The sequence below is a fragment of the Saccharothrix lopnurensis genome (genome assembly GCF_042658445.1).
Classification (GTDB): Bacteria; Actinomycetota; Actinomycetes; order Mycobacteriales; family Pseudonocardiaceae; genus Actinosynnema; species Actinosynnema lopnurensis.
The window spans coordinates 115,343-170,456 of the sequence record NZ_JBHSQO010000004.1; the positions used below are offsets into that span (position 1 = coordinate 115,343).

The following is a 55,114-nucleotide window of genomic DNA, read 5'->3' on the forward strand; positions in this document are numbered from 1 at the left end:
TCCTGCTGGCCGAGAGCGCGCTGCGCTGGCGCATGGGGTCCGCGGACCTGATGTGCGAGCAGATCGACCACCTGGTGCAGCTCCTGCGAAGACCAAACGTGCAGCTGGGCGTGGTGCCCTGGTCGGTGGACGCGAACATGGTCGCCCCGCACGGGTTCCAGGTCTACGACGAGCGCGTGGTGACGCTCACCGTGCTGACCGGCAACGCCACCATCACCGACCCGCACGACGTGCGCGAGTACCTGGCGCTGTTCGGCAGGCTGGAGCGGCTGGCGGTGCGCGGCGACGAGCTGGACGACCTGCTGGACCAGATCTCCAGGGACCACCGCAAGCTCGGCTGAGCTGGGCCGTTAGGCTGCCGGGGACCACATCGTCCCCGCCGGTAGGTGCCTGGCCACCCCATGCTGAACATCTTCGCTCGCGCGTCGGTTTCGCGCGTCACCGATCCGATCGGGGCGTGGCTGCTGCGCCGCGGCCTCACCCCGAACGCCGTCACGGTGCTGGGCACCGTCGGCTCCGTCGCCGCGTCCCTGTGGTTCATCCCCCGGGGACAGCTGGTCGCGGGGGCGCTGCTCGTCGCCGCGTTCGTGCTGTTCGACCTGCTCGACGGCGCCATGGCCCGCGCGGGCGGGGGCGGCACGAGGTTCGGCGCCGTCCTCGACGCCACCTGCGACCGCATCGCCGACGGCGCGCTGTTCGCCGCCATCGCCTGGTGGGCGTTCGACGCGGGGGAACGCGGCCTCGCCGTCGCCGCCCTCGTGTCGCTGGTCGGCGCGCAGGTCATCTCGTACGTCAAGGCGCGCGCGGAGGCGACCGGGTTCGTCGCCGCGGACGGCGGCCTGGCCGAACGCGCCGAGCGGTTCATCATCAGCCTGCTCGGCATCGGCCTGCACGGCCTCGGTGTGCCCTACATCCTCCCGGTGGCCCTCTACCTGCTCGCGGCGCTGGTCATCGCCACCGTCGCGCAACGCGTGCTGGGCGTGAGCCGCGAGGCTAAGGAGCTGACGTGAAGCAGCGGCTGGTGGACCTCGGTTACGCGACGGGCTGGCGGCTCGCCCGCGTGCTGCCGGAGCGGGTGGCGCGCGGGGTGTCCGACGCGGTCGCCGACCGGGGCGCGAGACGCGGCGGCGACGGGGTCCGGCAGTTGCGCCGGAACCTGCGCCGGGTGGTGCCGCGGGCGGGCGAGGCCGAGCTGGACGAGCTGGTCCGGCAGTCGCTGCGCTCCTACGCGCGGTACTGGCGCGAGGCGTTCCGGCTGCCGTCGATGGACCGGGCGGCGCTGTTCGCCGAGCTCGACCGCGCCTTCAGCGGCGTGGAGAACCTGGACGCGGCGCTGGCCGAGGGCCGGGGCGTGGTCGCGGCCCTGCCGCACAGCGGCAACTGGGACCTGGCCGGCATCTGGATGGTCGAGCACTGCGGCACGTTCACCACGGTCGCCGAACGGCTCCAGCCGGAGTCGCTCTACCGGCGGTTCATCGCCTTCCGGGAGAGCCTGGGCTTCGAGGTGGTGCCGCTGACCGGCGGCGAGCGCAACCCGGCGGTGGTGCTGGCCGAGCGGCTGCGCGAGAACAAGGTGGTCTGCCTGCTCGCCGACCGCGACCTGACCGCGGGCGGGATGCCGGTGACGTTCTTCGGCGAGCGCACGCTGATGCCCGCGGGCCCGGCCCACCTGGCGGCCACCACGGGCGCGGCGCTGCTGCCGGTGGGCCTGTGGTTCACCGAGGACGGCTGGCACCTGCGGTTCCACCCGCCGGTCCGGGTCGCGGGCGTGGCCGGTGTGGGCGCGGCGACCCAGCAGGTGGCCGACGTGTTCGCCGCCGACATCGCCGCGCACCCCGCCGACTGGCACATGATGCAGCCGCTGTGGATCGACGACCTGCCCGAGAGCAGGCAGCGGACCCTGCGCCGGGTGCTGGCCCGCCGAGGGGAGTCGGTGTGAAGGTCGGCATCGTGTGCCCGTACTCCCTGGAGGTCCCCGGGGGGGTGCAGGCCCACGTGGTCGACCTCGCGCGGGCCCTGCGCGCGCTCGGGCACGAGGTGGAGGTTCTCGCGCCCGCCGACGACGACACGCCCCTGCCCGAGTTCGTCACCTCCGCCGGCCGCGCGGTCGCCATCCCCTACAACGGGTCGGTGGCGCGGCTGTCGTTCGGGCCGGTGTCGTTCGCCCGGGTCCGGCGGTGGATCGCCGAGCACGAGTTCGACGTGCTGCACCTGCACGAGCCCACCTCGCCCTCGCTGTCGTTCCTGGCGCTGATGATCGCGGACGGGCCGATCGTGGCCACCTTCCACACCTCGACGCCCCGGTCGAAGATGCTGCTGGCACTCCAGCCGTTCCTCCAGCCGTTCGTGGAGAAGATCACCGCCCGGATCGCGGTGTCCGCGCTGGCCAGGCGCGTGCAGGTGGAGCACCTGGGCGGGGACGCGCTGGAGATCCCCAACGGCGTGGACGTGGGCTTCTTCGCCGACGCCGCGCCCCTGGACGGCTACCCGCGCCCCGGCGGCACGATCGGTTTCGTCGGCCGGTTCACCGAGCCGCGCAAGGGGATGCCGGTGCTGCTGGACGCGTTCCGGGCGCTGGACCTGCCCGACGCGCGGCTGCTGGTGGTGGGCCGCGGCGACGAGGACGAGCTGCGCGAGCAGGCCGGGCCGGAGCTGGCGTCGCGGATGGTGTTCCTCGGCATGGTCGACGACGAGGAGAAGGCGCGCGCGCTGCGCAGCGTGGACGTCTACTGCGCGCCCAACACCGGCGGCGAGAGCTTCGGGATCATCCTGACCGAGGCGATGTCGGCGGGCGCGGCGGTGGTGGCCAGCGACCTGGACGCGTTCCGGCGGGTGCTGGACGACGGCAAGGCCGGGGTGCTGACCCCGGTGGGCGATCCGGCCGCGCTGGCGGAGGCGCTGCGCGACCTGCTGACCGACGCCGAGCGGCGGGCGGGGTACGTGGACGTGGCGCGGCAGCGGGTGATGACGTTCGACTGGTCCGTGGTGGCGCACCAGGTGCTCAGGGTCTACGAGAGCGCCACGGCCGCCGACCCGCGGCGGGTGGTGGAGGCGTGACCAGCTCGGGGACCGCGACCGCGTTCCTGGTGCTGCTGGGTGTGGCGCTGCTGGTGGGTCCGTGGATCCTGGGCACGGCCAACCGGCTGGACCGGCTGCACGTGCGCACGGACTCGGCGTGGGCGGCCCTGGACGCGGCCCTGGCACGGCGCGCGGTGGTGACGCGGGCGGTCGCGGCGGTGTGCGGGAGACCCGAGCTGGGCGTGGCCGCCGACGAGGCGGAGGGCGCGCGGCGACCCGACCGCGAGGCGGCGGAGAACCGGTTGAGCGCGCTGCTGGCGGGGCTGGACCGGTCGGTGCTGGCGCCCGCGCTGGCGGCCGAGCTGTCCGACGCGGAGCAGCGGGTGGTGCTGGCGCGCCGGGTGCACAACGACGCCGTGCGCGACACGCTGGCGCTGCGCCGCCGCCGCTCGGTGCGCTGGCTGCGGCTGGCCGGCACCGCGCCGACGCCCGCGTACTTCGAGATCGCCGAACCGGGTGGTGACGCGGAGGCGTCGGGGCTGGTGCAGCGCGTGTCGGCGCGGGTGGTGCTGCTGGACGGGGCCGACCGGGTGCTGCTGTTCGAGGGCTTCGACCCGTCCCGGCCGGACGAGCTGTTCTGGTTCACCACCGGTGGCGGGGTCGAGCCGGGGGAGGAGCTGCGGGACGCGGCGGTGCGGGAGCTGTTCGAGGAGACCGGGGTGGCGCTGCCGGCGGACGAGCTGGTCGGTCCGGTGTGGAAGCGGCACGCCGTGTTCGCCTTCGACGGGCTGAACTACGCGTCGGTGGAGTGGTTCTTCGTCGGCCGGGCGCCGGTCGGGTCCGAGGTGGACACCTCGCGGTTCAACGAGGTCGAGCAGCGGACCATCCGCCGCCACCGGTGGTGGTCGGCGGGGGAGCTGGCCGGTGAGGACGCGGTGGTCTACCCGGCGCAGCTGGCCGAGGAGCTGCCGGGTGTGGTGTCCGGGTGGGACGGGACGACGCGGTCGATCCGGTAGCGGCGCGTCCGCCGGCCACCTCGACCGGTGCCGCGATCGGTGCGGGGTTGCTGCGGTGTCCGCGTGGTTCACCCGTGCCGTGGCCGCTTGCGCCGGCGTCGTTCGAGTTCTTTCTGCTCGCGGTGCCGGTCCGCGCCGGCCTTGATCAGCTCGCCGTGCGCGGGGAGCAGTCCCGTCACCGGGACCCGGACCTCCACGTGGTCTTCGTCGCGGTGGTGCGGGATGTCCTCGACGGTGCCGAATTCGACGCTCACGTCGGGGACCGTCTGGATGACGATCGCCTGCCCGCGCACCTTGATCTCGACCCACCAGTGGTCCGGGAAGGCGGCGCCTTCCGCGACGCGGTAGTTGCAGCAGACCCACGCCCGGGGCTCCGGCGGGTTGACCGTGAACCCGAACACCTCGGCCATGGCGGAGGCGACGCGGGCGACCAGGGGGCGCACCAGCTGCTGCTGCCGCTCTTCGACGGCGAGCAGGTACTCCGGCCTCTTGGCCCGGTGGAACTCGTCCTCGAACCGTCCGAGCTCGTCGTCCTGGCGGTTCTCCGCCAGTTCGAACGCCTGACGGGCCCGGTCGACCTCCCCCCGCTGGGGTTCGGTCACCAGCGGCGGTTCGGTGAGGCTGGTCGAGCGCAGCTCCCGCGCCCGCTCGCGGAGGCGGGGCGAGAGCCCGCGCAGCCACTGCGGCTCGGGGGCCTGCCCGCCGTCGTACCCCACCAGCCAGTTCCACACGTGCACCGGTGGTGGTCCCACGTCCTGGTTCGCCAACAGCGCCCACTGGAAGCACGTCGACCTCTGGTCGGCCTTGGGGAACGCGAAACCCCGCTCCCCGCTGTCGTGGTGCTGCGCCATGTAGCGCGTCATCCTGCCGGTCAACTGCCCGTCGGGGAACCAGGGGGCGGGTGGCAGGGGGGTCGCGAAGTCCGGGCCGGGCTCCTCCTCTTCTTCCTCAAGGGTGGTCGGGAGCACCGGGGCTGGTGAAGCTGCCGGGGCTGCGGCCGGCGTTGCCGGAATCGGGGCTGCGGGGGTTGGAACCGCTGGGGTTGGAACCGCTGGGGTTGGGGCCTGTGCCGGGGCCGCCGGGATCGGGGCCGCCGGGATCGGGGCCGCCGGGATCGGGGCCGCCGGGATCGGGGCCGCCGGGATCGGGACCTGGGTCGCCGGTGCCGGTGGACGCGGCAGGTCGGTGACCCGCCCCGGGCTGCTCGGACCGCTCGCCGGTCCCCCGGAGTCCAGCGGGATTCCCGTCATCTCCCACTCCACCGCCCGGAGGTGGTCCCGCCACACCTCCTCGAACGCCTGGACGTGCACCGAGTCGTGCGGGTTGAAGCGGAAGCCGGACCCGGAGGGGCCGTCACGCGGTGGGGTGTACCCGCCGCCGCGCCGCATCCGTTGGACGACCGCCGCGTTGCCCGCCGTGCCCTGAAGGGCCAGCACGGCTGCCACGTGCGGAGGGCCGGGCGGGTGTCGGTGCCCATCGGAGCGGGTCGGCTCCGGCGGTGTGACCCGGTCGCGGTCGAGGCGCACCGGTCCATTCGATCGGCTCCACGACCCGCCCGACAACAGTGGTGGGGCCACATCCGCCCGTCACGGTGACCCGCACCACCCGATTGCCGCAGGGCGGGCCCGGCCTCCAGGTTCGGGCCCGGTCGGATCGGCGGCCTGGCCGTCCGCGATCACGGGCACCGGCCCGCACCACCGGCCCCGGGCGCGGTCAGTCGGCGCGGGAGCGCAGCATCGGCGGGTGCAGCACGGTCGCGGGGCCGCGCCGGAACAGGGCGGCGGGCCGGCCGCCCTGCCGGGTGGTGCGCTCGCCGGTGGGGATCAGGAACCCCTCGATGCCGGTGACCTTGCGGTGGAAGTTGCGCGCGTCCAACCGCCTGCCCCACACCGCCTCGTAGACCTGGCGCAGGTCGGCCACGGTGAACTCCGGGCCGCAGAACGAGGCCCCGAGCGTCGTGTACTCCAACTTGGACCGCGCCCGCTCCACCGCGTCGGCGACGATGGCGGAGTGGTCGAACGCCAGCGGCGACCGGCCGTCGCGGACGTCGGCGACGGGGGCCCACCGGGCGGCGGCCGCGTCACCGCCCGGGGTGGGGAGCGGCAGGTCGGGCATCAGGGCGAGGTAGCAGACGGTGATGACCCGGCCGCGCGGGTCGCGGTCGGGCGCGCCGTAGGTGCGCAGCTGCTCCAGGTGGAGCCCGTCCGCGACGAGGCCGGTCTCCTCTGCCAGCTCGCGCGCCGCCGCGGTGTCGATGTCCTCGCGCTCGTCGGCGAGGAAACCGCCGGGCAGGGCGAGGGCGCCGCGGAACGGGTCCTCGCCGCGCTCGACGAGCAGGATCTCCAGGACGTCGTGCCGGACGGTGAGCACCGCCAGGTCGACCGTCACGTCCACGGTCGGGCTCGTCCACTGTTCGTCCACGATCGCCATCCTAGTTCACGTCATTTTGACGACAACGGGTGACCGCATCGTGACGACCTGCGGTAACCGCAATAATCGTCATCTTGACGAAAAACGGTTCGGGTGTTTGGCTGCGCGGGCACAGGAGGGACAGCCGATGATCGTGATCTTGACCGCGCTCGACCTGGAGCACGCGGCCGTGCGGGAGCACCTGGCCGACGTGCGTCCGCACCACCAGGCGGCGGGCACCGTGTTCGACGTGGGCCGGCTCGCCCGGCGGCCGGGGTGCCGCGTCGCCCTGGCGTCGATCGGCATGGGCAACTCGGCCGCCGCGACCATCACCGAGCGCGCCATCACCGAGTTCCGCCCGGCCGCGGTCCTCTTCGTCGGCATCGCCGGCGGGCTGCGCGACTGGATCGCGCTGGGGGACGTGGTCGTCGCCACCAGGGTCTACGCCCCGCACGGCGGACGCCAGGACGGCGACGAGTTCCTGGCCAGGCCCCGGGCCTGGGACACCTCCCACCGGCTGGAGCAGCTGGCCAGGCTGGTGGACCGCCGGGGTGGCTGGGGCGCGGACGTGGCGGTGCACTTCGACCCCGTCGCGGCCGGCGAGGTCGTGCTGAACTCGACGACCTCGCCGCTGAACGAGCAGTTGCGCCTGCACTACAACGACGCGGTCGCGGTGGAGATGGAGAGCGCCGGGGTCGCGCAGGCCGGCCACCTCAACGACGCCACGCCGACCATCACCGTGCGCGGCATCTGCGACCGGGCCGACGGGCACAAGGCCGACGCGGACGCCGCCGGGCTCCAGCCGTTGGCGGCCCGGCACGCCGCCGCGTTCGTCGCCGCCCTGGTCGCCGAGCACGATGACGCGGCCGAGGAGCGGGCACCGGGGCGCGTGCCCGACGACCGCGGGCCCACCTACCACAACTCCGCCACCGACCAGGCCAACGTGGGCGCGCAGGTCGGCGTCGTCAACGGCAACGTCACCTTCGGCGCGGCGCCGGGCACCCGGGAGGGCCGATGACCAACGTCGCGGGCGGCAACGCCACCGTCGAGGCGCAGATCGGGGTGGTGCAGGGCAACGCCGTGTTCCACCGGCACGAGACCGTGTACCGCGCCGACCCGGGGGACACTCCGGAGCGGCGCTTGCAGGTCGCACTGGCCACCCTCGACGCCGGCTCGGCGCGGGCCGCCCAGCGGCTGCTGCACGACCTGCTGGTGGGCGAGCGGCCTTCGACCCGGATCGCGTACTACTCGGCCATGGCCGTGCTGCACGGCCGGTCGGCGCGCGACCTGGGCAGCATCGAGTTCGGTGAGCTGGACATCGCCCGCCGGGTCGCTTCGCGATTACCCCGGGACGACTGGTTGGGCGCGCTGGAGGCCGTGCTGGACCTGGTCGGCCACACCGATGACCGGCGGACGGAGGTCCTCGCCCGGCTGGAGGGGTTGCCGCGCGAGCGGTACACCGAGATCGTCCGCCACCTGGACCTGGTGCTCGACGGGGTCCACGAGGGCCGGGCCCACCAGGTGCGGAAGCGGGTGGTGGAGGAGCAGCGCCACGAGGGCGACAGGCGCCGGCAGGCGTGGAAGTTCTTCGAGCCGAACCCGGCTCCTCCCAGGCAGGCGCCCCGGATGCCGGTGGGGGCGCGGTTCTCGGGCGCTGTCGGCGTGCTCGCGCTGCTGCTCGCCGCGGCGGCGGTGGTTCACCCCTTGTTGACGGGCTCGGGCTCCTACTTCGAGGCGCTCCTCTACTTCAACGACATGGTCCTCTTCCTGCCGATCGTCACGCTGACCGGCGCGGTGCTGATCGGCGCGTCCTGGCAGTCGTGGGCGTTCTCGTCCTGGGAGGAGGGGCGGGCCCCGGGGTCGGACATGCCGATCCGGGGCACCGAGGCCGAGCGGGAGTTCGCGGCCGAGGTCATCCGCCTGGTCGACGTCCAGCTCAGGAAGCGGTCCTGGACGGGCGACACCGCGCAGGCCCTCCGGGCTGCCGGGTGGTCCCTGGCGCGCGAGGTCGTCGAGACGTACGGGAGGGAGGGGGTCGCCGCGTCCGAGATCAACTGGCTGATCCGGACGCGCATCGACGAGCTGAACGAGGGGCGGGTGAGATCGCTCGACAAGAAGTCGTCGATGAGGTCGTGGATCGCCTGCGCGGTGGGTATCGCGCTGGTGGCCACTGTGGTGGCGCTGATCTTCATGGAGTACGAGGACGGGTACCGAGGGATCGCCCTGTCGCTGTCGGCGGTGGCTCTCGCCCTCGCCGGGCACGGTGTGGGTGATCTGGTGGCGGCGGTGCGGCGGCGCTCCGAGCTGAAGCGGGAGCGGGTCCGGTGCTTCAGGCAGGACCAGGGGGTGCACACGGCCCTGGTCGAGGCCCTCAGGACCAAGCCCTCCGATGCCCGGATCGCGCGGTGGCTGGACCACGACAAGTCCGCGATCAGGATGTCCGCCCTGCACCGGTGCGGGTTGAGCACCCGCGACGTTCTGGCCCAGGTCACCTTGATCGAGGGCGCCCGCGACGCCGCCCGCGCCCGCGTGCTGCTCGGTCCGCCGCGCTACTCCGCCTACGTGGTGCGGGTCTTCTTCCTCACCGCGAGGGGCGTCCGGCAGATCGAGGTGGACCTCGACCTGCTCGACGGGTCGGTGCACAACGAGCGGCGGGCGTCGTTCCGGTACGACGCGCTGGCCTCGGCCCGGGTGTCCGAGGTCGGCGTCCGGTTCGCCAAGGGGCTGCGGCAGCTCGTCGTGCCGGACCAGGCACCGGTGGACGACGACGACGCGCTGGTGCTCAGCCAGGCGTTCAGCCTGTCGCTGGTCAACGGGGAGTCGATCACCGTCGTGGTGGAGAACTTCGAGGGGCTGCGGGACGCGGAGGTCGAGAGCCTGGACCAGTTGCGGCACCTCGCGCTGGACACCGCCGGCGTGGTCGACGCGCTGCGCGTGCTGGAGGCGGTGGCGAGCGAGGGACAGGAGTGGACGGCCCGCGAGCTGGACCAGCGCCACTGGCGGCGATCCGACCCGGTCGCGGCTCCGGGTTCGTAGGTCCCGGCGGGGGTTCGCGGTGGGTTCGCGGTGGTTCGCGAACGGCCGTAGCGCGGGCCGGGCCGTACCCGTTAGCTTGCTGGGCAAGCGCTTCCCCGACGCCCCGGAGGACGGCCATGCGGTTCAGACGAGTGTTCGCCGCCCTGCTGGCCGTGGTCGGGGGGATCGCCCTCGCCACCCCGGCGGTCGCCGTCGACGACCCGCCCGCGCCGCGCCTCACCTGCCGCTACGAGTACACCGTGGTGAACGCCTGGCAGGGCGGGTACCAGGTGAAGCTGAAGGTGACGAACCTGGGCCCGGAGCGGGCGGCGCCCTGGTACGTCAACTTCGAGCTGGACGGCCCCGGCATCATCGCCTACCTGTGGGGTGGCAGCTTCACCCAGCTGTCCGTGCACGTACGGGTCAACGCCCCGTCCTGGAACCGGGACCTGTACACCGGTCAGTACGCCGAGATCGAGTTCGCCGTGAACCACAACGGTTCCCCGCTGCCCCTCACCGGGGTCAGCCTCAACGCGGTCAGGTGCGCCGCCTGACGGGTGACCGTCGGTTTTACAACCAGGTGGTGGCCAGCCAGCCTGCCCCGGCCGCGGCGACCAGGAGTCCGAGGTTGAGGGCGATGCGGCGGTCACCGCGACGCAGGTGGACGGCGGTCGCCCCGACCTGGAGGACGACGAGCCCGCCGGCCGCGACCGGGGCTAGCCAGGGCGCGGTGCCGGTCAGCGGCGGCAGGACCAGGCCGATCGCGCCGAGCACCTCGAACGCGCCGAGGGTTCGGACGACCGGCATCGGCATGTCGTCCACCCAGGCCATCATCGGCCGGAGCCGCTCGCGGCTCCGGATCACCTTGATCCCGCCCGAGTAGAGGTAGAAGAGGCTCAGCAGGCCGGCGACGACCCAGTACGCGATGTCCACGCCCCGAATCCCACCGCCGGACGTCGGAGCTGTCCAAGACCTGTGTCAGCCGACCGATACCGCACGGGTATCGTCGCACCGTGGAGCTGCGCACACTGCGTTACTTCCTGGCGGTCGCCGAGGAACTCCACTTCGGCCGCGCCGCCGCCCGGCTGCACATGAGCCAACCGCCGCTGAGCCGGGCGATCAAGCACCTGGAGGGCGAACTCGGCGTCGTGCTGTTCCACCGGTCCCCGGCCGGTGTCCACCTGACGCCCGCCGGGGCGGTGCTGCTCGACGAGGCCCGCGCCCTGCTGGAGCACGCCGACCGGGCCCGCGTGCGCGTGGCCGCCGCGGTCGGCCCCGCGACCATCACCGTCGGCATCCTCGGCGACAGCACCGATCCGGACGTGGTCGAACTGGCCGAAGCCCACCGGCGGCGGCACCCGCACGTCGAGGTCCACATCCGCGAGACCGACCTGACCGATCCCACCTGCGGGCTGCGCGCCGGGCTCGTGGACATCGCCCTGACCCGGGCGCCGTTCGACCGGACCGGCCTGACCGTGTGCGAACTGCGCGCGGACCCGGTGGGCGCGCTGCTGCGCGCGGACGACCCGCTGGCCCGCCACCGGAGCCTGGAGCTGGCCGACCTGGCGGACCGCCGCTGGTTCCTGTTCCCGGAGGGCACCGACCCCCTCTGGCAGTCGTACTGGAACGGCGGGGAACCCCGTGAGGGACCCGTGGTGCGCGCGGTCCAGGAGTGCCGGCAATCGGTTCTCTGGAACGGCACGATCGGCATGACGGTCCTGGCTCACGAGCCGGCCCCGGGACTCACCGTCGTGCCGGTGGTCGACATGAGCCCCAGTCGCGTGGTGCTGGCCTGGAAGAGGAACGACACGAATCACCTGATCCGGTCGTTCGTCCAGCTCGCGAAGGCCGCCTACCGCACCTGACCCCGGCGCGTCAGAGCACGTGGGTGGACTGCCGGACCACGGACCCCGGACGGTGGCCGGTGGTCAGGTAGTCGACGACGGCGGCTTCCACATCGGCAACGGGGACTTCGGAGTCGGGCGGGAACTCCGTGTCCGCGGTGACGTAGTAGTAGATCACCGGTTCGGTGATGACGACGGGGTTGTCCGCGTGTCCGTCGTCGTAGTAAACGTTCAGCCCTTGCGCCACGGTGGTGCAGCCCCTCCTCAGTACAACTTCATCTCGACGTCGGACGCACGGGTCAGCTTCCTGCGAAAACCGAGATCAGCCGGCGCCGTTTCGGATTCGCGGTACATCTCGTCTTCGCCGCTGACAACGAGTCGGACCTGCCCATCGGGGCCGATCCACCGCCCGTGTGTCCTGGGTCGCGGCGTGCCTGGCGGGCGTTGATCGGGCGGAGGCACATCGGGAGGGAGTTCGCGCCGCAGTCGCTCGATCCGTTCGGGCGGGTGGGCGGTGTCGGACTGGCGGGCCGGGACTGTTGCGGCGGCTGTGCGGGCCCCCGAGCAGTCGGGGCGGGGAACGTGGTGGGCGTGCACCCGTGCTCCGACCCCGGCGCGTCAGAGCACGTAGGTGCCGATGATCTGCGCCAGCAGCTTCACGTCGGCGTGGCCCCTGAACTCCAGGCGCACCTGGCCGAGCCCGCTGAACCACAGGTCCAGTTCGGCGTCCATGTCGAAGGTGCCGGCGGTCTCGATGGAGAACGCCTGCACGCGGCTGTAGGGCAGGGACGTGAAATCCTTCTTCCGCCCTGTCATGCCCTGGACGTTCACCGCGATGACCCGCTTGTCGGTGAACACCACGAAATCGCGCACGGTCTTGAAGCACGACACGACCCGCTCGCCCTGGATCATGATCGGCGTCACCTGGGACGCGATCTCCTCGGGGCGGCACGGCGCCAGCTTGAAGACGGACTGCTTCTCGAAGTCGATCACGCGTTCGACGGTACCCCCAGATCCGGCCACCCCGCCGCGTTCGAGCAGGATTCCCGGGAGATCCCCGACCCCGTCTCCGGGAAGTCCCCGAAACGGTCGGCGTGCGCGTGGGCGAACAGGTAGCAGAACGCCTCCGCCTCGGCGTCCTCGATCGCCATGCGCGGGTCGCGGGCGACGGCCTCGTAGAACTCCCGCCCCATCGCGAGGACGAAGCCGCGCGCGTAGAGGAAACCGTCGTCGGAGCCGTCGGTCACCTCGTGGACGTCCGCGCGGTCGATCTCGTGCAGCTTGCGCTCGGCCACGCGGTCCAGCGCGGTCAGCTCCTCGGCCGACAGGTCGGCGGCGACCGCGCGCAGCGCCTCCAGCACCCGGTCCAGGTGTTCTTCGAGCTGGGCGGCCTCGTCGAAGGCGTCCTCGCCGGGCGCGCGCTCCACCAGGGCGCGGCGCAGCGCGGCCACCTCGGGGCCGCGACCGGCCCAGGCGTTCTCCAGCAGCGCCCAGAAGCGGGCTTCCTCGGCAGCGGTGGGAAGGATCATGGGAGGAACGGTAGCGAGAGGGTCCGACAATCCTTGTTCGCCGGCCTCGGGGGCGGCAGCGGCACGCCGACCAGCAGCACGAGGTGGGACGCCCCGATCACCGGGCTCAGGACCACGCCCACGACCGGCACGTCGGAATCGGCGGCGAAGCGCGGGTCGACGGTGCCCGTGCGGTCCAGCAGCAGTTCCGCCCGGTCCCCCACCCCGGCCTGAGGCTCCCCCTCGCGCCGGGAGAACACGACGCGTCCTCCCGGGCAGTCCAGCCCGTAGGTGATCAGGTGGTGGCGCCCCGGCCTCTCGTCCAGGGAGACCAGGACGCACCACGCGGGTTCGCCGGTGATCGCCACCCACGCCGGGTGGACGCCCATCACCGCGAAGCCCGTCACCGCGAGACCGGTCAGCGCGCCGCCGTACGCGAAGACCTCACCCGGCGGCCACACCGCACGACATCGCCGCCACGGCGACGCACAGCCACAACTTCCTCATCCCCGCCCCCTCACGATGGTCACCACAGGACGCGGCAGCGGCGGGAGGGGTTGCCCGACCGGGGGACCTCCCTGTCCCATTGCCCGAAAATGCCATTGCGCTGTTCGCCGGAGTTGTCGGCATACGAGCGGACGCCTGTTTTTTCGTCCGGGGGAAGTTATTCTGGACGAACACCGCCACAGTGCCGTTGTCGCCACCTGATGGAGGTCTTCCATGCTTTTTCGGTTCTTGGCACGTGCGGTCGGTGTGCTGGTGTTGCTCACCGGGATGGTCGCGGCGTCGGCCGGTACGGCCCTCGCCTGCACCTGTCCCTCCCAGGACACCGAGCCGAAGCGCTACGCGCGGTACGGCCACGTGTTCACCGGCGTCGTGCTCGCGGAGGTCCTCGACATGGGACAGCCGAACAACTCCGCCGACGACAGCTACCTCTACATGGTCAGGGTCGGCACCGAGTACAAGGGCGACGTGCCCGTCGCGCTGGTCACCGTCGAGACGACGGTCCACGGCTCGATGTGCGGCACGAGGCTGGCCGTCGGGCAGGACTACCTGGTGTTCGCGTACGGCTCCCAGGGCATCTTCAGGACCAACTCCTGCGCCGGGAACCGCGCCGCGTCCGGCGGGCCCCCGGTCACGGGCCCGACCACGACCCCGACCCCGACCACGACCCCGACGGCGACGGCCGCCGGCGCGGGGGCCGCGTCGCCCTGCGCGGCGCACGCGGTCTGAAGCTTTCTCCTCGGCATTGTTGCGCCCGCGCAACAATGCCGAGGAGTGGCCCGCGGGTACACCTCTGACCTTTTAGGATGAAAAGGTCCGGTACCACTGGGGCGGCCGGCTGAAAAGGTTGTAGCTTCCCCGCATGGATTCCCGTGAGTCGAATGCCCTCAGCCGTGAACTGGGCGATGCCCTCCGTCGAGCCCGTCGCGGGTCCGAGGTCAGGTTCGGGAACCTGGCCGAGGAATTGGGGTGGTCGCCCGGCAAGATATCGAAGCTGGAACGCGGGACGCGCGGCACGAGTCTGCCCGACATCGCCCGCTACGTCGGCCGCCTCCACGCCGACCAGCCCACCTACGACCACATCATGACCTTGGCCCAGGAGTTGAACACGGGGCACCTGGTCCGGCCGCACGAGCCTGCCGTACCCGACGACTTGCGGGCGCTCCTCCTGCACGAGCAGACCGCTCGGGTCATCTGGTCGTACGAGCTCGTCTTCATCCCGGGATTGCTCCAGACCATGGACTACGCACGAGCAGTGATGTGTGCGACCGTCGGTGGGCATCGTGCGGCCGAACGGATAGCCCGGCAGGACATCTTCGACAAGCCCCGGCCACCCGAGGGACGCTTCTTCCTCCTCGAATCTGCACTGAACTACGTGGTGGGCGGTCCGCAGGTGATGTACGAGCAGATGCTGCAACTGCTGTTCCGTGGCGGGGTGCGGCTGATCACCTTCGCGAACCTGCCCGTATCGCTGGCCGCAGCCTTCACATTCATGACCTTCGCGGACCACGCGCCCGTCGCCTACATCGAAAGCGGGTCGCTGTCGGTCTTCTCGGACGACGCTGGGACCACCGCCCGCTACCGACAAGCCTGCCAGGATCTCGACCAGGTGGCGCTGAGTGAGGAACAATCGCGGTCGGTGTTCGCCGAGTGGGCGGACCGTTACGACCGACTGCGGGAGGAACAGCGTGAGGCTGGAGGCGAGGCAGTGGCGTAAGAGCAGCTACAGCGGCGGGGCTAACACGAACTGCGTGGAGGTGGCGTTCGCGCCGGAGGTGGTCGGTGTGCGGGACTCCAAGAACACCGCTCCGCGCCTGGCGTTCGCCCCGACCTCGTGGCGGGCCTTCCTCGGGAAACTGCCCGAGCGCTGAGCCGGTGCGCGCCGGTTCCCCCGGGGAACCGGCGCACGCCGTCACACCGCGCCGATCACCTCGTTGCCGTAGGCGGCCAGCGTCTTGTCCTTCTGGTCGTGCATCAGGTACAGCGCGAAGTTGTCCACGCCGATCTCCCTCAGCTCCGCCAACCGCTCCACGTGCGCGGACGCGGGGCCGACCAGGCAGAACCGGTCCACGATCGAGTCCGGCACGAAGTCGGTCGACCGGTTGCCCGCCTTGCCGTGGTGGGCGTAGTCGTAGCCCTCGCGGTCGCGGATGTAGTCGGTCAGGGCCCTGGGCACCACACCCGAGTCGCCGTACCGGGCGACCAGGTCGGCCACGTGGTTGCCGACCATGCCGCCGAACCACCGGAGCTGGTCCCGCTGGTGCGGCAGGTCGTCGCCGACGTACGCGGGCGCGGCCACGCACATCGTGATCGACGCCGGGTCGCGGCCCGCCGCCTCCGCCGCCTCGCGCACCGAGCCGATGGTCCACCGGGCGATGTCGGGGTCGGCGGTCTGGAGGATGAACCCGTCTGCCTGCTCGCCGACCAGCTTGAGCGCGCGCGGGCCGTAGGCGGCCATCCACACCTCCAGCCTGCCGTCGCGCACCCACGGGATGCGCACGGGCGTGCCGTGGTGCTCGACCTCGCGGCCCTCGGCCAGCTCCCTGATCACCGTCATGGCGCGGCCCAGGGTGGCCAGGGACGCCGGCTTCTGCCCGATCACGCGCCGCGCCGAGTCGCCGCGCCCGATCCCGCACACCGTGCGGTTGCCGAACATGTCGTTCAGCGTGGCGAACAGCGACGCGGTCACCGACCAGTCCCGGGTGCTCGGGTTGGTCACCATCGGGCCCACGACCAGCGACGACGTCGCCGCCAGCACCTGCGAGTAGATGACGAACGGCTCCTGCCACAGCACGCACGAGTCGAACGTCCAGCCGTAGCGGAAGCCGTTGTCCTCCGCGGCCCTCATCCCGCTCACCACGTCCCGCGCGGGCGGGTCGGTCTGCAACACCACACCGAAGTCCACTTCCGCCCCCTCAGACCAGGTACTGGTTCAGCTCGCGGGCCAGGAACCGCCCGTGACCGGTCGAGCCGCGGAAGCCGGAGGCGTCCACGACCACGCGCCCGCGCGAGAGCACCGTGTCGACCCTGCCGGTGATCTCCATGCCCTCGTAGGCGGAGTAGTCGACGTCCATGTGGTGCGTGGCCGCCGAGATGACCTGCGTCGCCGCCGGGTCGTAGACCACGAGGTCGGCGTCCGCGCCGGGCACGACGACGCCCTTGCGCGGGTGCAGGCCGAACATCCGGGCGGGCGTGGTGGAGCAGATCTCCACCCACCGCGCCAGGCTGATCTCACCCCGCACCACGCCCTGGTGCAGCAGGTCGATCCGGTGCTCCACGCCCGGGATGCCGTTGGGGATCTTGGAGAAGTCGCCGCGCCCCAGCTCCTTCTGGTCCTTGAAGCAGAACGGACAGTGGTCGGTCGACACCACCGACAGGTCGTTGGTGCGCAGGCCGCGCCACAGCTCGGACTGGTGCTCCCTGGGCCGCAGCGGGGGAGAGGCCACGTACTTCGAGCCCTCGAAGTCCGGCCTGGCCAGGTCCTCCAGCGATAGGTACAGGTACTGCGGGCAGGTCTCGGCGAACACGTTCTGCCCGGTGTCGCGCGCCCGCGCCACCGCGTCCAGGGCCTGCGCGGCGGACAGGTGCACGACGTAGAGCGGCGAGCCCGTGACCTTCGCCAGCGCGATGGCGCGGGAGGTGGCCTCGCCCTCCAGCTCGGGCGGGCGGGTCAGGCCGTGCTCGACGGGCTCGGTGCGGCCCTGCGCAAGCGCTTGCGCCACCAGTTCGTCGATCGCGATGCCGTTCTCCGCGTGCATCATGATCGTGGAGCCGGTCTCGCGGGCCTTCTGCATGGCGCGCAGGATCTCGCCGTCGGTGGCGTAGAAGACGCCGGGGTAGGCCATGAACATCTTGAAGGTGTTCACGCCCGCGTCCACGCAGGACTCCATCTCCTTCAACGAGGTGTCGTTGACATCGGAGACGATCATGTGGAACCCGTAGTCGATCGCGCACCGGCCGTCGGCCTTCTGGTGCCACCTGTCCAGTGTGGACAGGAGCGAGGTGCCCTTGGCCTGCACGGCGAAGTCGATGATCGTGGTGGTGCCGCCCCACGCGGCGGCGGTCGTGCCGCTGGCGAAGTCGTCGGCGGAGGACGTGCCGCCGAACGGCATCTCCATGTGGGTGTGCGCGTCGATGCCGCCGGGGATGACGTACTTGCCGGTGGCGTCGATCGTCTCGTCGGCCTGGAGCGGGAACCCGGGCGCCAGCAGGGCCGCGATCCGCTCGCCGTCCACGAGCACGTCGGCCGGCGCCGCGCCGGTCGCGTTGACGACCGTGCCGCCCCTGATCAGGATCGTCACGGCCGCACCAGCCCGCCGTAGGTGTCGGGGCGGCGGTCGCGGTAGAACGCCCACAGGTCGCGGACCTCGGCCAGCAGGTCCATGTCCAGGTCGCGGACCACCACCTCCTCCTCGGTGTCGGAGGCCGCCTCGCCGATGAGCTGCCCGCGCGGGTCGGCGAAGTACGACTGGCCGTAGAAGTCGTTGTCGCCCAGCGGTTCCACGCCGACGCGGTTGATGGTGCCCACGAAGTACTCGTTGGCCACCGCCGCCGAGGTCTGCTCCAGCCGCCACAGGTACTCGGACAGGCCGCGGCTCGTCGCCGACGGGTTGAACACGATCCGCGCGCCGCCCAGCCCCAGCGCGCGCCAGCCCTCCGGGAAGTGCCGCTCGTAGCAGATGTAGACGCCGACCTTGCCCACGGCGGTGTCGAACACCGGGTAGCCGAGGTTGCCGGGCCGGAAGTAGAACTTCTCCCAGAACCCCTTGACCTGCGGGATGTGGTTCTTGCGGTGCTTGCCGAGGTAGGTGCCGTCCGCGTCGATCACCGCGGCGGTGTTGTAGTACACCCCCGGCTGCTCCTCCTCGTACATCGGCACCACGAGCACCACGCCGTGCTGCTCGGCCACCTGGCACATCAGCTCGGTGGTCGGGCCGTCGGGGATGCCCTCGGTGTAGGAGTAGTAGTCGGCGTCCTGCACCTGGCAGAAGTACGGCCCGTAGAACAGCTCCTGGAGGCACACCACCTGCGCGCCCCGCGAGGCCGCGCTGCGGATCGCCTCGACCGCGTTCGCGGTCATCGAGTCCTTGTCGCCGGTCCACCTCTGCTGGACCAGCCCTGCCCGGACGACGTTGCTCACGCGTTCTCCCTCCGCGGCGCCAGCGCCAGGTGGACGAGCAGGCCGCCGAGCAGTCCGACGACCCAGTTGTAGTCGTAGAGCGGTTTCAACAACGGGATCAGCCCGTCGACCGGGAACGGCCCGCCGTACGCGCCGCCCACGGCCAGCACGGAACCGACGACGGTCGCCACCACGGCGCGCCAGTTCCAGCCGGCCGAGAACCAGTAGGCGCCGCGGCCGGACAGGTACAGGTCGGGCAGCTCCAGGTGGGTCCTGGCGAGGATCCAGTAGCCGGCGACGAAGACCCCGGCGACCGACGCCAGCAGGCCGCCGTAGAAGCCGAGCCAGGCGAAGATGTAGATGGTCGGGTCCGCGATCAGCCGCCACGGCTGGATGACGATGCCGACGACGCCGGTGATCAGGCCGCCGACCGCGAACGAGATCTTCTTCGGGAAGGCGTTGGAGAAGTCGTAGGACGGGCTGACCACGTTCGCCGCGAGGTTCGCCGAGATGGTCGCCAGCACCAGCGCGACCAGGGCCACCAGCACGACGGCCGTCGAGTCGAACCGGCTCGCCAGCTCGGCCGGGTCCCAGATCGCCTCGCCGTAGAGGGCCACCGCGCCCGAGGTGGTCAGGATCGCCACGATCGCGATGAACGACATGGTCGTGGGCAGGCCCAGCAGCTGGCCCACGGCCTGCTTGCGCTGGCTGCCGCCGAACCGGGTGAAGTCCGGCATGTTCAGCGAGAGGGTGGACCAGAACGCGATCATGCCCATGAGGGCGGGGAAGAACACCTTCCAGAAGTCCGCGCCCCAGCCGAGCTTCGAGGGCTCGGACAGGATCGGCCCGAAGCCGCCCGCCTTGACCGCCACGTAGCCCAGCAGCACCAGGAAACCGATGCTGACCAGCGGCGCGGTCCAGTTCTCGAAGCGCCGGATGGCCTCCATGCCGCGCCAGATGATCAGCATCTGGACCACCCAGAAGCCCAGGAAGCACAGCCACAGGGTGGAGGTCTGGCCGAGGACGACGGGGGCGTTGACCCACCCGTCGCCGGCCAGGCGGCCGACGATGACGTGCAGCGCCTTGCCGCCCACCCAGGTCTGGATGCCGAACCACGCGCAGGCGATGAACGCCCGCAGCAGGGCGACCAGGTTCGCGCCGCGGATGCCGTAGAACGCGCGGGCGAACACCGGGAAGGGGATGCCGTACTTGGTGCCGGCGTGGCTGTTGAGCAGCATCGGGACCAGCACGATCAGGTTGCCCAGGGTGATGGTCAGGAACGCCTGGAGCCAGTCCATGCCGAGGGCGACCAGGGAGGCGGCGAGGGTGTAGCTGGGGATGTTGTGCGCCATGCCCATCCACAGCGCGAAGAAGTTGTAGGTCGACCAGGTGCGGCGCTCCAGCGGCACCGGGGCCAGCTCGGGGTTGTAGTGCGGGCTGTCCGCGATCGCGGAGTGGTCCCGCAGCTCGACGCGGCCGTCGGCGTCGGTCGTGATCTGGCTCGCTGAGTGGAGGGCCATCGGTCACGCCCCTGTTACGCTGGTGGAACATCCCGCTGGCGGACGGTTCGGCGCGATTCCCATCCCGGCATCCTCCGGTCGGGCCACGCGCGTTGGGCAGTGTCAGAGTGTCCACGCTTGCCATGATCAATGAACAGTCTGCCCATTGTTCCCGGTGGGCGCCCGGTGACGTCGTGCGGTGTGCTCCCGGTAGTGGCAGTGCTACCGAGCGTGATGTGAATGGTCCGCGGCGCCCCGGCGGTCGATCCATCGTTCGGGTGATGGGATGTTCGCTGTCGACCACAGCGTGACCAGTGACTTAACGTCGGGCGGATGAAGCTCGAACTGCGTCACCTGCGCGTGGTCTGCGCGATCGCGGAGGAGGGCAGCCTGTCCAAGGCGGCCTCGGTCCTCGGCCTGGCCCAGCCCGCCCTGACCGCGCAGCTGCACCGGGTCGAGGGCCTGCTCGGCGGCAAGCTGTTCGACCGCGACCACCGGGGCGCCCGGCCGACCGCGCTGGGCGAGCTGGTGCTGGAACGGGCGCGCGTGCTGCTGCCCGCGTTCTCCCGGCTCCAGGAGGACGCGCTGCGCCTGGTGGACGACGACCAGCCCACCGACCGCTACCGGGTGGGCGCGGTGAACGGGCCGATGCTCGGCGGCCTGGTGCACCGGCTCACCGAGTCGCACCCCGGCGCGCACGTGTCCACCCAGGTGTCGTGGTCCGGTGACGAGCTCGCCGCCATGGTGGCCGGTGGCCGGCTGGACTACGTGCTGGCGGGCGTGTGCGGGAACGCCTCGCCGCCGGACGGGCACGGGCTGGCGTGGAGCGTGATCGCGGTCGACCCGGTGTTCGTGCTGGTGCCCGAGGGTCACCCGTTCGCGCTGCTGGAGGAGGTGGAGCTGGCCGCGCTGAAGGACACCCAGTGGGCGGCGGTGCCGGGTGACGGGTGCTTCGGCAACTGCTTCGTGGCCGCGTGCAGCCGGGCCGGGTTCACGCCGCGCCCGATGTACGAGGTGGACATGGCCGGCTGCATCGACCTGGCGGCGGCGGGCGACGCGGTGGTGCTGTGCCAGCCGACGTTCCGCCGCACGCCCGGCGTGGTGACCGTGCCGCTGGCGGGCGTGCCGCTGCGGTGGCGCCACCTCATCGGCTGGGACCCGGAGGGGCCGGCCGCCGCGCTCGGCCCGCAGGTGCTGCGCTACGCCGCCGAGGCGTACCGGGAGACCGCCGAGCGCAACCCGCGCTACGCGGCCTGGCTCGCCCGGCACCCCGAGTACGGCGCGGTGGCCCACCACCTGCCCGCCTGATCGGGGGCCATCACGCGGCCTTATGACCTAATCGGTATTACCCCTGTCGGGCGGGCCGAACTACTTTTCCCGGGGAATCCCTGCACTCCCTTGAGGAGAACCCCCCATGTCCACTTCGTTGAGACCGCTCGCGCTCGCCGCGGCGCTGGTCGTGGCCGGGACCCTGACCCCCGCCGCCCAGGCCGCGCCCGCCGACCAGGACGCCCTGATCCTCTCCGCCGTCCAGCGCGACCTGGGCCTGGACGCGGACCGGGCACGCACCCGGCTCGCCGCCGACCGGCGCTCCGGCGACACCGCCCGCGCCCTGCGCAAGCAGCTGGACAGCCGGTTCGGCGGCGCCTGGATCGACTCGTCCGGCACGCTGACCGTGGGTGTCACCGGGAAGTCCGCCGACGTGGCGCGGGGCGTGCGCACCACGCTCGTGCAGCGCAGCGAACGCGACCTGGACGCGGTCAAGTCCGCGTTGGACGCCCACGTCGCGAAGGCGCCGAAGTCGGTGCCCGGCTGGTACGTCGACCTGCCCACCAACACCGTCGTGGTCAAGTCCCGCCCCTCGGAGCTCGCCGCCGCGCGGGCGTTCGTCGCCTCCTCGGGCGTCGGCGCGGCGGCGGTCCGGTTCACCGGCACCGACGAGGCGCCGCGCCCGCTGGTCGACGTGGTGGGCGGCAACGCCTACACCATCGGCAGCGGCTCGCGCTGCTCGGTCGGGTTCTCCGTCAACGGCGGCTTCGTCACCGCCGGGCACTGCGGCTCGACCGGCGCGTCCACGTCCAACCCGAGCGGCACCTTCCGGGGCTCCAGCTTCCCCGGCAACGACTACGCGTGGGTGCAGGTCGCGGCCGGCAACACGCCGCGCGGCCTGGTGAACAACTACTCCGGCGGCACGGTGTCCGTGGCGGGCTCGCAGGACGCGCCGGTCGGCGCCACCGTGTGCCGGTCGGGCTCGACCACCGGGTGGCACTGCGGCACCATCCAGGCCCGCAACTCGTCGGTGAGCTACCCGCAGGGCACGGTGACCGGCCTGATCCAGACCACGGTGTGCGCGGAGCCCGGCGACTCGGGCGGCTCGCTGCTGGCGGGGACCCAGGCGCAGGGCGTGACCTCGGGCGGGTCGGGCAACTGCCGCACCGGCGGCACCACGTACTTCCAGCCGGTCAACGAGATCCTCCAGGCGTACGGGCTGTCCTTGCTCACCGGCGGTGGCGGCACGCCCAACCCGCCGACCGGCTGCCAGAACTCCGAGACCCGCCACAACGGCTCGCTGGCCGCGGGCGGGCAGGCGATCCAGCCGAACGGGAGCTACTACCAGTCCACGGTGTCCGGCGCGCACGTCGGCTGCCTGGCCGGGCCGAGCGGCGCGGACTTCGACCTGTACCTCCAGAAGTGGAACGGCAGCGCGTGGGCGGACGTGGCCAAGGGCGACAGCCCGGCCGCGAGCGAGACGGTGACCTACAACGGCACCGCCGGCTACTACCGGTACCGGGTGCACGCGTACAGCGGGTCCGGCGCCTACACCCTGGGGGTCACGAACCCCTAGTCCCGGGGGGAGGCCGTCGCGGGGTGCCTCTTCCCACCCCGCGACGGCCCGCTTAACCGCCTGAGGGGGCGGGTTGCCCCGCGGTCGTCCTGGTCGGCGGACTGGGCGACCGCGGGGCGTTTTCCACGCCCGCCGGCGGTCGGCACGCGGAACCGCGACCGACCGGCGGCGGCAGCGGCCGGGTCGCCGTCACCCCGGCCCCATCGGGTGACATCAACACGGAGCGTCAGTCACCTGATCGTGCAGCTGTGGAGACGTTTGCCAACGACCGATGCAGAAGGAGTCAAGTCGAAGGTCCCCGACCAGGTTAGGAAAACCGTGTCCGGAAACCGCACCCGCGGACTCCTGCGTGCCGCCGCCCTGCTCGCCGTCGGCACCTCACCACTGCTCACCTCCGCCGCGAACGCCGCGGAGGCCCCCACCGACCTGCTCGACGGCAAGGTCGGTCACTCCCCCGAGGTGGGGCAGCAGGTCGTCACGCCCGCCGCCGACCTCGTCCCCGGGCAGTCGGTGCAGCTGCCCGCGCCCGTGCCGGCCGTGGTGCCGCCGGCCAAGGCGCCGCACGTGGCCGCGCCCGCGGGCATCGGCCTGCCCGACGCGCCGCGGCCGACCGACCCCACCGGCCTCACCGGCGGCCTGCTCGCCCCCCAGGCCCGCTCGCTGACCCCGGCCGAGTCGGCGCCCGGCATCGAGCTGCCCGCCGTTCCCGAGCTGCCGGTCAAGGCGCCCCGGCTGCCCTAGTCGGCCGTGCCCCGGTCTGTCGTGCCCCGGTCGGCTGTGCCCTAGTCGGCTGTGCCCCAGTCGGCCGGCGCGGGCGGGCGGGGCAGCTGAGGGTCCCGTTCGCCCATCTCCCGCACCAGCAGCGCGACGTACAGCGACAGCACCGAGTCCGGGTCCTCCAGGGACACCCCGAGGACCTGCTCGATCCGGTTCAGCTGCTGGTAGTACGCGGTGCGGGAGAGGTGCGCGGCCGCGGCGGCGGCCGATTTGTTGCCGCCGTGCTCGCAGAAGCACCGCAGCAGTTCCACCAGGCGGCTGCCCTGGTGGCCGTCACGCGCGAGCAGCGGTCCCAGTTCCCGGTCCGCGAAGGCGAGCACCCGCTCATCCTCCCGCAGCAGGTGCAGCAGCCCGCGCAGGCGCACGTCGTCCAGCCGGTGGTACAGCCGGCCCCCGGGCGACCGCAGCGCCGCCCCGGCGACGTGCGCCGCCTCGCCCAGCGAGCGGCGCACGTCCGCCGGTCCCGTCACGGTCGTCCCGACGGCCACCACCACCGGCAGCGCGTGCTGCGTCGCCGCCGCCGTCCGGTGCACCTCCCGCGCCAACCGCCGCAGCACGCCGTCCAGCCCGGCCTGCGGCGGCAGCGAGAGCAGCGCCCGCACGCTGGTGTCGTCCACCACCCCGACCAGCGCGGGCACCGTCACCCGCCGGGCCGCCAGCGCCGTCGCCTCGGCGAGGTCCCGCAGCACCTCCTGGGTGGCCAGCGCCTGCGCGGGCGGGGTCGCGGCGCCCGGCCGGATCGCCACGCCGACCAGCTGCCGCCGCTCCAGGGGCACGCCCAGCGCGGCGGCCCGGGTCGGCAGGTCCCGCGGCGGCTGCCCGAGCAGCTGGGTCAGCAGGGTCCGGTGGGTCTGCCGCTCCAGCGACTCGCGGTCGCGCGCGACCAACCGGTGCACCGCCAGCGCCGACGCCGCCCGCTCGGCCACCACCACGTGCCGGTGCGGCGGCGCCTCGGGCGTGACCAGCACCAACCGGCCCCAGTCCGCACCCCGCGCGCCGACCACCGTGACCAGCCAGCCGGACGCCTCGTGGTAGGCGGTCCGCTCGGCCGGCGCGACCTCCCGCGACCGCTGCGCCCAGTCCGCGAGCAGCGCCGCCGGGTCCTGCCCGGCCGCGTCGTAGGCCAGCACGTCGCGCGCCAGCGTCTCCAGCACCACGGGCAGCCCGGAGGTCCGCGCCACCTCCCGCAGCACCTCGGCGGGCTCGGCCCCGGCCACGGTCAGCGCGGTGAACGCCTCGTGCACCTGCTCGGCCGCCCGCAGCTCGGCCAGCTGCGCGTCCACGATCAGCGCCACCACGGCCTCGGTCACCGACACGAACCGGGTCTCCCGGGCCAGCGCGACCAGCGGCAGGTCGTGCCGCTCGGCGGCGGCGACCAGGGCGCCCGGCAGCTCGTCGCGCCACCGCCGCACCAGCTCGACGACCAGCCCGGCCGCGCCCACCGCCGCCAGGTCGGCCACGTACCCGGCGAGCCCCTCGGCGTCCTCGGGCAGCGCGATGCCGGTGGTCAGCACCAGCTCGCCGCCGCGCAGCAGGTGCGCGATGTCCGCGACCTCGGCCGCGTGGACCCAGCGCACCCGCCGCCCCAGCCCGGTCGCGCCGGCGACCACCGCGGGCCCGCCCCGGCGGACCACCGGCAGGGCGAGCGCTTCGGCCACCGTCGGGTACATGGACACAACGTAATGGGAGGAGCCCGAAAGCGGAGCAGGTTGTCCATGGCGGCCCCCGCGGGCCCGCAGCACACTCCAGGGCAGGGACTACGACCGGAGGACGCGATGGGACACGAGGAGCTGCTCGCCCGGCACCGCGCCGTGATGCCCGACTGGATGGCCCTCTACTACGACCGGCCGATCGAGATCGCGAGCGCGTCCGGCCGGCACGTCACCGATGGCGAGGGCCGCACCTACCTGGACTTCTTCGCCGGCATCCTGACCAACGCCGTCGGCTACGACGTCGCCGAGATCTCCGACGCGATCCGCGCCCAGCTGAGCACCGGCGTGGTGCACAGCTCCACGCTCTACCTCATCCGCTCGCAGGTCGAGCTGGCCGAGCGGATCGCCGGGCTGTCCGGCATCCCGGACGCCAAGGTCTTCTTCACCAACTCCGGCACCGAGGCCAACGAGACCGCGCTCATGCTGGCCACCCGGTACCGCCGCAGCGACCAGGTCCTGGCGCTGCGCAACTCCTACCACGGCCGCGCGTTCGCCACCGTCGCGATCACCGGCAACCGCTCCTGGTCGGCCTCCTCCCTCAGCCCGGTCAAGGTGGCCTGGGTGCACGGCGGCTACCGGTACCGCAGCCCGTTCCGCGACCTCCCCGACGCCGACTACGTCTCGGCGTGCGTGGCCGACCTGCGCGAGGTGATCGCGACCGCGACCGCGGGCGAGGTGGCCTGCCTGGTCGTGGAGCCCATCCAGGGCGTCGGCGGGTTCTCCTCGCCACCGGACGGCCTGTTCGCCGCGTTCAAGGAGGTGCTGGACGAGCACGGCGTCCTGTTGATCTCGGACGAGGTGCAGACCGGCTGGGGCCGCACCGGCGAGCACTTCTGGGGCATCCAGGCCCACGGCGTCACCCCGGACGCGATGACCTTCGCCAAGGGCCTGGGCAACGGCCTGGCCATCGGCGGCGTGGTCGCGCGCGGCGACCTGATGGACTGCCTGACCGCGAACTCGCTGTCCACCTTCGGCGGCAACCCGCTGTCCACCACCGGCGCCCTGGCCACCCTGGACTACCTGCTCGACCACGACCTCCAGGCCAACGCGGCGAAGCTCGGCGACCGGCTGATCGGCGGGCTGCGGCGCATCGCCGAGGACCGGCCGGCGGTGGGCGACGTGCGCGGCAAGGGGCTCATGGTCGGCATCGAGCTGGTCGGCCCGAAGGGCGAGCCGGACGCGCTGAAGGCCGTCGCGGTGCTGGAGGGCGCGCGGGAACGCGGCCTGCTGGTCGGCAAGGGCGGCCTGTACGGCAACGTCATCCGGCTCGCGCCGCCGATGACGGTGACCGAGGACGAGGTCGAAGAGGCGCTGGGCACCCTGGAGGCCGTGCTGTGAACACCGCTCCCCGCAGGATTCCCCACTGGATCGGCGGCAAGCCGTGGGACGGCGCGAGCGCGCGGTCCGGCGACGTGCACGACCCGGCGACCGGTCGGGTGACGGGGCGCGTCGACCTCGCCGACGAGTCCACCGTGGACGAGGCGGTGGCGGTGGCGCGCGAGGCGTTCGCGCAGTGGCGCGACTCGTCCCTGGCGCGGCGCACGACCGTGCTGTTCGGCTTCCGCGAGCTGCTCGACGCGCGCAAGGACGAGCTGGCCGCGATCGTCACCGCCGAGCACGGCAAGGTGCTCTCCGACGCGGGCGGCGAGGTGCAGCGCGCGCTGGAGGCGGCGGAGTTCGCGTGCGGCATCCCCCACCTGCTCAAGGGAGGGTTCAGCGAGAACGCCTCCACCGGCGTCGACGTGTACTCGCTGCGGCAGCCGCTGGGCGTGGTCGGGGTGATCTCGCCGTTCAACTTCCCGGCCATGGTGCCGCTGTGGTTCGTGCCCAACGCGATCGCGTGCGGCAACGCGGTGGTGCTCAAGCCGTCGGAGAAGGACCCGTCGGCGGCGAACTTCATCGCCGCGCTGTTCGCCGAGGCGGGCCTGCCGGACGGCGTGCTGAACGTGGTGCACGGCGACAAGCCGGCCGTGGACCGGCTGCTGGCGCACCCGGACGTGAAGGCGGTCTCCTTCGTCGGGTCCACGCCCGTGGCGCGGTACGTCTACGAGACCGGCACCCGGCACGGCAAGCGCGTGCAGGCGCTGGGCGGGGCCAAGAACCACATGGTGGTGCTGCCCGACGCGGACCTGGACCTGGCGGCGGACGCGGCGGTCTCGGCCGGGTTCGGCTCGGCGGGGGAGCGGTGCATGGCGATCTCGGTCGTGGTCGCGGTCGACCCGGTCGGGGACGAGCTGACCTCGAAGATCGTCTCGCGCGTCGAGCGGCTGCGCGTCGGCGACGGTCGCCGGCCGGGCTGCGAGATGGGGCCGCTGGTGACGGCGGCGCACCGCGACCGCGTGCGGTCCTACCTGGACGCCGGGGTGGCGGAGGGCGCCTCGCTGGTGGTGGACGGCCGGCTGCACGCCGTCGACGGCGCGGCGGAGGGGTTCTGGCTCGGGCCGACGCTGTTCGACCACGTCGGCACGGACATGTCGCTCTACCGGGACGAGATCTTCGGGCCGGTGCTGTCGGTGCTGCGCGCGGCGTCCTACGACGAGGCGCTGGACGTGGTCAACGCCAACCCGTACGGCAACGGCACCGCGGTCTTCACCAACGACGGCGGCGCGGCGCGGCGGTTCCAGCACGAGGTCGAGGTGGGCATGGTGGGCGTGAACGTGCCCATCCCGGTGCCGGTGTCCTACTACTCGTTCGGCGGGTGGAAGGACTCGCTGTTCGGCGACTCGCACGCCTACGGCCCCGACGGGGTGCACTTCTTCACCCGCACCAAGGTGGTGACCGGCCGGTGGCTCGACCCGTCACACGGTGGGGTGAACCTGGGCTTCCCGCGCAACGCGTGAGCCCGCGGCTGTCCGGCGCGCGGGCGGGCCACGGGGTGGTCCGCCCGCGCGGCCGCGCTCACCCGACCTGGGCGGCCAGGTTCCGGGGGAGCGGGTCGTACCGGCTGAACCGGCGGGTGTAGGTGCCGGTGCCCGAGGTCAGCGAGCGCAGCTCGACGGCGTAGCGCAGCAGCCCGGTGGCCGGCACCTCGGCGCGCACGACCGCGGCGCCGCCCGCGGCGGCCTCCGTGCCCAGCACCCGGCCCCGCCGGCCGGACAGGTCGCCCAGCACGGTGCCCAGGTGCTCGTCGGGCAGCCGCACGGTCACCTCGTCCACCGGTTCGAGCAGGCAGGTCGTCCCGTTGGCGGCGGCGTCCTTGAGGGCCAGGGAGCCCGCGGTCTGGAACGCGGCGTCGGAGGAGTCGACCGAGTGCGCCTTGCCGTCGACCAGGACCACGCGCACGTCGACCACCGGGTACCCGCCCTGGAGACCGCGCTCCAGCTGGGCCCGCACGCCCTTCTCCACGCTCGGGATGAACTGGTGGGGCACCGCGCCGCCCACGACCCGGTCCACGAACTCGAAGCCCGCGCCGCGCGGCAGCGGTTCCACCTCGATGTCGCACACCGCGTACTGGCCGTGCCCGCCGGACTGCTTCACGTGCCGCCCGTGGCCCCTGGCCGGCGCGGCGAACGTCTCGCGCAGCGCCACCTTCACCTGCTCGGTGTCGACCTCCGCGCCGCCCGCGCGCAGCCGCGCCAGCACCACGTCGGCGTGCGCCTCGCCCATGCACCACAGCACCAGCTGGTGGGTCTCGGCGTTGCGCTCCAGCCGCAGCGTCGGGTCGCCCGCCACGAGCTTGCCCAGGTTGCGCGCCAGGTTGTCCTCGTCGCTGCGGCTGCGCGGCACGATCGCGACCGGCAGCAGCGGCTCCGGCATCTCCCACGGGGCCACCAGCAGCGGCTCCTCCGGCGCGGACACCGTGTCGCCGGTCTCCGCCGAGCCCAGCTTGGTCAGCGCGCACAGGTCGCCCGCCACGCAGTAGGGCACCTCGCGCAGGGTCGCGCCCAGCGGCGAGTAGACGTGCGCCACCCGCTCGTCGGCGTCGTGGTCGTCGTGACCGCGGTCGGCCATGCCGTGGCCGGAGACGTGCACCGGGCGCTCGGGGCGCAGCGTGCCGGAGAACACGCGCACCAGCGACACCCGGCCGACGTACGAGTCCACGGCGGTGCGCACCACCTCGGCCACCAGCGGGCCGTCCGGGTCGGCCTCGATGCGGGGGTGCGGGATGCCGTCCACGCCGGTGACGGCGGGCAGCGCGTGCTCCAGGGGTGAGGGGAAGGCGCGGGCGATGCCGTCGAGCAGCTCGGGCAGGCCCAGGCCCGTCGTCGAGCACACCGGCACCACCGGGTGGAACGAGCCGCGCGCGACGGCGGTCTCCAGGTCGGCGACCAGGGTGGCCTGGTCGACCTCCTCGCCGGAGAGGTAGCGCTCCATCAGGGTCTCGTCCTCGCTCTCGGCGATGACGCCCTCGATGAGCGCGTTGCGCTGCTCCTCGTAGGAGGGGTCGTCGGTGATGAGCAGGTTGACCAGGCCGCCGCCGTCGTCCGGCAGGTATAGCGGGACCACGCCCGTGCCGAACGCGTCCCGGCAGGCGGTGATCTCGGCCCGCACGTCCGCCCGCTGGTGGTCGCACCGGGAGATCACCACGGCGCGCGGCATCCCGACGGCCGCGCACTCCTCCCACAGCGCGACCGTGGCGGCGTCCACACCCTCCGCCGCGCTCACCACGAACAGCGCCGCGTCGGCCGCGCGCAGGCCGGCGCGCAGCTCGCCCACGAAGTCGGCGTAGCCGGGGGTGTCGATGAGGTTGATCTTGATGTTGCCGTGCCGGACCGGGGCCACGGCGAGGCCGACGGACCGCTGCTGGCGGACCGCGGCCGGGTCGTGGTCGCAGACCGTGTTGCCCTCGGTGACCGAACCCGCCCGGGTCAGGACGCCGGTGCTGGCGAGCAGGGCCTCGGTGAGCGTCGTCTTGCCGGAGCCCGACGGGCCGACCAGCACGACGTTGCGGACCTTGGCCGGGTCGTCCACAGCGACCGCGCCTGCCGAGTGGCCGTTGTCGGAGTGTTTGGAACCCATGGGACCACCCTCCACAAGTGTTTGGTGTTCGATCTCACACCTCCGGGGCGTGTCGGACAACCCCAAGTGGTCACACCCAACCCGGCAGGAGGAATCCGGTCGATTCGGTCCGTTGGGACGTGGCGTACGCCACCACCTGCGCGGGAACACGAAGTGGCCTGCCGAGAACGGGTCGGATTGGCCTGCTTCGGCGGTCCACGTGCGCCTTACGATGGGTGACGTCCAGTTCTGGGCACTCGTCCTCACGAAAGGTTGGTCGTGACCACTTCACCCGACGCCGGCACGCAGGTCACCGGCACTTCCCGCGTCAAGCGGGGCATGGCGGAGATGCTCAAGGGCGGCGTGATCATGGACGTGGTCACCCCGGAGCAGGCCAAGATCGCCGAGGACGCGGGCGCCGTGGCCGTCATGGCGCTGGAGCGGGTGCCCGCCGACATCCGCGCGCAGGGCGGCGTGTCCCGGATGAGCGACCCGGACATGGTCGAGGGCATCATCGCCGCGGTGTCGATCCCGGTGATGGCCAAGGCGCGGATCGGCCACTTCGTCGAGGCGCAGGTGCTCCAGGCGCTCGGCGTGGACTACGTCGACGAGTCCGAGGTGCTCACCCCGGCCGACTTCGCCAACCACATCGACAAGTGGCAGTTCACCGTGCCCTTCGTGTGCGGCGCGACGAACCTGGGCGAGGCGCTGCGGCGGATCACCGAGGGCGCGGCGATGATCCGGTCGAAGGGCGAGGCCGGCACCGGCGACGTGTCCAACGCGACCACGCACATGCGCAAGATCCGCGCGGAGATCAAGCGGTTGCAGAACCTGCCCGCCGACGAGCTGTACGTCGCGGCGAAGGAGTTGCAGGCGCCCTACGAGCTGGTGCGCGAGGTCGCGGAGGCGGGCAAGCTGCCGGTCGTGCTGTTCACCGCGGGCGGCATCGCCACCCCGGCCGACGCGGCGATGATGATGCAGCTGGGCGCGGAGGGCGTGTTCGTCGGGTCGGGCATCTTCAAGTCCGGGAACCCGGCGCAGCGGGCCGAGGCGATCGTGAAGGCGACCACCTTCCACGACGACCCGGACGTGATCGCCAAGGTGTCGCGCGGGCTGGGTGAGGCGATGGTCGGCATCAACGTCGAGGAGATCCCGCAGCCGCACCGGTTGGCCGAGCGGGGCTGGTAGGGGTTTCGCGGTGGCCCGCCGGGGGTTCGGCGGGCCACCGGCGTCTCAGGAGACCGGGTAGACCTCGATGTCGGCATTGTGGCCGTTGGCGCCCGCAAGCCGTTTGTCGCAGGTGATGAGCGGGACCCCGAGCTGCTCGGCCAAGGCCACGTAGAAGGCGTCGAACGCCGACACGGCGTGGCGGATCTCCCAGGCCCTCTGCGAGAGGGCGCGGTGGGTGAAACGGGTGATCGGCGCTTCGTGCACCCGCTGCATGATCCCGGTGGCCTGAGGCTCGGTCAGGACCGCGTTCAGGTGCAGGCGGCGGATGACCTTGAACGCCTCCGCGTCGATCAGTTCGGGCGCCGCGGCGGTTCCGGTGAACAGCCGGTTCTCCAGCCGGCGGTTGGGTTTGGGGTTGACGAAGAACTCGATCAGTGCCGAGTTGTCCACGACGGCGGTGAAGTTCACTCGTCCTCTTCCCGGACTTCGCGCACCACGCGCTGGAGCGCCTCGCCGTCGATCTTCCAGGGGCGGGGCCAGCTCCGCTGGTGGACCTCGGCCATGTCCGGCCGCGTGGCCACCTCGGCGAACACGTTGCGCAGGTAGGCGCTCAGCGAGATGCCCTGGGCGTTCGCCCTGTCCTGGAGCGTGTCCACGATCTCGGCAGGCACATCGCGGACGTGGACCGGCTTGACCTCGCGCTCGACCATGTCATCGAGTATAGGTTCGATGGTTGCAGTTTGCATGCAAGATCAATCGACCATCACACCGTACGGCTGAACCGCTCGAACGGGTGTGCCAAGCCCCACCCGGGACCGCCTGTCCCCTAGACGTGCTCCGAGACCAGCACGACGGTGGTCCCCGGCTCCAGCGCCTGGGCCGTGTGCGGCAGGTCCCCCGGGTACATCAGGTAGTCGCCCGGTCCCAGCTCCACCGGCTCCTCCCGCGGCCCCGCCAGCACCCGCCCCGCCCCGACGACCACGTGCTCCACGGTCCCCGCCATGTGCGGCTCGGACTCGCGGGCCGCGCCGGGCTCCAGGTGCAGCACGTAGATGTCGCGGCGCGCCCCCGGCGGGCAGGACGCCAGCAGGGTGGCGGTGTAGTGCGCCTTCTCCGAGTAGATGGCCGGTCCCTCGCCCGCGCGGATCACCCTGACGCGCGGCGCGGGCGGGTCCACCAGGCGGGCGAACGGCACGCCCAGTGCCACGCCGAGCGCCCACAGCGTCTCCACGCTGGGGTTGCCGTTCGCGGCCTCCAGCTGCGACAGGGTCGACTTCGCGATGCCGGCCCGCTTGGCGAGTTCGCTGAGGGACAGGCCCACGCGCTCGCGCTCCCGCCGCAGGGAGGCGGCGATGACCTCCAGCGGCGCGCCTGTGTTCGACATAACGGTCCCATCGTTCGGCTTGACGAACACCACCCCTGGTGTTCATCGTAGAAGACGATGCGTTCGACATGGCGAACCCCGGACCCCCCGCTGCTGCGCGACGTCGCCGCGGTGGCGGCCGGCGCGGCGGTCAGCGGCGCCTCCTTCGGGGCGATCTCCACCTCGGCGGGCCTGGAGTGGTGGGTCCCGGTGGTGATGTCGCTGCTGGTCTTCGCGGGCGGCTCGCAGTTCATGGCCGTCGGTGTGGTGGCGGCGGGTGGCGGGCCCGTGGCGGCCGTGCTCGCCGGGCTCGTGCTCAACGCCCGCCACCTGCCCTTCGGGCTCGCGGTCGGGCACGTGCTCGGCGACCGGTTGTCGCACAAGCTGCTGGGCAGCCACCTGCTGATCGACGAGTCGACCGCGTTCGCGCTGGCGAACCGGCACGACCCGGAGAGGGCCCGCGCCGCGTTCTGGGCCTGCGGCGCCGCGCTGTTCGGCGCGTGGAACGCGGCGGTGCTGGTGGGGGCGTTCGTGGGGCGGACCATCGGTGACCCGGACGCGTTCGGGCTGGACGCGGCGTTCCCCGCGGCCCTGCTCGCGCTGCTGCTGCCCGCGTTCGAGGACCGCGTCACGCGGAACGCGGCGCTGCTGGGCGCGGCCGTCGCGCTGGCCGCGACCCCGGTGCTGCCCCCGGGCGTGCCGGTGCTGCTCGCCCTGGTCGGCCTGCTGGCCGCGGCGCGGCGGGAGGTGGGGGCGTGACCCTCACCGCCGTCCTGGTGCTGGCCGCGGGCACCTACGCGTTCCGGGTGGCCGGGCCGCTGCTGCGCGGTCGCCTCCGGCTGTCCGACCGGGTCCGGGAACTGATGTCGACCGCGGCGACGGTGATGCTGTTCGCGCTGGTGGCGACGTCGACGCTGACCGAGGGGCGGGGGTTCGCGGGGCTCGCCCTGCCGGCCGGTGTGCTGGTGGGGGCGGTCGCCGCGTGGCGTCGGGCGCCGTTCGTGGTGGTGGTCGTGCCGGCCGCCGCGAGCACGGCGCTGCTGCGGCCGGCCGGGGTGGATTGATCGGCCGCCCGCCGGCCGGGACCCGGCGCGCGGTCAGCCCCGGGCGAGGAGGCGCAGCCCCAGCGGGGTGATGGCGTGGACGGCGTGGTTGGCGACGCGGCGGGTGGTGATGAGGCCGGCCTCGCGCAGCACGGTGGTGTGGTGGCTGACGGTGGCGGGGCTGATGTGGTTGGTCCTGGCCAGGTGGGTGCTGGTGCCGTGGTCGAGGACCGAGCGCAGGATCGCGGCCCTGGTCGGTCCCAGCAGCGCTTTCAGGGAGTCGCCCGCTCCGGCTCCGGCGGCCGTCAGCCGCGCCTCGGGCGTGACCGGGAAGACCAGGACCGGCTGCGCGCGCGGACGGGCCACGACGACGGGGCGGGTCGGCCAGAAGCAGCAGGGCACGAGCAGCAACCCGCGCCCCTCCAGGCGCAGGTCCCGCTCGACGTGGTGGTCCACGGCCAGCACCGGGGGCGCCCAGGTCATCGTGGGGCCGAACCCGGTCAGCAGCCCCTCGGTGCCCCGGCTCAGGTGCGCTTGCGCGCGGGTGGTCGCCTCCAGCCGGACCGCCGCGCCGATCACCTCCTCGTACGGTTCGACGGCGTGCCTGGAATAGAGGGCCTGCTCGTCCGGAACCGGTACGGGGAGGTCGGGAAAACGGATCAACCGGGTCGCCACCGCGATCAGCGCGTGCACCGCGGCGCGCAATTCGCGGTCCCTCGCCACCTGCTCGCGCAAGTCGCAGCGCCACCTCTCGAAGAAAACGCCGCCCCCGCCGTGCCGGAGGACCTGCACGCTGCCGATCACCTCCCACACCGGATCGAAATCCATCCTCATCCTGGTGCGGCTGATGTCGACATCGCTGAAATGAACGCGCAACTGCGGCACGTCTCCCCCCGAGATCGCGACCGACCGACCTCCACCGGAGGCCGGAGCAACCACATGATGCCGCCAGAGCACGTGTGAGCAGCCGGAACACCGCAAGATCGACCGCTTGGCGTACCCCGCGGCGATGTCGTCGAGCCGTCGGTCGAACAACGGTGGCTCTGATCAGAGCAGCACCGCGCGCTGCTTCGAACGAACCTCAGGGACCGCGCGAGTTCCCTCCGGTTGAGGCCCCGGACGTCGGTTTCATGCCTCAGCAACTGAACCACGGGCACACCCGTTCCGGCGGCCACGCGCCGCCGGAACGGCGTCCCCCGTTCCTCGTGCCGGCGCTCGCCGTCGTGCTGGTCGCACTCCTGTCCGGCTCGGCGGCGCACGTCGCGGCCCCCGAGCGGACCCGCGTGGTCCCGCCCTTCCACCGCATGATGTACCTGCCCGACGAGCAGGACCGGCGGATCGCGCGGGCGAAGGACGCGCTCGTCGTCGACTGCACGGCCGCGCGCGGTCTGAGCTACACCCCGGACGTCGTGGACGTCACCGAGGACGAGGCGCTCGCCGCGCTGCGGCCGTTCGGGCTGGAATCGCCGGAGGTCACCGAGGCGGAACCACTGCCCCCCCGAGCCCGTCCACGACGAGCACTACGTGCGCGCCTTGTTCGGGGACCCGGACCGGCGCATGGTGGCGCGCGGCGAACGGCTGGAGATGTCGTGGCCCGCGACCGGCTGCCAGGCCGACGCGGAACACCGCCTGCTCGGTGACCGGCGGCAGCGGGCGTCGGAGCTGCGGCTGCGGCTCTACGACGGCGAGCGGGACACCAGGGAGCAGCTCGACCGGGACCCCGCCTTCACCGCCGTCACCGAGAGGTGGCGCGGCTGCGTGGAACGCCTCGGGTTCGCCGCCGCCGACCCGGGCGACCTGCTGAGCGGGCTCCCCGGCGGAGCCGATCCGGCAACCGCCCCCGCGGCACGGGCGGACCTGCGGTGCAAGCGGGAGACCGGGTACCTCGACCTCGCCTACGCGCGCCTGGCCGTCCTCCAGCAACGGTGGCTGGACGCCCACCGCGAGCTGGTGGACGAGTGGCTGGCGCTCAGGCAGCGGCAGGACACCGCGGCGCGGGAGGTGCTCGGCCCCGGCGGACCGGTCCCGGCGGACCGACCGGCCGCTACCCCTGCTCGATGTAGTCGCGCAGCCGCCGCGCCAGCAGGCCCCGGTCGTCCGCCACGGTCAGCTCCGGCCGCCCCGGCTTGCCCGCCCGCACGTCCGCCACGAACCGGGCCACCTCCGCCGGCTCGGGCACCAGGGGCGGACCGAGGTGGGCGAGCGTCACCGCCCGCTCACCGGGATCGGTCTCCACCTCCACCGACCAGCCGTGCTCGCCGCTCCACACCAGCATCAGGTCGCGGTCCGGCCCCTCGGCCAGCGCGAGGTAGGCGGTGGTGGTGTCGGAGACCTCGAACTCCGTGCCCTCGGGCGGCACGCCGATCTCCTCGGCCACGGCCCGCACGTACCCGGCCAGGCCGGAGGCCAGACCACCCGCTTCGTCCTCGGGCCACATGTCCACCCCTCACATCGCGATCGGCGAGGCCAGCCAGGTCTCGGGGATGCCGAAGGCGTCCACCAGGGTCCGCGCGTGCGGCCGCAGCTGCCCGCACAGCTCGTTCACCGCCTGCGTCACCGCCTTGGACCGCTGGGGCGTCAGCCTGCCGTGCTCCAGGAACCACGCCCGGTCGGCCTCGACGACGCTGAGCGCGTACAGGTCGCACACCCGCCCCAGCAGCTCCGTCGCCGCCGGATCGGTGCCGCGACCCAGCGCGGCCACGAACGCCTCCAGCACCACCCGGTCCACGTGGACGCGCGCCGCGTGCAGCACGTGGTCCTGCGCGGCGTTGAACACCTCGAACGCGTCGTCCGCCGACGCCCGCCGCAGCCGCCGCGCCAGGCCCTCCAGCACGTGCCGCTCGCGGTCCTCGAACTGCCGCAGCTGCCAGCCCCGGTCCAGCAGCGCGTCCGAGCTGCCCGACACGAGCCGGTCGATGAGCGCCCGCGCGGCCGTGCGCTCGATCACCACGTTGACCGCCTGGTCGGCCACGAACCGGATCACGCCCCACGGGTCCAGGTCGCCCACGTGGTCGCGGTAGCTGGTCAGCAGCCCCTTGGCGACGAGCTGGAGCAGCACCGTGTTGTCGCCCTCGAACGTGGTGAACACGTCCGTGTCGGCCTTCAGCGCCGGCAGCAGGTTCTCCGCCAGGTACCCGGCGCCGCCGCACGCCTCGCGGCACTCCTGGATCGTGCGCGTCGCGTGCCCGGTGGCCACCGCCTTCAGCCCGGCGGCGCGCGACTCCAGCTCCCGCCGACCCCGGTCGTCGGACACGTCGTGCAGCGCCGACACCAGCTCCTCCTGCGCGAAGTGCAGCGCGTAGGTCTGCGCCAGCGCGGGCAGCAGCCGCCGCTGGTGGGCCAGGTAGTCCAGCACCACGACCTCCTCACCGCTCCCCGGCCGCGGGAACTGCCGCCGCCGCTCGCCGTAGCGGACCGCGAGGGTCAGGGCCTTCTTCGTCGCGCTGCCCGCGCCGCCCGCCACGCTGATCCTCCCGCGCACCAGCGTGCCCAGCATGGTGAAGAACCGGCGGCCCCGACCCTCTACCGGGCTGGAGTAGGTGCCGTCGGGGGCGACGTCGCCGTACCGGTTGAGCAGCGCCGAGCGCGGCACCCGCACCCGGTCGAAGGTCAGCCGCCCGTTGTCGACGCCGTTCAGGCCCGCCTTGGGCCCGCAGTCCTCGATGGTCACACCGGGCGCCGGGCGGCCCTCCCCGTCCCGGATCGGCACCACCAGGGCGTGCACGCCGTGCTCCTCGCCGCCGGTGACCAGCTGCGCGAACACCACGGCCAACCGCCCGTCGCGGGCCGCGTTGCCGATGTAGTCCTTGCGCGCGCCCTCGTCGGGCGTGTGCACGACGAACTCCCGGGCCTCCGGGTCGTAGGTGGCGGTGGTGCGCAGGTGCTGCACGTCCGACCCGTGGCCGGTCTCGGTCATGGCGAAGCAGCCGGGCAGCTCCATGCTCATGATCCCGGGCAGGTACCGCGCGTGGTGCTCCTCGGTGCCCAGCGCCTGCACCGCGCCGCCGAACAGGCCCCACTGCACGCCCGCCTTGACCATCAGCGACAGGTCGCCGAACCCGAGCACCTCGAAGGCCACCACCGAGCCGCCCACGTCGCCGTGCCCGCCGTGCTCGGTCGGGAACCCGATCAGCGGGTGGCCGCCCTCGGCCAGCACGCGCATCTGCTCCAGCACCCACGCGCGGTGCTCCTCGCGGGGCAGGTCGCGCACCGGCGCGACCTTGCCCAGCAGGTCCAGCGAGTCGCGCCGCGACCCGGCCCACCTGCCGTCGAGCAGCTCCCGCAGCGCCTCGGTCAGCTCCACCACCACGAACCCCCGTTCCACCGCCTGGGAAAAGGGGGTACCCGCCGGTAGCCCTCGCGACGAGTGGAATGGGTCACCCGGTCGGGGGGATCGTGTGCTTGCGCACGTGCTGGAACAGCAGGTTGGTCTGCACCTCGCTGACCTCGCGCCGCGTGGTGAACCGGTCCAGCACGAGCCGTTGCAGGTGGGCCGTGTCGGCGACCGCCACGTGCACCAGGAAGTCCTCCGGGCCCGCCACGTGCGACAGCGCCAGCACCTCGGGCAGCGACAGCGCGTACTCCATGAACGGCCCCACGATCGCCCTGGTGTGCGGCCGGACGCGGATCGCGATGACCGCCTGCACCGGCCGCCCGACGGCCGCCAGGTCCACCTCCGCGTGGTAGCCGGTGATCACGCCGCGCTCGCGCAGCGACCGGTGCCGCACCACGCACGTGGAGGGCGCCACGCTCACCCGTTGCGCCAGGTCCTTGTTGGGCAGCCGCGCGTCCTTCTGGAGTTCCCGCACGATGGCCGCGTCCACCGAATCCAGCACGGCGATTCCCCTCGTTGTCCGAACCAGGTGCGGAAGTCTGCCCGCTTCACCGACGAGAAGTCCACGATCCGTCCATGACGCGGTTGCGAACGACGGCGGTGCACGGTGGGCGCGAGGACCTCGCCGACCTGGGTGTGCACGCCCTGCCCCTCGACCTGTCCACCACCTACCCGGTGCCCGACCAGGCCGCCGGCGGCCGTGCGCTCCAGGACCTGGCGGAGGGCGCGGCGCGGGCCGAATCCCCGGTCTACGCGCGGCTGCACAACCCGACCGTCGCCCGGTTCGAGCAGGCGCTGGCCGCGCTGGAGGGCACGGCCGCGGCGGTCGCGTTCGGCAGTGGCATGGCCGCGGTGACCGCCGTGGTGCAGGCGGCGTGCGTGCTGGCCGGCAAGCCGCACGTGGTGGCCGTGCGCCCGCTCTACGGCGGCACCGACCACCTGCTGTCCAGCGGCCTGCTCGGCGTGCGCACCACGTACGCGACCGCCGACCGGGTCGCCGACGCGATCACCCCGGACACCGGCCTGGTCGTGGTCGAGACGCCCGCCAACCCCAACCTCGACCTGCTCGACGTCGCCGCCGTGGTGGCGCGGGCCGGGACGGTGCCGGTGGTCGTGGACAACACCTTCGCCACGCCCGTGCTCCAGAACCCGGCCGCGCTCGGCGCGGCCTACGTGCTGCACTCGGCCACCAAGTACCTCGGCGGCCACGGGGACGTGCTCGGCGGCGTGGTGGCCTGCGCCGAGGAGCGTGCGGCGGAGCTGCGCCGAATCCGGATCGTCACCGGCGCGGTGCTGCACCCCCTGGGCGGCTACCTGCTGCACCGCGGCCTGGCCACGCTGCCGCTGCGCGTGGAGGCGGCCCAGCGCACGGCCGTCGAGCTGGCCCGGCGGCTGGCCGGGCACCCCGGCGTCGGCCTCGTGCGTCACCCGTCCCTGCCCGGCGGCGACCCGGCCGGCCTGGTCGGCACGCAGATGGGAGGGCCAGGCGCGGTGCTGGCGTTCACCACCCGGGAGGACCCGGCGGCCGTGGTCGCGCGGCTCGGGCTCATCACACCCGCGGTCAGCCTCGGGTCGGTCGACACCCTGGTCGAGCACCCGGCCGCGCTGACCCACCGGCTGGTGCCCGGGGCGGAGCGCGAGGCGTCGGGCGTGCCGGGCGACCTGCTGCGGCTCAGCGCGGGGCTGGAGGACGTCGAGGACCTGTGGGCGGACCTGGACCGGGCGCTGTCGGGTGCCTGTGAGCGCCATTACATCAAGCCTTCCTCAAGCGGGGAGAGGGCACTGGTCCAGACCGGATAGCGTTTTCACCGCCACGGCGGGCCACAAGCCCCGGATTCGCGGGGTCGCGCTCCACCACGACCCCGCCGCCGCGACGCAGTCGCGGCCACGGATGCGGCCGCGGGAAGACCGACCGGGGCGGGCGGGTGCCACGAGCACGCGTCCCTCCCGGTCACCTACCCTGGGGTGAGCCGATCGAGGAGGAACCCCGCCGTGTCCGTCATCGGTGTCCTCGCCCTCCAGGGCGACGTCCGCGAGCACCTGGTCGCGCTGGCCGAGGCCGACGCCCTGGCCCGGCCGATCCGCAGGCCCGAGGAGCTGGCCGAGGTCGACGGCGTGGTGCTGCCCGGTGGCGAGTCGACCACCATCAGCCGCCTGCTCGCCACGTTCGACCTGCTGGAGCCGCTGCGCGCCCGGATCAAGGAGGGGATGCCCGCCTACGGCTCGTGCGCGGGCATGATCCTGCTCGCGGACCGCGTCCTCGACGGGCGGCCCGACCAGCACCAGCTCGGCGGCCTCGACATCGTGGTGCGGCGCAACGCCTTCGGCCGGCAGGTGGACTCCTTCGAGGCCGAGCTCGACTTCACCGACGTGGGCGAGGTCCACGCCGTGTTCATCCGCGCGCCGTGGGTCGAGGCCGCGGGCGACGACGTGGAGGTGCTCGCCAGGGTCCCCGAATCCGAGGACGCGGGGGAGGCCGCCGGTAGGATCGTCGCGGTTCGGCAGGGGCACGTGCTCGCCACCTCGTTCCACCCGGAACTGACCGGCGACGGGCGCGTGCACCGCCTATTCGTGGACATGGTCCGTTCCGCGGGCTGAGGGACAGACGGAGGAGACATGAGCGGCCACTCCAAGTGGGCGACCACCAAGCACAAGAAGGCCGCCATCGACGCCAAGCGCGGCAAGCTGTTCGCGCGCCTGATCAAGAACATCGAGGTCGCGGCCCGCACCGGCGGCGGTGACCCGGACGGCAACCCCACGCTCTACGACGCCATCCAGAAGGCCCGCAAGAACTCGGTGCCGCTGGACAACATCGAGCGCGCCCGCAAGCGCGGCGGCGGTGAGGAGGCGGGCGGCGCCGACTGGCAGACCATCATGTACGAGGGCTACGGCCCCAACGGCGTGGCGGTGCTGATCGAGTGCCTGACCGACAACCGCAACCGGGCCGCGTCCGAGGTCCGCACCGCGATGACCCGCAACGGCGGCTCGATGGCCGACCCCGGCTCGGTGTCCTACATGTTCGGCCGCAAGGGCGTGGTGATCGTGCCCAAGGGCGGGCTGAGCGAGGACGACGTGCTCATGGCCGTGCTCGACGCGGGCGCCGAGGAGGTCAACGACCTGGGCGAGAGCTACGAGGTGGTCTCCGAGGCCGGTGACCTGGTGGCCGTGCGCAAGGCCCTCCAGGACGCCGGGTACGACTACGAGTCGGCCGAGGCGAACTTCCTGCCGTCGGTGTCGGTGCAGCTGGAGGCCGAGGGCGCGCGGAAGATCTTCAAGCTGATCGACGCGCTGGAGGACTGCGACGACGTGCAGAACGTCTTCGCGAACTTCGACGTGTCCGACGAGGTCATGGCCGAGGTCGGCTGACCCCGGGCGGTCCGGACCGCGACCCCGCGCCGCCGGCCGGCGCGGGGTCGTCGTCTTACGCGGGGGTGACGGCCGCGGCGGGACAATGACCCGGTGTCGACCCCCACCCCCCAGGACCTGAGGCTGCGCGACTGGCTGCTGGAGCAGGCCGAGCTGCACGGGCACGCGGTGGTCACCGTGCCCGAGGACGACGAGGGCGCCGGGTACGCGTTCTCGGTCGGCGCGTGGCGCCGGTTCGGCGTGGCCGAGGCCGTGGTCATCGGCCTGCCCCCGGAGCAGGCGCAGGTGCTCATCCGGGCCTACGTCGACCGGGCGCGCCGGGGCGAGCGGTTCCTGCCGGGCAGGCTGTACCCCGACTTCTTCGCGGGCGTGCCGGTCACCTTCGAGCGGGTGTTCAAAGGCTTCTACCCGGAGTTCTTCGGCAGCGCGTTCCTGCTGTACGGCAAGGGCGACTTCGCGGCCGTGCAGATCATCGTGCCCACCGCCCAGGGCCGCTTCCCCTGGCACCACGACGCGCCCATGGGCTTCGGCGACTGGCAGCTGCTGCTGACCGAGAGCGGCCGGCCCGAGAGCTGGGAGCCGGGCGTCAACGGTCCCTGATCCCCCCAGGGGGTTGTCAGGCGGGTGTTGTCAACCCGGGACGACCGACCACGGACAACGTCCGGCGCGGTACCACTGTGGGGTGCGCCGGAGGTCGTGGTGGTTCGGGGGCCGGCGCACCGCCGCAAGGGGGAGGCGCGTGCCGTCCCGTTCGGGTCCGGGGGGAGCCGGGCGGGGCGGTGCGCGTGGACCGGGCTCGGTCGCGGGGGCCCCGCCCGCGGTCGGGGATGGGCCGCGGGAGGGGCCTGCCGACAGGTCCCTCCCGCGGTGTGCCCCGGGCCACCCGGCCGTACGTCGATTTCCTCCCGTACCCCCGTTCGGCGTAGTTTTGCCGAACGTCGATGGTGGCACGGTTGACACCAGGAGGACTCCAGTGAGCGCCACGAGCGCCGTCCCCACCCCGCAGCGGGGCTTCTTCGGTCACCCCCGGGGACTGTCCACGCTGTTCTTCACCGAGCTGTGGGAACGCTTCTCCTACTACGGGATGAAGGCGATCCTCGCCTACTACCTGTACCGCTCCACGGCCGAGGGCGCGCTCGGGCTCGACAGGAGCTTCGCGCTGTCGCTGGTCGCCATCTACGGCGCCTCGGTCTACATGTCCGGCGTGGCGGGCGGCTGGCTCGCCGACCGGGTGCTGGGCGGGCAGCGGGCGGTGTTCCACGGCGGCCTGCTGATCATGTTCGGGCACATCGCGCTGGCGCTGCCGATCGGCCTGGCCGGCGTCTACACCGGCCTGGTGCTGATCGTGCTCGGCACCGGCCTGCTCAAGCCGAACATCTCCACCGTCGTCGGCGGCCTCTACGACCGGCAGGACCCGCGGCGCGACTCGGGCTTCACGATCTTCTACATGGGCATCAACCTCGGCGGCTTCCTGGCCCCGCTGGTGTGCGGCTTCCTGGGCGAGGAGTACGACTGGCACCTCGGCTTCGGCGCGGCGGCGGTCGGCATGGCGCTGGGCCTGGTCGTGTACCGGATCGGGGTGCGCGGCCTGGGCGACTCGGCCGCCACGCCGCCGAACCCGCTGCCCGCCGGGGAGCGCGGCCGGGTGCTGGGCCGGATCACGGCCGCGGTGGTGGGCGCGGTCCTGGTGGTCGGGCTGCTGGTGGTGACCGGCGTGCTCGGCGCGGAGGGCGTGATCAACCTGATCAGCCTGCTGTCGGTGCTGCTGCCGATCGGCTACTTCGCGGTGATGATCCGCAGCCCGCGCACCACGCCGGTGGAGCGGTCCCGGGTGATCGCCTACATCCCGCTGTTCATCGCGGCGGCCATGTTCTGGCTGCTGTTCGAGCAGAGCGCGACGGTGATCGCGGCGTTCGCGGACACGCGCGTGGACAACTCGTTCCTGGGCCTGTCGTTCCCGCCCTCGTTCGTCCAGTCGATCAACCCGGTGATGATCATCGCGATCGCGCCGCTGTTCGCCCTGCTGTGGGTGAGGCTGGGCAACCGGCAGCCCGTGACGCCGCGGAAGTTCGGCTTCTCGCTGCTGCTGGTGGGGCTGTCCTTCCTGCTGCTGATGGTGGCCGGCCAGGGCGACCCGGCGGTCCGGGTCGGCTTCCTGTGGCTGATCGTGATCTACCTGGTGATGACCTGCGGCGAGCTGATGCTGTCGCCGGTGGGGCTGTCGGTGACGACCAAGCTCGCGCCGCGCGCGTTCGCCTCGCAGACCATGGGCCTGTGGTTCCTCGCCGCGGCGGCCGGGCAGGGCGTGGGCGCGATCGTGGTGCGCTCCTACAGCGACGAGAACGCGGTGACCTACTTCGGCGTGCTCGGCGGGTTGGCGATCGCGCTGGGCGTGGCGCTGGTCCTGGGCGCGAAGTCCATCCACGGCCTGATGCGGGGCGTGGACTAGCACCGACTAGCACCGACCGGCACCGACCAGAGCCACGGCTGGTGCCGACCGGGTTCCGCGACCGGCGCCTGGGAAGTGCCGCCGCGTCGCCGGGCGGGTGTCGGAGGCGACCGGCGCCGACCAGTTCCCGCGACCGGCGCCCGGACCGGGGGTGCGGCTCTCCGCACCCGCGCGGGAATGCGAGCGACCCGCCGCGGCGGCGGTGCGGCGGGTCGCTCGCCCCACCAGCATGCACCAAGGTGCTGAAGCTCAGCTGATGGTTTCCACCATCGTGTGTCGTTTTTTCACCCCATTCGTTACCGGGAAGCGCGCCGGACCCCGGATGGCCCGCGACGGCCGCCGGACCACGGGGCCCGCCGCGCGCAGGTCCGGGAAGCGGCGGAACAGGCCGCGCAGGGCGGCGGCCGCCTCCATCCGGGCCAGGCCGGCGCCCAGGCAGTAGTGGATGCCGGAGGAGAACGACAGGTGCTCGCGCGCCTCCGGCCTGCCGGGCGTGAAGCGGTGCGGGTCGGCGAACACCCCCGGGTCCCGGTTCGCGCCCCCGATCAGCATCATGATCGGCGTGCCGCCGGGCACCCGCGTGCCGGCGACCTCGGTCGTCGCGAACGGCACCCGCACCGCGTACTGCACCGGCGGGTCGAGGCGCAGCGTCTCCTCCACCACGGCCTCCGCGTACGAGGGGTCGTCGAGCAGGCGCTCGCGCACCTCCGGGTGGCCCAGCACGGCCAGCACCGCGTTGCCGATCAGGTTGACCGTCGTCTCGAACCCGGCCACCAGCAGCAGTTCCGTGGTGGCGATCAGGTCGTCGCGGCTCAGGTCCTCGTTCGCGACCAGGGCCGACACGACGTCGTCCGGGCCCGGCTCGCGCCGCCGGTGCTCGACCAGGTCGTCCAGGAACTCCTGGAACTCCCGCAGGCCCTGGTGCAGCGCCCGCATCTCGCCGAGGTCGCGCACCCCGTCGATGGCGTTGACCAGCGCCCTGGCCCACCGGGCGAACGCGGTGTGGTCCGCGTTGGGCACGCCGAGCAGGTCCGCGATGACCTGGATCGGCACCCGCCCGGCGAAGTCGCGCACCAGGTCGAAGGTCGGCCGCCCGGCCACCTCGTCCAGGTAGTCCTCGACCACGCGCTCCACGGTGGCGGTCTGGGCCCGCAGCCCGCGCGGCGTGAACCACGGCGCGACCAGCCGCCGCATCCGGGTGTGCTCCGGCGGGTTGAGCACCAGGAACGACTCCTCGACCGGGTTCACCAGCCGGCGTCCGCCGACGTGGGCCGACGAGTCCACGGGTGACAGCGCGTTCGGGGCCAGCACGCCGAAGCCGGGGTCGCGCAGCAGCGAGGTGCTCAGCGCGTGGGAGGCGGTCAGGTGCAGCCCCATCCGGCTCTTCACCAGCACGCCGCGCCGGCGCACCCGCTCGTACTCCGGGTAGGGGTCGCGGGTCGGGTCCACCCCGAACAACCGGCCGGCGGGGTCGCCGAGGAGGGCTTGTAATCGCATGACGTTGCGGCCCGCGAACAGCAGGGCCGCGTTCTTCACCGTGGACGGCATGTGACCACACTGGACCGGGCGCGGTGCGGTTTCAAGGAAGGGGCCGGTCCGGCGGGTCGGTCACCCCTCGGGGTGGGGCCGGCCGGGCGGCCCCACCCCGCCGCCGGTCAGCGCCGGACGACCAGCGACGCCAGCCGCCACGTGCCGCCGTCGGGGATGGGCTCGGGCCGCTGCGCCAGGGCCAGGTCCGGGAACCTCCGCAGCACGGCCGCGAGCGCCACCTCGGTCTGCACCCGCGCGAACGCCGCCCCCAGGCAGAAGTGCGGCCCGTGCGAGAACCCGAGGTGCCCGACGGCGGGCGGGCGCGTGACGTCCAGCCGGTCCGGGTCGTCGAACGCGCGCGGGTCGCGGTTGGCCGACACGATGGCCGCCGTCACCGCCTGGCCCGCGCCGATCACCACGCCGCCGATCGACACCTCCTCCCGCGTGTACCGGGGCGTGGTGAGCAGCTGCGGCCCGGCCCACCGCGTCAGCTCCTCCACCGCGCGCGGCAGCAGGGCGGGGTCGGCGCGCAGCGCGGCCAGCTGGTCGGGGTGGTCCAGCAGCGCCACCAGGCCGTTGGTGACGAGGTTCGTCGGCGTCTGCCCGGCCAGCACCAGGTGCCACACCAGGGTGACCAGCTCGACCTCGGAGAGCCGGTCGCCGTCCTCCGCCCTGGCCCGCAGCAGTTCGGAGATCAGGTCGTCGCCCGGTTCGGCCGCGCGCCGCGCCACGGCCGCCCGCGCGTCCGCGATGATCCCGGGGATCGCCGCGACGAACGCCCCGCCGTGACCCGCCGCCACGGCCGCGCCGTGCTCGCGCCACCGCGCCCGGTCGCCCGGCGGGATGCCGACCAGCTCGCAGATCACCTCCATCGGCAGCGGCCGGGCGAAGTGCTCGTGCAGGTCGACGGTGTCGCCGGCCGGCAGCGCGTCGAGCATCGCCTCCACGGTCGCCTCGACCGGCGAGCGCAGCGCCGCCGCCCGGCGGGCGGTGAACGCGGGCGCGGCCAGCCTGCGCAGCCTGGTGTGCTCGGGCCCGTCGATCTCGGCCATCGTGCGCAGGTACGGCAGGCAGTCCTCCGGGATGCCCGGCAGGCGCAGGAAGCTGGCGGAGTTGACCTCGAAGCGCGGGTCGCCCAGCACCACCCGGGCGTCCGCGTGCCGGGTGACGATCCACAGCGTGCCGAGGCCGGGCAGCGACATCCGCGCCACGGGTGACTCCTCGCGGGCCCGGCCGTAGGCGGTGAAGGGGTCGAGCAGCACCGCCGGGTCGGCGGGGTTCAGCTCGGGGACGGTCATCGGCAACTCCAGATGTTGAGATCAGATGTTCCTGTCATCTGAGTGGCGCACGGTATCTTGATCGCGCGGCGCGGGGCAAACGGGGAGCGTGATGATGCGTCTGAGCAGGGCGGAGCTCCAGGAGCGCAACCGCGCGCGGGTACTGGCCGCGGCGCGCGCCGAGTTCGCCGAGCGCGGTTTCCGGGACGCGAAGGTCGACGGAATCGCCCAGCGCGCCGAGCTGACCCGCGGTGCGGTCTACTCGAACTTCCCGGGCAAGCGCGCGCTGTACTTCGCCGTGCTGGCCGACCTGGTGGAGCGCGCGCCCGTGCCGCCGAACCCCCAGCTGGGCACCGACCTCCGCACCGCACTGGGCGCGCTGGCGCGCGCGTGGGTCACCTCACCCGCGTTCGACCCGCTGCACCGCGACTTCCCCGCCGAGGTGGCCGCCGAGGAGGGCACCCGGCGCCCGTTCACCCAGCTGCTCAAGCTCGACGCGCTGCTGCTCGGCCTTGCCGTGGAGCGCCTTGCCGTGGAGCGCCCGACCCCGGCCGGCGCCCGGTCCGGCGGGCCGCCGAGGCGGATGGTCCGCGTCGCGGAGACCGTGCTGACCGCCCTGCACGGCGCGAGCGGGCTGGCCGCCGCCGCGCCCGGCTTCGGCGAGCAGTTCGACGTGATCAGCGCCTGCGAGCGGTTGGCGGGCCTGGACCTGAGCGACTGGTGGCCGTCGCCCGAGCACCCGCCGGTGCGGGTGGAGGACGCGCCGTGGCGACCGCCGACCGCGGTGGACCTGGTGCGCGCCGCGCCGGTTCCGCCGGACGGGGACGGGGTGGTCGTCGTGCTCGGGCTCAACCGCCTGGCCGCCGCGGAGGAGGCGGTGCGGACCGGTGGGCCCGTCACGGTCGTCGCGGTCACCGGGGAGCCGGGGGAGCTGGCGCCGCTGGTCCGGCTCGTGGTGGGGCAGCTGTGCGGGTGCCTGCGGCAGGCGTTCCCGGTGGGGGCGTGGCCGGGTGTGCGGGTCGTGTGCGACGACGACGGCGTGCTGGCGGCCGCGGCGGGGGTGCCGGCGGTCAGCGACGAGACGGAGGTCGCGGTCCGCGTCCGGGGTGGTCGGGTGGTGGCTCGTGCCGAGGGGGCCGGTGCCGGGCACGCGGTGGGTGTCGGGGTGCGCGCGGAGGTCTGAGGTGACCGGTGGCCGGGTCGGGGTCCGGCCTGGATCAGGTGCGGGGCGTGGGCACGGATTCGGCGGCGGGGTTCGGGGCGGCCGGGTTGTGGGTGGCGGGGTTGTGGGTGGCGGGGTTGTGGGTGGCGGGGTTTCGGGCGGCCGGGGTCCGGGCGCCCGTCGGCCTGGCGGTCCGGCTCGGCGCGGGCCTGCGCTCCAGCACCCGGCGGAAGTCGTCCGGGATCGGGGTGCTGCGCAGCTCCGGGGTCCCGAAGGAGACGTAGCGGTTCCAGCCGGTGGCGACCGGCGTGCCGTCCACGTCCGCGTCGAACCCCATGGTCAGCGTCGTGGTGCCGAGCGTGCGCACCCGCACGCCGATCCGGATCAGGTCGTCGAACCGGGCCGGGCCCAGGTAGCGGATGGACGTCTCCGACACCACGAAGTCGACGCCGTGCTTCTCCAACTCCTTGTAGGAGCCCAGCAGGGACCGCAGCGCCTCGACCATCGCGGCCTCGAAGAAGACTGGGTAGCGGGAGGCGTGCACGATCCCCTGGCGGTCGCAGTCGACCGGGCGCACCCGCACCCGGTGCACGTGGGCAGCTCGCGGGTCGGCCATGCCGGAGATCCTATGGGGTAGTAGGGCGGTCGCGCGGGGACCTCGCGGCGATCGCGCCGAGTGGCGCGGCCACCAGCTCGCAGCCCGCCACCAGCAAGATCACCGAAACGGGTGCCCACCCCCACACCTCCACGAGCGTGCCGCCGGCCGCCGCGCCGAGCGAGAACGCGCCGATCTTGAGGCTCGCCCCGGTGGTCGAGACCTGCCCGAGCAGCGGGCCCGGCGTGTACCGCTGCCGGGCGGTGATGGTGGCGGGCAGCGTCGGTCCCTGCGCCATACCGCTGAGCAGGACCACCCCGAGCAGCGCGGTGAACCCGCCGGCCAGCGGCCACAGCAGCAGCGTGACCCCGTAGAGCGCGACCGTCGTGAAGACCACGCGTTCGGGTCGCCACCCCGGCAGCCGGCGCCGCACCGCCAGGACGCCCACGACGCAGCCCACTTCGAGCACCGCCCAGGCGATCCCGGTCGCGTCCCGGCCCGCCCCCAGGTCCTCCAGGTGGAACGGCAGCGTGGTGAACACCAGGCCGGACGCGCCGTAGCCGAGCACCGACGCGGTCGTCGCGCCGCGCAGCGGGGGAGTGGCCGCCAGGTGCCGCAGCCCGCGCCGCACGGCGGTCCACAGCGACGGGTGCGCGTCCGCCGGGTGCGGCGGCACCCGCAGTGCCGCCGTGCACAGCGCGCCCACCAGCGACAGCGCGCCGATCACGGCCACCGCCGTCGCCGGTGACGCGGCCGCGCCCAGCACGCCCGCCAGCGCCGGGCCGCCGATCGCGGCGGTGTTGAACAGCAGCGCGTCCTGGGAGGTCGCCCGGTTCAGGTCCACCCGCCCCGCCGCGGCGAGCCGAGGCACCAGGCTGGTGAACCCGCCGCTGGTCATGGGCAGCGTGATGCCCGCGACGAAGGCGGGCGCGGGCAGCAGCGCCGCCGGGGCGGCGAGCATGGCCAGGGCCATCGCCGCGAGCACGACCTGGTTGCCCACCAGCAGGAGCACGGGGCGGCGGGCCCGGTCGAGCCACGCGCCGAGCAGCGGCCCGGACACCACCGACGGCACGGTGTAGGCGGCGACCACCAGGCCGGAGAGCAGTTCGGAGCCCGTGCGCGAGGCGACCAGCAGCAGCACCGCCACGCCCACCATCTCGTCCGCGAGGCGGGCGAGACCCGCCGACAGCAGGTACCGGGTCACCGGGCGTGCCGGGTCACCCGGTGCGGCGGTGCCGGCGGACGCTCTCCTCGACCAGGTCGAGCACGGGTTCCAGGTCGTCCGCGGGCAGGCCCATGGCCAGGTGCGAGACCAGGCCCTCCAGCACCAGCTCCAGGAACGACGTCAGCACGTCCACGTCCACGTCGTCGCGCAGGTTGCCGGCCTCCCGCTGGCGCTCCAGGCGCTGCCGGGTGGCGTCGGTGAGCTGCCGCGACCGCTCGGCCCAGCGCGCCCGGAACTCGGGGTCCGTGCGCAGCCGCCGCGACACCTCCAGCCGGGTGCCCAGCCAGTCCGCCGGGTGCTCGGCGTCGCCGGTGGGCGCGGGCGCGGACAGCAGGTCGCGCATCACCTGCACCAGGCCCTGCTCGGCGACGACCTCCGCCATGCGCAGCGCGTCGTCCTCGGCGAGGGCGAGGAAGAGGGATTCCTTGTCGCGGAAGTGGTGGAAGATCGCGCCCCTGGAGAGGCCGGTAGCCTCCTCCAGGCGGCGCACGGTCGCGCCCTCGTAGCCGAAGCGCGCGAAACACGTACGCGCGCCGTCCAGGATCTGGCGGCGGCGGGCGTCGAGGTGGTCCTGGCTCACCCTGGGCACCGGTCGATGTTGCCAGGGTGGCCCGGCGAAATCCAATCAGTACGTACGGCTTGAGCAGGTCCACTTTGGGGTGTACTTGTCGATCAGGGGTCGAAACACCTGGTCAGGACCACTACGGTGGGGTGGTGTGACCGCAGGTGAGGGCATCCGGCCGCTGTCGCGGACCGCGGCGGTCCTGGGGTGGCCCGCGCGTCGACCGTCCACGCAGGACCGCGGCCGTCGCGGGCCGGACCTGATCGACCTCCTCGGACTGGTCGGGTCGGGGGTCGCCGCGCCCGCCGGGGTGGAGCTGGTGGTGTTCGAGACGCTGTGCGTGCCGGAGCCGCTGCGCACCCCGGCCTACGCCGCCGCGCTCGGCGAGGAGCGCGGGGGCGTGGTGCCCGCCGGGCGGTTCTTCGTGCACGAGGCGGCGCTGCACGCGCGGGTCGGTGATGCCGGGGTGCTGGCCGAGCAGTGGCGGGCGGTGGCGGACCGGGAGGACGTGGTGGTGCGGCTCGTGCCGTTCGCGGCGGGGCACGCCGGGGTGCTGCGGGCGCCGTTCGCGCTGCCGGTGGGGGTGCACCCGGGGGACCTGCTCGACCGGATCGCGCTCGACGTGCCGTCGTCGCGGGCGGCGTTCCGGCGGAGGGCCGAGGTCTGGGGTGGGGAAGTGCGGGGTGGGGCACGGCGGGGTGGGGCACGGCGGGGCGGGGAGGCGCGGGGCGGGGAGGCGCGGGGCGAGGCGCGAGACGGGGAGGCGCGAGACGGGGAGGCGCGGCGGGCCGGGGTTGGCTGGGGTGGTTGAAGGCGGGGCTCCGGGAGGCGGGCCCTTGAGGGCGGCCCCCAAGGGAGGGCTGTCCAAGGGCGGGCCCTGGGGCGGGCTGTCCTGGGGCGGGCTGTCCTGGGGCGGGCTGTCCTGGGGTGGCACCCCAGGGGTGGCACCCCAGGGGTGGGCTGCCCAAGGGCGGGCTTCGGGCAGGTGAGCCATCCGGCAGGTGAGCCGCTCCGCAAGGCCGCGCGGCCGCGAAGATCCGCCCACCACCCGCTGTCCGCGAGGTGAACACCCTGCTCACAGGGTGGACACCGGGCAACAGCGGGGGTTTGGGACTGCTGTGTTTGTCGGTACCCCGGTGTAGCGTCGAGCAGACGAGGATCATCACCGGGAGTGCGCAAATTGACTGCTGTCCGTAACGCCCCTGCGGAGGGGCCCGTCCCCGCGGTCTTCCGGGACCGAGCGGAGGCCGAAGCCTACGTGGCCTCGGTCTGCTTCAAGCACGGACCTCCGAGGCTGCTCGGAGTCGAACTGGAATGGACCGTCCACCACGTCGAAGACCCTTACCGCCCGCTGGACGCCGCCGCCCTCGCGACCGCGCTCGGCGAGCACGCCCCACCCGCCCTCGTCCCGGACAGCCCCCGGCGACCGCTCCCCTCCGGAACCCCGTTGACGGTGGAGCCCGGCGGTCAGGTGGAGATCTCCACCCCGCCCCGCGAATCGCTGAGCGACCTCCTCAAGGTCGTCGCCGCCGACGTCGACCACCTCCAGCGCCTGCTCGAACCGGCCGGCCTGCGCCTGGGTAGCCGGGGCGCCGACCCGTTCCGCCCGCCCCACCGGCTGCTCCGGGTGCCCCGCTACGCGGCCATGGAGCAGGCGTTCGCCCCGTTCGGCCCCGAGGGCATCACGATGATGTGCAGCACCGCCGGCCTCCAGGTCTGCCTGGACTTCGGCCTGCTGGAGGACCTGCCGAAGCGGTGGGCCGCGGTGCACGCGCTCGGGCCCGTCCTCAACGCCCTGTTCGCCAACTCGCCCGGCGTGGCCGGCCGGCGCACGGACTGGGCCAGCGCCCGGATGCGCTCGCTCTACGCCACCGACCCCGTGCGCACCCGCCCCGCGGCGGTGTGCGCCGACCCGGCCGCCGCGTGGGCGCGGCGCGTGCTCGACGCGCCGGTCATCGTGGTCCGCCGACCGGGGCCGGACTGGACGCCGCCGCGCCCGCTGACCTTCGCGGACTGGGTCGCGGGCGGGTTGGACCGGCCGCCGACGCCGGACGACCTGGACTACCACATGAGCCTCCAGTTCCCGCCGGTGCGCCCTCGTGGGTACGTGGAGGTCCGGTACCTGGACACGCCGTCGGACGGTGGCTGGGTGCCGCCCGTGGTGCTCATGGCCGCGCTGTTCAGCACGGCCGAGGTGGTCGACGCCACGCTGGCCGCCACCGAGACGGCCGCGGGCCGCTGGCTCGCCGCCGCCCGCTACGGGCTGCACGACCCGGTGCTGGCCCGCGCCGCGCGCGACGTGGTCGAACTGGGGTGCGCCGCGCTGACGAACACCGACGTGTCGGCCGAACAGGCCGACGCGATCGCGGAGGAGCTGCACCGCACGCTCGACGAGAAGACGCCAGGGGGGCGTTCATGACCGGCACGGACAGGACCGGCACGGACAGGACCGGCACCACCACCACCGACACCACCACCACCACGGGCACCACCACCACCACGGGCACCACCACCACGGCAGGCCCCGGCGGGGACCGGTCCGCCGCCGAGCGCCTGCGCGACCACGTCGCCACCCAGCTCACCAGGGCGCGCGAGCGCAGCGCGCTGCTCACCGGCGCCGTCGACGACCACGACCTGGTGCGCCAGCACTCCAGGCTGATGTCGCCGCTGGTGTGGGACCTCGCGCACATCGGCAACCAGGAGGAGCTGTGGCTCGTCCGCGACGTGGGCGGCCGGGAGCCGGTCCGCGCGGACATCGACGAGCTGTACGACGCGTTCAAGCACGCCAGGTCCTCCCGCCCGGAGCTGCCGCTGCTCGGTCCGGCGGAGGCCCGCCGGTACGTGGCCGAGGTCCGAGACAAGGTCCTCGACGTGCTGGAGCGCACCCCGCTGGAGGGCCGCCGGCTCCTCGACGGCGGGTTCGCGTTCGGCATGGTCGTGCAGCACGAGCAGCAGCACGGCGAGACCATGCTGGCCACGCACCAGTTGCGCGTCGGGGACCCGGTGCTCGACGCGCCGCCACCGCCGCCCGGCGGCCCGGTCGGGCCCGCCGAGGTGCTGGTGCCCGGCGGCCCGTTCACCATGGGCACCTCCACCGAGGCGTGGGCGCTGGACAACGAGCGCCCCGCGCACCAGGTGGTCACCGACCCGTTCTTCATCGACACCACCCCGGTCACCAACGGCGCCTACCTGGAGTTCATCGCCGACGGCGGCTACGCCGACCCGCGCTGGTGGAGCGAGGCGGGCTGGGCCCACGTGCGCGAGGCCGGCCTGGTCGCGCCCCGCTCCTGGCAGCGACAGGGCGACCGGTGGCACCGCACCGCGTTCGGCGTGACCGCGCCGCTCGACCCGGACCAGCCGGTGGTGCACGTCTGCTTCCACGAGGCCGAGGCGTACGCGAGGTGGGCGGGCAAGCGGCTGCCCACCGAGGTCGAGTGGGAGAAGGCGGCCCGGTTCGACCCGGCCACCGGCCGGTCCCGCCGCTACCCGTGGGGCGACGAGGAGCCGACCGAGCGGCACGCGAACCTCGGCCAGCGGCACCTGTCGCCCGCCCCGGTCGGCGCGTACCCGGCGGGCGCCTCGCCGCTGGGCGTGCACCAGCTGATCGGCGACGTGTGGGAGTGGACCAGCTCGGACTTCCGGGGCTACGCCGGGTTCGAGGTGTTCCCGTACGCCGAGTACTCGCAGGTGTTCTTCGGCCCCGACCACCGGGTGCTGCGCGGCGGGTCGTTCGGCACGGACCCGGCCGCGGTGCGCGCCACGTTCCGCAACTGGGACTACCCCATCCGGCGGCAGGTCTTCGCCGGCTTCCGCTGCGCGCGGGACGCGGGCCGGGACGAATCGACCTGAGGTGTGCCGCCACCTGGGTTACCTGGGTCCCGCCGTGCCCCTCGCCGCGCTGGTGCACGACCCGCCGCACTCGCTGGAGCGGCAGTCGTACGCGCCGGCGGACATGCGCGGCGGTGGCACGGTCAACGCGGACGGCTACGGGGTGGGCTGGTACCCCGCGCCGGGCGGTCCGGCGGTGCGCTACCGCCGGGCGGGCGCGATCTGGTCGGACGAGAACCTGGCCCGGTTGAGCCGGGTCGTGGTGTCCGGCGCGGTGCTGGCCGCGGTCCGGTCGGCGACGGTGGGGATGCCCGTGGTGGACACCGCGTGCGCGCCGTTCACCGACGGGCGGTGGCTGTTCAGCCACAACGGCCGCGTCGCGGACTGGCCGGGGTCCGTGGTGGACCTCGCGGGGGCGCTGCCGACCGAGGCGTTGCTGACCCTGGACGCGCCGACGGACTCGGCGCTGCTGTGGGCGCTGGTGCGGGCCCGGCTCGACGCGGGCGCCGAGCCGGCGGCGGCGCTGGCCGACGTGGTGTCCGAGGTGGCCGCCGCCGCCCCGGGCTCCCGGCTGAACCTGCTGCTCACCGACGGGACCGTGCTCGCCGGCACGACGTGGACCCACTCGCTGTGGGTGCGCGCGGGCGGCGGCGCGGTGACGTTGGCCTCCGAGCCGCTCGACGACGACCCGGACTGGCGGGAACTGCCCGACGGCCGCGCGGTCACGGCGGATGTGACCGGTGTGTCCGTTGTGGACATCAAGGGAATGGGACGAGGATGACCGAGCCTGTGCTGGACGTGCACCTGACCCCGGAGGACGCGGCGCTCGCGCTGCGGGCCGAGGCGAGGGCGGGCCTGACCGCGCGGCCGAAGTGGGTGTCGCCGAAGTGGTTCTACGACGCGGTCGGCAGCGAGCTGTTCGAGGAGATCACCCGGCTGCCCGAGTACTACCCGACCCGGGCCGAGCGGGAGATCCTGGTGGCGCGGGCCGACGAGATCGCCCGCAC

Annotated in this window: 58 protein-coding genes (2 of these 58 cut by a window edge); 32 read left to right on the plus strand and 26 right to left on the minus strand. The window is 73.4% G+C overall.

Annotated features, from left to right (window positions below; genetic code table 11):
• The 5 genes in view from ACFP3R_RS05745 to ACFP3R_RS05765 are tightly spaced (at most 60 nt apart) and all read left to right on the plus strand, a layout consistent with a single transcriptional unit that may run on beyond the window.
• Positions 1-341 carry the end of a helix-turn-helix domain-containing protein gene (locus tag ACFP3R_RS05745; RefSeq protein ID WP_380633541.1) on the plus strand. The gene continues 499 nt to the left of window position 1, outside the view, so the window shows 341 of its 840 coding nt (coding positions 500-840); the start codon falls outside the window, past its left edge; its stop codon occupies positions 339-341.
• A gap of 60 nt (positions 342-401) precedes the next feature.
• Positions 402-1,010, plus strand: a complete 609-nt coding sequence (pgsA, locus tag ACFP3R_RS05750; RefSeq protein WP_380633543.1) for a phosphatidylinositol phosphate synthase — start codon at positions 402-404, stop codon at positions 1,008-1,010.
• Complete coding sequence (locus ACFP3R_RS05755; RefSeq protein WP_380633544.1) at positions 1,007-1,939, plus strand: phosphatidylinositol mannoside acyltransferase; 933 nt, start codon at positions 1,007-1,009, stop codon at positions 1,937-1,939. The genes pgsA and ACFP3R_RS05755 overlap by 4 nt, the downstream gene beginning before the upstream one ends.
• The gene (locus ACFP3R_RS05760) at positions 1,936-3,057 is read left to right on the plus strand and encodes a glycosyltransferase family 4 protein (protein WP_380633546.1); all 1,122 of its coding nucleotides are present in this window, start codon (positions 1,936-1,938) and stop codon (positions 3,055-3,057) included. The genes ACFP3R_RS05755 and ACFP3R_RS05760 overlap by 4 nt, the downstream gene beginning before the upstream one ends.
• Positions 3,054-4,034 carry an NUDIX hydrolase gene (locus tag ACFP3R_RS05765; protein ID WP_380633548.1) on the plus strand — a complete coding sequence of 327 codons (981 nt, stop codon included), beginning with the start codon at positions 3,054-3,056 and terminating at the stop codon, positions 4,032-4,034. Before ACFP3R_RS05760 ends, ACFP3R_RS05765 begins: the two co-directional genes overlap by 4 nt.
• A 68-nt stretch (positions 4,035-4,102) precedes the next feature.
• On the opposite strand, the gene ACFP3R_RS05770 is transcribed toward ACFP3R_RS05765, so the two are convergent.
• Together ACFP3R_RS05770 and ACFP3R_RS05775 are read right to left on the minus strand one after the other, a co-directional pair.
• On the minus strand, positions 4,103-5,002 hold the full coding sequence (locus tag ACFP3R_RS05770; protein WP_380633550.1) for a hypothetical protein: 900 nt from the start codon (positions 5,000-5,002) through the stop codon (positions 4,103-4,105).
• Positions 5,003-5,747: 745 nt separating this feature from the next.
• Positions 5,748-6,464, minus strand: a complete 717-nt coding sequence (locus ACFP3R_RS05775) for an NUDIX hydrolase (RefSeq protein ID WP_380633551.1) — start codon at positions 6,462-6,464, stop codon at positions 5,748-5,750.
• A gap of 127 nt (positions 6,465-6,591) precedes the next feature.
• Here ACFP3R_RS05775 and ACFP3R_RS05780 point away from each other — a divergent pair, with 127 nt between their 5' ends.
• From ACFP3R_RS05780 to ACFP3R_RS05790, 3 genes are all read left to right on the plus strand, one after another.
• A complete protein-coding gene (locus tag ACFP3R_RS05780; RefSeq protein WP_380633552.1) occupies positions 6,592-7,461 on the plus strand; it encodes a 5'-methylthioadenosine/S-adenosylhomocysteine nucleosidase family protein in 870 nt (289 codons plus the stop codon).
• Positions 7,458-9,479, plus strand: coding sequence for a hypothetical protein (locus tag ACFP3R_RS05785; RefSeq protein ID WP_380633554.1), 2,022 nt, complete (start codon positions 7,458-7,460; stop codon positions 9,477-9,479). The genes ACFP3R_RS05780 and ACFP3R_RS05785 overlap by 4 nt, the downstream gene beginning before the upstream one ends.
• Positions 9,480-9,595: 116 nt before the next feature.
• Positions 9,596-10,012: a cellulose binding domain-containing protein gene (locus tag ACFP3R_RS05790; protein ID WP_380633556.1), complete on the plus strand. Its 417-nt coding sequence runs from the start codon at positions 9,596-9,598 to the stop codon at positions 10,010-10,012.
• Positions 10,013-10,028: 16 nt separating this feature from the next.
• Here ACFP3R_RS05790 and ACFP3R_RS05795 read toward each other — a convergent pair whose 3' ends face one another.
• Positions 10,029-10,391 carry a DoxX family protein gene (locus ACFP3R_RS05795; protein ID WP_380633558.1) on the minus strand — a complete coding sequence of 121 codons (363 nt, stop codon included), beginning with the start codon at positions 10,389-10,391 and terminating at the stop codon, positions 10,029-10,031.
• An 80-nt stretch (positions 10,392-10,471) separates the two neighbouring features.
• Between ACFP3R_RS05795 and ACFP3R_RS05800 the strand changes: the two genes are divergently transcribed.
• Positions 10,472-11,323 (plus strand): LysR family transcriptional regulator, encoded by an 852-nt coding sequence (locus ACFP3R_RS05800; RefSeq protein WP_380633560.1) that lies wholly within the window; start codon positions 10,472-10,474, stop codon positions 11,321-11,323.
• Positions 11,324-11,333: 10 nt separating this feature from the next.
• Here the strand turns inward: ACFP3R_RS05800 and ACFP3R_RS05805 are convergent, their stop codons facing one another.
• Genes ACFP3R_RS05805 through ACFP3R_RS05820 form a run of 5 tightly spaced genes read right to left on the minus strand, consistent with a single transcriptional unit; the run spans position 11,334 to position 13,271 of the window.
• On the minus strand, positions 11,334-11,549 hold the full coding sequence (locus ACFP3R_RS05805; RefSeq protein WP_380633561.1) for an Imm1 family immunity protein: 216 nt from the start codon (positions 11,547-11,549) through the stop codon (positions 11,334-11,336).
• A 17-nt stretch (positions 11,550-11,566) separates the two neighbouring features.
• Positions 11,567-11,899 carry a DddA-like double-stranded DNA deaminase toxin gene (locus tag ACFP3R_RS37870; protein ID WP_465269979.1) on the minus strand — a complete coding sequence of 111 codons (333 nt, stop codon included), beginning with the start codon at positions 11,897-11,899 and terminating at the stop codon, positions 11,567-11,569.
• Positions 11,900-11,920: 21 nt separating this feature from the next.
• Positions 11,921-12,295, minus strand: a complete 375-nt coding sequence (locus tag ACFP3R_RS05810; protein WP_380633563.1) for a PH domain-containing protein — start codon at positions 12,293-12,295, stop codon at positions 11,921-11,923.
• Entirely contained in the window at positions 12,292-12,831 is a 540-nt protein-coding gene (locus tag ACFP3R_RS05815) for a DUF4240 domain-containing protein (protein WP_380633564.1), read from the minus strand. Before ACFP3R_RS05815 ends, ACFP3R_RS05810 begins: the two co-directional genes overlap by 4 nt.
• The gene (locus tag ACFP3R_RS05820; RefSeq protein ID WP_380633565.1) at positions 12,828-13,271 is read right to left on the minus strand and encodes a hypothetical protein; all 444 of its coding nucleotides are present in this window, start codon (positions 13,269-13,271) and stop codon (positions 12,828-12,830) included. The genes ACFP3R_RS05815 and ACFP3R_RS05820 overlap by 4 nt, the downstream gene beginning before the upstream one ends.
• 259 nt (positions 13,272-13,530) lie before the next feature.
• Between ACFP3R_RS05820 and ACFP3R_RS05825 the strand changes: the two genes are divergently transcribed.
• The 3 genes from ACFP3R_RS05825 to ACFP3R_RS05835 all read left to right on the plus strand — a co-directional run bounded on the left by ACFP3R_RS05825 (position 13,531) and on the right by ACFP3R_RS05835 (position 15,185).
• Positions 13,531-14,043 (plus strand): hypothetical protein, encoded by a 513-nt coding sequence (locus tag ACFP3R_RS05825; protein WP_380633567.1) that lies wholly within the window; start codon positions 13,531-13,533, stop codon positions 14,041-14,043.
• A gap of 133 nt (positions 14,044-14,176) precedes the next feature.
• A complete protein-coding gene (locus ACFP3R_RS05830) occupies positions 14,177-15,031 on the plus strand; it encodes a helix-turn-helix domain-containing protein (RefSeq protein WP_380633568.1) in 855 nt (284 codons plus the stop codon).
• Between the two features lie 34 nt (positions 15,032-15,065).
• Positions 15,066-15,185, plus strand: coding sequence for a DUF397 domain-containing protein (locus ACFP3R_RS05835; protein ID WP_380633569.1), 120 nt, complete (start codon positions 15,066-15,068; stop codon positions 15,183-15,185).
• A 41-nt stretch (positions 15,186-15,226) separates the two neighbouring features.
• Here the strand turns inward: ACFP3R_RS05835 and ACFP3R_RS05840 are convergent, their stop codons facing one another.
• From ACFP3R_RS05840 to ACFP3R_RS05855, 4 genes are read right to left on the minus strand one after another with little or no spacing between them, the layout of a single operon-like run.
• Positions 15,227-16,219, minus strand: a complete 993-nt coding sequence (locus tag ACFP3R_RS05840) for a TIGR03842 family LLM class F420-dependent oxidoreductase (protein ID WP_380633570.1) — start codon at positions 16,217-16,219, stop codon at positions 15,227-15,229.
• A gap of 10 nt (positions 16,220-16,229) precedes the next feature.
• Positions 16,230-17,615, minus strand: coding sequence for a dihydropyrimidinase (gene hydA / locus ACFP3R_RS05845; protein ID WP_380633572.1), 1,386 nt, complete (start codon positions 17,613-17,615; stop codon positions 16,230-16,232).
• Positions 17,612-18,454 carry a nitrilase-related carbon-nitrogen hydrolase gene (locus ACFP3R_RS05850; RefSeq protein WP_380633573.1) on the minus strand — a complete coding sequence of 281 codons (843 nt, stop codon included), beginning with the start codon at positions 18,452-18,454 and terminating at the stop codon, positions 17,612-17,614. Before ACFP3R_RS05850 ends, hydA begins: the two co-directional genes overlap by 4 nt.
• The gene (locus ACFP3R_RS05855) at positions 18,451-19,953 is read right to left on the minus strand and encodes an NCS1 family nucleobase:cation symporter-1 (RefSeq protein WP_380633574.1); all 1,503 of its coding nucleotides are present in this window, start codon (positions 19,951-19,953) and stop codon (positions 18,451-18,453) included. Before ACFP3R_RS05855 ends, ACFP3R_RS05850 begins: the two co-directional genes overlap by 4 nt.
• Before the next feature lie 312 nt (positions 19,954-20,265).
• Here ACFP3R_RS05855 and ACFP3R_RS05860 point away from each other — a divergent pair, with 312 nt between their 5' ends.
• From ACFP3R_RS05860 to ACFP3R_RS05870, 3 genes are all read left to right on the plus strand, one after another.
• Positions 20,266-21,240 carry a LysR family transcriptional regulator gene (locus tag ACFP3R_RS05860; protein ID WP_380633575.1) on the plus strand — a complete coding sequence of 325 codons (975 nt, stop codon included), beginning with the start codon at positions 20,266-20,268 and terminating at the stop codon, positions 21,238-21,240.
• Between the two features lie 106 nt (positions 21,241-21,346).
• Positions 21,347-22,777 (plus strand): S1 family peptidase, encoded by a 1,431-nt coding sequence (locus tag ACFP3R_RS05865; protein ID WP_380633576.1) that lies wholly within the window; start codon positions 21,347-21,349, stop codon positions 22,775-22,777.
• Positions 22,778-23,095: 318 nt separating this feature from the next.
• Positions 23,096-23,518, plus strand: a complete 423-nt coding sequence (locus tag ACFP3R_RS05870; protein ID WP_380633578.1) for a hypothetical protein — start codon at positions 23,096-23,098, stop codon at positions 23,516-23,518.
• Between the two features lie 41 nt (positions 23,519-23,559).
• Here ACFP3R_RS05870 and ACFP3R_RS05875 read toward each other — a convergent pair whose 3' ends face one another.
• The gene (locus tag ACFP3R_RS05875) at positions 23,560-25,224 is read right to left on the minus strand and encodes a PucR family transcriptional regulator (RefSeq protein ID WP_380633579.1); all 1,665 of its coding nucleotides are present in this window, start codon (positions 25,222-25,224) and stop codon (positions 23,560-23,562) included.
• A gap of 105 nt (positions 25,225-25,329) precedes the next feature.
• Between ACFP3R_RS05875 and ACFP3R_RS05880 the strand changes: the two genes are divergently transcribed.
• Positions 25,330-26,604 carry an aspartate aminotransferase family protein gene (locus ACFP3R_RS05880; protein ID WP_380633580.1) on the plus strand — a complete coding sequence of 425 codons (1,275 nt, stop codon included), beginning with the start codon at positions 25,330-25,332 and terminating at the stop codon, positions 26,602-26,604.
• Positions 26,601-28,106, plus strand: coding sequence for a CoA-acylating methylmalonate-semialdehyde dehydrogenase (locus ACFP3R_RS05885; RefSeq protein ID WP_380633581.1), 1,506 nt, complete (start codon positions 26,601-26,603; stop codon positions 28,104-28,106). Before ACFP3R_RS05880 ends, ACFP3R_RS05885 begins: the two co-directional genes overlap by 4 nt.
• Before the next feature lie 58 nt (positions 28,107-28,164).
• Here ACFP3R_RS05885 and ACFP3R_RS05890 read toward each other — a convergent pair whose 3' ends face one another.
• The gene (locus ACFP3R_RS05890; RefSeq protein ID WP_380633582.1) at positions 28,165-30,225 is read right to left on the minus strand and encodes an elongation factor G-like protein EF-G2; all 2,061 of its coding nucleotides are present in this window, start codon (positions 30,223-30,225) and stop codon (positions 28,165-28,167) included.
• 258 nt (positions 30,226-30,483) lie between these two features.
• Here ACFP3R_RS05890 and pdxS point away from each other — a divergent pair, with 258 nt between their 5' ends.
• A complete protein-coding gene (pdxS, locus tag ACFP3R_RS05895; protein WP_380633583.1) occupies positions 30,484-31,392 on the plus strand; it encodes a pyridoxal 5'-phosphate synthase lyase subunit PdxS in 909 nt (302 codons plus the stop codon).
• A gap of 45 nt (positions 31,393-31,437) precedes the next feature.
• Here pdxS and ACFP3R_RS05900 read toward each other — a convergent pair whose 3' ends face one another.
• The 3 genes from ACFP3R_RS05900 to ACFP3R_RS05910 form a co-directional block, all read right to left on the minus strand.
• Entirely contained in the window at positions 31,438-31,842 is a 405-nt protein-coding gene (locus ACFP3R_RS05900; RefSeq protein WP_380633585.1) for a type II toxin-antitoxin system VapC family toxin, read from the minus strand.
• The gene (locus ACFP3R_RS05905) at positions 31,839-32,084 is read right to left on the minus strand and encodes a hypothetical protein (protein ID WP_380633587.1); all 246 of its coding nucleotides are present in this window, start codon (positions 32,082-32,084) and stop codon (positions 31,839-31,841) included. Before ACFP3R_RS05905 ends, ACFP3R_RS05900 begins: the two co-directional genes overlap by 4 nt.
• Positions 32,085-32,200: 116 nt before the next feature.
• A complete protein-coding gene (locus ACFP3R_RS05910; protein ID WP_380633588.1) occupies positions 32,201-32,758 on the minus strand; it encodes a helix-turn-helix domain-containing protein in 558 nt (185 codons plus the stop codon).
• A gap of 57 nt (positions 32,759-32,815) precedes the next feature.
• Between ACFP3R_RS05910 and ACFP3R_RS05915 the strand changes: the two genes are divergently transcribed.
• Together ACFP3R_RS05915 and ACFP3R_RS05920 are read left to right on the plus strand one after the other, a co-directional pair.
• Positions 32,816-33,496: an AzlC family ABC transporter permease gene (locus tag ACFP3R_RS05915; RefSeq protein WP_380633589.1), complete on the plus strand. Its 681-nt coding sequence runs from the start codon at positions 32,816-32,818 to the stop codon at positions 33,494-33,496.
• Positions 33,493-33,801 carry an AzlD domain-containing protein gene (locus tag ACFP3R_RS05920; protein ID WP_380633590.1) on the plus strand — a complete coding sequence of 103 codons (309 nt, stop codon included), beginning with the start codon at positions 33,493-33,495 and terminating at the stop codon, positions 33,799-33,801. Before ACFP3R_RS05915 ends, ACFP3R_RS05920 begins: the two co-directional genes overlap by 4 nt.
• 33 nt (positions 33,802-33,834) lie before the next feature.
• On the opposite strand, the gene ACFP3R_RS05925 is transcribed toward ACFP3R_RS05920, so the two are convergent.
• Positions 33,835-34,608 (minus strand): ArsR/SmtB family transcription factor, encoded by a 774-nt coding sequence (locus ACFP3R_RS05925; protein ID WP_380633591.1) that lies wholly within the window; start codon positions 34,606-34,608, stop codon positions 33,835-33,837.
• Positions 34,609-34,910: 302 nt separating this feature from the next.
• Between ACFP3R_RS05925 and ACFP3R_RS05930 the strand changes: the two genes are divergently transcribed.
• Positions 34,911-35,420 carry a hypothetical protein gene (locus ACFP3R_RS05930; protein WP_380633593.1) on the plus strand — a complete coding sequence of 170 codons (510 nt, stop codon included), beginning with the start codon at positions 34,911-34,913 and terminating at the stop codon, positions 35,418-35,420.
• 404 nt (positions 35,421-35,824) lie between these two features.
• On the opposite strand, the gene ACFP3R_RS05935 is transcribed toward ACFP3R_RS05930, so the two are convergent.
• From ACFP3R_RS05935 to ACFP3R_RS05945, 3 genes are all read right to left on the minus strand, one after another.
• The gene (locus tag ACFP3R_RS05935) at positions 35,825-36,217 is read right to left on the minus strand and encodes a DUF6292 family protein (protein WP_380633594.1); all 393 of its coding nucleotides are present in this window, start codon (positions 36,215-36,217) and stop codon (positions 35,825-35,827) included.
• Between the two features lie 9 nt (positions 36,218-36,226).
• Complete coding sequence (locus ACFP3R_RS05940) at positions 36,227-38,086, minus strand: acyl-CoA dehydrogenase family protein (protein WP_465269982.1); 1,860 nt, start codon at positions 38,084-38,086, stop codon at positions 36,227-36,229.
• A gap of 70 nt (positions 38,087-38,156) precedes the next feature.
• The gene (locus ACFP3R_RS05945) at positions 38,157-38,615 is read right to left on the minus strand and encodes an Lrp/AsnC family transcriptional regulator (protein WP_465269981.1); all 459 of its coding nucleotides are present in this window, start codon (positions 38,613-38,615) and stop codon (positions 38,157-38,159) included.
• Positions 38,616-38,689: 74 nt separating this feature from the next.
• Between ACFP3R_RS05945 and ACFP3R_RS05950 the strand changes: the two genes are divergently transcribed.
• The 5 genes from ACFP3R_RS05950 to ACFP3R_RS05970 all read left to right on the plus strand — a co-directional run bounded on the left by ACFP3R_RS05950 (position 38,690) and on the right by ACFP3R_RS05970 (position 43,928).
• The gene (locus ACFP3R_RS05950; protein WP_380633598.1) at positions 38,690-39,913 is read left to right on the plus strand and encodes a trans-sulfuration enzyme family protein; all 1,224 of its coding nucleotides are present in this window, start codon (positions 38,690-38,692) and stop codon (positions 39,911-39,913) included.
• A 192-nt stretch (positions 39,914-40,105) separates the two neighbouring features.
• Positions 40,106-40,711, plus strand: a complete 606-nt coding sequence (pdxT, locus tag ACFP3R_RS05955) for a pyridoxal 5'-phosphate synthase glutaminase subunit PdxT (protein ID WP_380633599.1) — start codon at positions 40,106-40,108, stop codon at positions 40,709-40,711.
• Positions 40,712-40,729: 18 nt separating this feature from the next.
• The gene (locus ACFP3R_RS05960; protein WP_380633601.1) at positions 40,730-41,479 is read left to right on the plus strand and encodes a YebC/PmpR family DNA-binding transcriptional regulator; all 750 of its coding nucleotides are present in this window, start codon (positions 40,730-40,732) and stop codon (positions 41,477-41,479) included.
• Between the two features lie 93 nt (positions 41,480-41,572).
• On the plus strand, positions 41,573-42,079 hold the full coding sequence (locus tag ACFP3R_RS05965; protein WP_380633603.1) for a DUF4262 domain-containing protein: 507 nt from the start codon (positions 41,573-41,575) through the stop codon (positions 42,077-42,079).
• 373 nt (positions 42,080-42,452) lie between these two features.
• Entirely contained in the window at positions 42,453-43,928 is a 1,476-nt protein-coding gene (locus tag ACFP3R_RS05970) for a peptide MFS transporter (protein WP_380633604.1), read from the plus strand.
• A gap of 249 nt (positions 43,929-44,177) precedes the next feature.
• Here ACFP3R_RS05970 and ACFP3R_RS05975 read toward each other — a convergent pair whose 3' ends face one another.
• Together ACFP3R_RS05975 and ACFP3R_RS05980 are read right to left on the minus strand one after the other, a co-directional pair.
• Positions 44,178-45,476: a cytochrome P450 gene (locus ACFP3R_RS05975; RefSeq protein WP_380633606.1), complete on the minus strand. Its 1,299-nt coding sequence runs from the start codon at positions 45,474-45,476 to the stop codon at positions 44,178-44,180.
• Positions 45,477-45,583: 107 nt separating this feature from the next.
• Positions 45,584-46,756 (minus strand): cytochrome P450 family protein, encoded by a 1,173-nt coding sequence (locus ACFP3R_RS05980; protein WP_380633607.1) that lies wholly within the window; start codon positions 46,754-46,756, stop codon positions 45,584-45,586.
• 91 nt (positions 46,757-46,847) lie between these two features.
• Between ACFP3R_RS05980 and ACFP3R_RS05985 the strand changes: the two genes are divergently transcribed.
• Positions 46,848-47,918 (plus strand): TetR/AcrR family transcriptional regulator, encoded by a 1,071-nt coding sequence (locus tag ACFP3R_RS05985; protein WP_380633608.1) that lies wholly within the window; start codon positions 46,848-46,850, stop codon positions 47,916-47,918.
• A 34-nt stretch (positions 47,919-47,952) separates the two neighbouring features.
• Here the strand turns inward: ACFP3R_RS05985 and ACFP3R_RS05990 are convergent, their stop codons facing one another.
• Genes ACFP3R_RS05990 through ACFP3R_RS06000 form a run of 3 tightly spaced genes read right to left on the minus strand, consistent with a single transcriptional unit; the run spans position 47,953 to position 50,306 of the window.
• Positions 47,953-48,513, minus strand: a complete 561-nt coding sequence (locus ACFP3R_RS05990) for an acyl-CoA thioesterase (RefSeq protein ID WP_380633609.1) — start codon at positions 48,511-48,513, stop codon at positions 47,953-47,955.
• Between the two features lie 10 nt (positions 48,514-48,523).
• On the minus strand, positions 48,524-49,696 hold the full coding sequence (locus tag ACFP3R_RS05995) for an MFS transporter (protein ID WP_380633611.1): 1,173 nt from the start codon (positions 49,694-49,696) through the stop codon (positions 48,524-48,526).
• 13 nt (positions 49,697-49,709) lie between these two features.
• A complete protein-coding gene (locus ACFP3R_RS06000; RefSeq protein ID WP_380633613.1) occupies positions 49,710-50,306 on the minus strand; it encodes a TetR/AcrR family transcriptional regulator in 597 nt (198 codons plus the stop codon).
• Between the two features lie 127 nt (positions 50,307-50,433).
• On the opposite strand from ACFP3R_RS06000, the gene ACFP3R_RS06005 reads away from it, so the two are divergent.
• The 5 genes from ACFP3R_RS06005 to egtD form a co-directional block, all read left to right on the plus strand.
• The gene (locus ACFP3R_RS06005; protein WP_380633615.1) at positions 50,434-51,090 is read left to right on the plus strand and encodes a Scr1 family TA system antitoxin-like transcriptional regulator; all 657 of its coding nucleotides are present in this window, start codon (positions 50,434-50,436) and stop codon (positions 51,088-51,090) included.
• Between the two features lie 447 nt (positions 51,091-51,537).
• A complete protein-coding gene (locus ACFP3R_RS06010; protein WP_465269983.1) occupies positions 51,538-52,698 on the plus strand; it encodes a glutamate-cysteine ligase family protein in 1,161 nt (386 codons plus the stop codon).
• Positions 52,695-54,128 (plus strand): ergothioneine biosynthesis protein EgtB, encoded by a 1,434-nt coding sequence (egtB, locus tag ACFP3R_RS06015; protein WP_380633617.1) that lies wholly within the window; start codon positions 52,695-52,697, stop codon positions 54,126-54,128. The genes ACFP3R_RS06010 and egtB overlap by 4 nt, the downstream gene beginning before the upstream one ends.
• 1 nt (position 54,129) lies before the next feature.
• The gene (gene egtC, locus ACFP3R_RS06020) at positions 54,130-54,888 is read left to right on the plus strand and encodes an ergothioneine biosynthesis protein EgtC (protein ID WP_380633619.1); all 759 of its coding nucleotides are present in this window, start codon (positions 54,130-54,132) and stop codon (positions 54,886-54,888) included.
• Positions 54,885-55,114, plus strand: partial view of an L-histidine N(alpha)-methyltransferase gene (egtD, locus tag ACFP3R_RS06025; RefSeq protein WP_380633621.1) — the beginning only. It continues 745 nt past the right edge of the window; only the first 230 of its 975 coding nucleotides appear in the window; the start codon lies at positions 54,885-54,887; the stop codon falls past the right edge of the window. Before egtC ends, egtD begins: the two co-directional genes overlap by 4 nt.

Coding starts and splice junctions, on each gene's coding strand:
- ACFP3R_RS05985 (WP_380633608.1), top strand. CDS start 46,848: ATGATGCGTCTGAGCAGGGCGGAGCTCCAGGAGCGCAACCGCGCGCGG.
- ACFP3R_RS05790 (WP_380633556.1), top strand. CDS start 9,596: ATGCGGTTCAGACGAGTGTTCGCCGCCCTGCTGGCCGTGGTCGGGGGG.
- ACFP3R_RS05910 (WP_380633588.1), bottom strand. CDS start 32,758: ATGTCGAACACAGGCGCGCCGCTGGAGGTCATCGCCGCCTCCCTGCGG.
- ACFP3R_RS05980 (WP_380633607.1), bottom strand. CDS start 46,756: ATGACCGTCCCCGAGCTGAACCCCGCCGACCCGGCGGTGCTGCTCGAC.
- ACFP3R_RS05950 (WP_380633598.1), top strand. CDS start 38,690: ATGACGCGGTTGCGAACGACGGCGGTGCACGGTGGGCGCGAGGACCTC.
- ACFP3R_RS05830 (WP_380633568.1), top strand. CDS start 14,177: ATGGATTCCCGTGAGTCGAATGCCCTCAGCCGTGAACTGGGCGATGCC.
- ACFP3R_RS05860 (WP_380633575.1), top strand. CDS start 20,266: ATGAAGCTCGAACTGCGTCACCTGCGCGTGGTCTGCGCGATCGCGGAG.
- ACFP3R_RS05775 (WP_380633551.1), bottom strand. CDS start 6,464: ATGGCGATCGTGGACGAACAGTGGACGAGCCCGACCGTGGACGTGACG.
- ACFP3R_RS05865 (WP_380633576.1), top strand. CDS start 21,347: ATGTCCACTTCGTTGAGACCGCTCGCGCTCGCCGCGGCGCTGGTCGTG.
- ACFP3R_RS05875 (WP_380633579.1), bottom strand. CDS start 25,224: ATGTACCCGACGGTGGCCGAAGCGCTCGCCCTGCCGGTGGTCCGCCGG.
- ACFP3R_RS05925 (WP_380633591.1), bottom strand. CDS start 34,608: ATGGATTTCGATCCGGTGTGGGAGGTGATCGGCAGCGTGCAGGTCCTC.
- ACFP3R_RS05960 (WP_380633601.1), top strand. CDS start 40,730: ATGAGCGGCCACTCCAAGTGGGCGACCACCAAGCACAAGAAGGCCGCC.
- ACFP3R_RS05930 (WP_380633593.1), top strand. CDS start 34,911: ATGCCTCAGCAACTGAACCACGGGCACACCCGTTCCGGCGGCCACGCG.
- ACFP3R_RS05855 (WP_380633574.1), bottom strand. CDS start 19,953: ATGGCCCTCCACTCAGCGAGCCAGATCACGACCGACGCCGACGGCCGC.
- pgsA (WP_380633543.1), top strand. CDS start 402: ATGCTGAACATCTTCGCTCGCGCGTCGGTTTCGCGCGTCACCGATCCG.
- ACFP3R_RS05825 (WP_380633567.1), top strand. CDS start 13,531: ATGCTTTTTCGGTTCTTGGCACGTGCGGTCGGTGTGCTGGTGTTGCTC.
- ACFP3R_RS05915 (WP_380633589.1), top strand. CDS start 32,816: ATGCGTTCGACATGGCGAACCCCGGACCCCCCGCTGCTGCGCGACGTC.
- ACFP3R_RS05990 (WP_380633609.1), bottom strand. CDS start 48,513: ATGGCCGACCCGCGAGCTGCCCACGTGCACCGGGTGCGGGTGCGCCCG.
- ACFP3R_RS05975 (WP_380633606.1), bottom strand. CDS start 45,476: ATGCCGTCCACGGTGAAGAACGCGGCCCTGCTGTTCGCGGGCCGCAAC.
- ACFP3R_RS05905 (WP_380633587.1), bottom strand. CDS start 32,084: ATGGTCGAGCGCGAGGTCAAGCCGGTCCACGTCCGCGATGTGCCTGCC.
- ACFP3R_RS05780 (WP_380633552.1), top strand. CDS start 6,592: ATGATCGTGATCTTGACCGCGCTCGACCTGGAGCACGCGGCCGTGCGG.
- ACFP3R_RS05815 (WP_380633564.1), bottom strand. CDS start 12,831: ATGATCCTTCCCACCGCTGCCGAGGAAGCCCGCTTCTGGGCGCTGCTG.
- ACFP3R_RS05880 (WP_380633580.1), top strand. CDS start 25,330: ATGGGACACGAGGAGCTGCTCGCCCGGCACCGCGCCGTGATGCCCGAC.
- ACFP3R_RS05890 (WP_380633582.1), bottom strand. CDS start 30,225: ATGGGTTCCAAACACTCCGACAACGGCCACTCGGCAGGCGCGGTCGCT.
- ACFP3R_RS05935 (WP_380633594.1), bottom strand. CDS start 36,217: ATGTGGCCCGAGGACGAAGCGGGTGGTCTGGCCTCCGGCCTGGCCGGG.
- egtB (WP_380633617.1), top strand. CDS start 52,695: ATGACCGGCACGGACAGGACCGGCACGGACAGGACCGGCACCACCACC.
- ACFP3R_RS05785 (WP_380633554.1), top strand. CDS start 7,458: ATGACCAACGTCGCGGGCGGCAACGCCACCGTCGAGGCGCAGATCGGG.